The organism is Curtobacterium sp. MCSS17_006, assembly GCF_003234215.1.
In the GTDB taxonomy this organism is placed as follows: Bacteria; Actinomycetota; Actinomycetes; order Actinomycetales; family Microbacteriaceae; genus Curtobacterium; species Curtobacterium flaccumfaciens.
This window is the reverse complement of the sequence record NZ_QKSO01000019.1, coordinates 1-55862: the sequence shown is the minus strand read 5'-3', so window position 1 is coordinate 55862 and position 55862 is coordinate 1. Positions and strand designations below refer to the sequence as shown.

55 protein-coding genes (1 of these 55 running past the window's edge) are annotated in these 55862 nt (G+C 71.7%); 31 read left to right on the top strand and 24 right to left on the bottom strand.

From position 1 onward, the window contains the following. From DEJ21_RS16295 to DEJ21_RS16285, 3 genes are all read left to right on the top strand, one after another. On the top strand, positions 1-2099 hold the 3' portion of the coding sequence (locus tag DEJ21_RS16295) for a bifunctional lysylphosphatidylglycerol flippase/synthetase MprF (protein WP_111225301.1). Its footprint begins 361 nt before the window's first position; the window shows 2099 of its 2460 coding nt (coding positions 362-2460); its start codon lies beyond the left edge, outside the window; it ends in the stop codon at positions 2097-2099. Between the two features lie 38 nt (positions 2100-2137). Then, on the top strand, positions 2138-2671 hold the full coding sequence (locus DEJ21_RS16290) for a hypothetical protein (RefSeq protein ID WP_111225300.1): 534 nt from the start codon (positions 2138-2140) through the stop codon (positions 2669-2671). 67 nt (positions 2672-2738) lie between these two features. Then, positions 2739-3044: a hypothetical protein gene (locus DEJ21_RS16285; protein ID WP_146247822.1), complete on the top strand. Its 306-nt coding sequence runs from the start codon at positions 2739-2741 to the stop codon at positions 3042-3044. Positions 3045-3137: 93 nt separating this feature from the next. Here DEJ21_RS16285 and DEJ21_RS16280 read toward each other — a convergent pair whose 3' ends face one another. Genes DEJ21_RS16280 through DEJ21_RS16270 form a run of 3 tightly spaced genes read right to left on the bottom strand, consistent with a single transcriptional unit; the run spans position 3138 to position 5384 of the window. Further along, on the bottom strand, positions 3138-3536 hold the full coding sequence (locus DEJ21_RS16280; protein ID WP_146247821.1) for a hypothetical protein: 399 nt from the start codon (positions 3534-3536) through the stop codon (positions 3138-3140). 40 nt (positions 3537-3576) lie between these two features. Further along, entirely contained in the window at positions 3577-4827 is a 1251-nt protein-coding gene (locus tag DEJ21_RS16275; protein WP_111225297.1) for an MFS transporter, read from the bottom strand. Continuing rightward, the gene (locus DEJ21_RS16270; protein ID WP_111022089.1) at positions 4812-5384 is read right to left on the bottom strand and encodes a transcriptional regulator; all 573 of its coding nucleotides are present in this window, start codon (positions 5382-5384) and stop codon (positions 4812-4814) included. Before DEJ21_RS16270 ends, DEJ21_RS16275 begins: the two co-directional genes overlap by 16 nt. Before the next feature lie 172 nt (positions 5385-5556). On the opposite strand from DEJ21_RS16270, the gene DEJ21_RS16265 reads away from it, so the two are divergent. After that, entirely contained in the window at positions 5557-6651 is a 1095-nt protein-coding gene (locus tag DEJ21_RS16265) for an SGNH/GDSL hydrolase family protein (protein ID WP_181435935.1), read from the top strand. A 641-nt stretch (positions 6652-7292) separates the two neighbouring features. After that, on the top strand, positions 7293-7595 hold the full coding sequence (locus tag DEJ21_RS18395) for a hypothetical protein (RefSeq protein ID WP_146245595.1): 303 nt from the start codon (positions 7293-7295) through the stop codon (positions 7593-7595). A 63-nt stretch (positions 7596-7658) separates the two neighbouring features. On the opposite strand, the gene DEJ21_RS16255 is transcribed toward DEJ21_RS18395, so the two are convergent. Together DEJ21_RS16255 and DEJ21_RS16250 are read right to left on the bottom strand one after the other, a co-directional pair. Next, positions 7659-8639: an alpha/beta hydrolase gene (locus tag DEJ21_RS16255; protein ID WP_111225294.1), complete on the bottom strand. Its 981-nt coding sequence runs from the start codon at positions 8637-8639 to the stop codon at positions 7659-7661. Next, entirely contained in the window at positions 8632-10173 is a 1542-nt protein-coding gene (locus DEJ21_RS16250; protein WP_309146993.1) for an MFS transporter, read from the bottom strand. The genes DEJ21_RS16255 and DEJ21_RS16250 overlap by 8 nt, the downstream gene beginning before the upstream one ends. Before the next feature lie 195 nt (positions 10174-10368). Here DEJ21_RS16250 and DEJ21_RS16245 point away from each other — a divergent pair, with 195 nt between their 5' ends. From DEJ21_RS16245 to DEJ21_RS16235, 3 genes are all read left to right on the top strand, one after another. Further along, positions 10369-10731 carry a hypothetical protein gene (locus DEJ21_RS16245; RefSeq protein ID WP_111022117.1) on the top strand — a complete coding sequence of 121 codons (363 nt, stop codon included), beginning with the start codon at positions 10369-10371 and terminating at the stop codon, positions 10729-10731. 11 nt (positions 10732-10742) lie between these two features. Next, entirely contained in the window at positions 10743-11552 is an 810-nt protein-coding gene (locus tag DEJ21_RS16240) for a hypothetical protein (RefSeq protein WP_111225292.1), read from the top strand. Between the two features lie 64 nt (positions 11553-11616). Then, the gene (locus DEJ21_RS16235; protein WP_111225291.1) at positions 11617-12423 is read left to right on the top strand and encodes an isocitrate lyase/phosphoenolpyruvate mutase family protein; all 807 of its coding nucleotides are present in this window, start codon (positions 11617-11619) and stop codon (positions 12421-12423) included. A gap of 101 nt (positions 12424-12524) precedes the next feature. Here the strand turns inward: DEJ21_RS16235 and DEJ21_RS18660 are convergent, their stop codons facing one another. Continuing rightward, positions 12525-13469, bottom strand: coding sequence for a family 16 glycosylhydrolase (locus DEJ21_RS18660; RefSeq protein WP_258375115.1), 945 nt, complete (start codon positions 13467-13469; stop codon positions 12525-12527). Between the two features lie 291 nt (positions 13470-13760). Further along, on the bottom strand, positions 13761-14954 hold the full coding sequence (locus tag DEJ21_RS16225; RefSeq protein WP_111022349.1) for an alpha-hydroxy acid oxidase: 1194 nt from the start codon (positions 14952-14954) through the stop codon (positions 13761-13763). A 314-nt stretch (positions 14955-15268) separates the two neighbouring features. Between DEJ21_RS16225 and DEJ21_RS16220 the strand changes: the two genes are divergently transcribed. Next, positions 15269-16189, top strand: a complete 921-nt coding sequence (locus tag DEJ21_RS16220) for a metallophosphoesterase (RefSeq protein ID WP_111225290.1) — start codon at positions 15269-15271, stop codon at positions 16187-16189. 177 nt (positions 16190-16366) lie between these two features. After that, positions 16367-17428 (top strand): NADP-dependent oxidoreductase, encoded by a 1062-nt coding sequence (locus tag DEJ21_RS16215; protein WP_051596869.1) that lies wholly within the window; start codon positions 16367-16369, stop codon positions 17426-17428. A 61-nt stretch (positions 17429-17489) separates the two neighbouring features. On the opposite strand, the gene DEJ21_RS16210 is transcribed toward DEJ21_RS16215, so the two are convergent. Genes DEJ21_RS16210 through DEJ21_RS16200 form a run of 3 tightly spaced genes read right to left on the bottom strand, consistent with a single transcriptional unit; the run spans position 17490 to position 20417 of the window. Continuing rightward, on the bottom strand, positions 17490-18350 hold the full coding sequence (locus DEJ21_RS16210; protein WP_111225289.1) for an ABC transporter permease: 861 nt from the start codon (positions 18348-18350) through the stop codon (positions 17490-17492). After that, entirely contained in the window at positions 18337-19323 is a 987-nt protein-coding gene (locus DEJ21_RS16205) for an ABC transporter ATP-binding protein (RefSeq protein WP_111225317.1), read from the bottom strand. Before DEJ21_RS16205 ends, DEJ21_RS16210 begins: the two co-directional genes overlap by 14 nt. Positions 19324-19340: 17 nt before the next feature. Continuing rightward, a complete protein-coding gene (locus DEJ21_RS16200; RefSeq protein WP_146247819.1) occupies positions 19341-20417 on the bottom strand; it encodes an outer membrane lipoprotein carrier protein LolA in 1077 nt (358 codons plus the stop codon). A gap of 125 nt (positions 20418-20542) precedes the next feature. On the opposite strand from DEJ21_RS16200, the gene DEJ21_RS16195 reads away from it, so the two are divergent. Beyond that, entirely contained in the window at positions 20543-22024 is a 1482-nt protein-coding gene (locus tag DEJ21_RS16195) for an FGGY-family carbohydrate kinase (protein WP_111225287.1), read from the top strand. Between the two features lie 100 nt (positions 22025-22124). Here DEJ21_RS16195 and DEJ21_RS16190 read toward each other — a convergent pair whose 3' ends face one another. From DEJ21_RS16190 to DEJ21_RS16175, 4 genes are all read right to left on the bottom strand, one after another. Continuing rightward, positions 22125-22607, bottom strand: a complete 483-nt coding sequence (locus DEJ21_RS16190) for a ribose-5-phosphate isomerase (protein ID WP_111225286.1) — start codon at positions 22605-22607, stop codon at positions 22125-22127. After that, positions 22604-24343: a dihydroxyacetone kinase family protein gene (locus DEJ21_RS16185; protein WP_111225285.1), complete on the bottom strand. Its 1740-nt coding sequence runs from the start codon at positions 24341-24343 to the stop codon at positions 22604-22606. Before DEJ21_RS16185 ends, DEJ21_RS16190 begins: the two co-directional genes overlap by 4 nt. Positions 24344-24415: 72 nt before the next feature. After that, complete coding sequence (locus tag DEJ21_RS16180) at positions 24416-25729, bottom strand: MFS transporter (protein WP_220036586.1); 1314 nt, start codon at positions 25727-25729, stop codon at positions 24416-24418. Between the two features lie 27 nt (positions 25730-25756). Beyond that, positions 25757-26887, bottom strand: a complete 1131-nt coding sequence (locus tag DEJ21_RS16175; protein ID WP_111225284.1) for a zinc-binding dehydrogenase — start codon at positions 26885-26887, stop codon at positions 25757-25759. A 107-nt stretch (positions 26888-26994) separates the two neighbouring features. On the opposite strand from DEJ21_RS16175, the gene DEJ21_RS16170 reads away from it, so the two are divergent. Continuing rightward, positions 26995-27852, top strand: coding sequence for a GolD/DthD family dehydrogenase (locus DEJ21_RS16170; protein ID WP_111225283.1), 858 nt, complete (start codon positions 26995-26997; stop codon positions 27850-27852). Between the two features lie 53 nt (positions 27853-27905). After that, a complete protein-coding gene (locus DEJ21_RS16165; RefSeq protein WP_027466226.1) occupies positions 27906-28877 on the top strand; it encodes a sugar-binding transcriptional regulator in 972 nt (323 codons plus the stop codon). A gap of 215 nt (positions 28878-29092) precedes the next feature. Here the strand turns inward: DEJ21_RS16165 and DEJ21_RS16160 are convergent, their stop codons facing one another. Continuing rightward, positions 29093-29617, bottom strand: coding sequence for a DinB family protein (locus tag DEJ21_RS16160; protein WP_111225282.1), 525 nt, complete (start codon positions 29615-29617; stop codon positions 29093-29095). Positions 29618-29808: 191 nt separating this feature from the next. Between DEJ21_RS16160 and DEJ21_RS16155 the strand changes: the two genes are divergently transcribed. Next, positions 29809-31341 (top strand): MFS transporter, encoded by a 1533-nt coding sequence (locus DEJ21_RS16155; RefSeq protein WP_111225281.1) that lies wholly within the window; start codon positions 29809-29811, stop codon positions 31339-31341. Between the two features lie 189 nt (positions 31342-31530). Here DEJ21_RS16155 and DEJ21_RS16150 read toward each other — a convergent pair whose 3' ends face one another. Beyond that, positions 31531-32559: a GTP-binding protein gene (locus DEJ21_RS16150; RefSeq protein ID WP_071405048.1), complete on the bottom strand. Its 1029-nt coding sequence runs from the start codon at positions 32557-32559 to the stop codon at positions 31531-31533. Positions 32560-32604: 45 nt separating this feature from the next. Here DEJ21_RS16150 and ykgO point away from each other — a divergent pair, with 45 nt between their 5' ends. Both ykgO and DEJ21_RS16140 read left to right on the top strand, forming a co-directional pair. Further along, a complete protein-coding gene (ykgO, locus tag DEJ21_RS16145) occupies positions 32605-32727 on the top strand; it encodes a type B 50S ribosomal protein L36 (protein WP_056224971.1) in 123 nt (40 codons plus the stop codon). Positions 32728-32755: 28 nt separating this feature from the next. Next, positions 32756-33412: a histidine phosphatase family protein gene (locus DEJ21_RS16140; RefSeq protein ID WP_111225280.1), complete on the top strand. Its 657-nt coding sequence runs from the start codon at positions 32756-32758 to the stop codon at positions 33410-33412. 73 nt (positions 33413-33485) lie between these two features. Here the strand turns inward: DEJ21_RS16140 and DEJ21_RS16135 are convergent, their stop codons facing one another. Beyond that, positions 33486-35213, bottom strand: coding sequence for a glycerol-3-phosphate dehydrogenase/oxidase (locus DEJ21_RS16135; RefSeq protein WP_111225279.1), 1728 nt, complete (start codon positions 35211-35213; stop codon positions 33486-33488). 192 nt (positions 35214-35405) lie between these two features. On the opposite strand from DEJ21_RS16135, the gene DEJ21_RS16130 reads away from it, so the two are divergent. From DEJ21_RS16130 to ald, 3 genes are all read left to right on the top strand, one after another. Next, positions 35406-36368: a sugar-binding transcriptional regulator gene (locus tag DEJ21_RS16130; RefSeq protein WP_027466231.1), complete on the top strand. Its 963-nt coding sequence runs from the start codon at positions 35406-35408 to the stop codon at positions 36366-36368. Between the two features lie 48 nt (positions 36369-36416). Next, positions 36417-37376 carry an AraC family transcriptional regulator gene (locus tag DEJ21_RS16125; protein WP_111225278.1) on the top strand — a complete coding sequence of 320 codons (960 nt, stop codon included), beginning with the start codon at positions 36417-36419 and terminating at the stop codon, positions 37374-37376. 141 nt (positions 37377-37517) lie between these two features. Further along, positions 37518-38618: an alanine dehydrogenase gene (gene ald, locus DEJ21_RS16120; protein WP_071405051.1), complete on the top strand. Its 1101-nt coding sequence runs from the start codon at positions 37518-37520 to the stop codon at positions 38616-38618. A gap of 83 nt (positions 38619-38701) precedes the next feature. Here the strand turns inward: ald and DEJ21_RS16115 are convergent, their stop codons facing one another. Then, positions 38702-39511 carry a tryptophan-rich sensory protein gene (locus DEJ21_RS16115; protein WP_027466234.1) on the bottom strand — a complete coding sequence of 270 codons (810 nt, stop codon included), beginning with the start codon at positions 39509-39511 and terminating at the stop codon, positions 38702-38704. 153 nt (positions 39512-39664) lie between these two features. On the opposite strand from DEJ21_RS16115, the gene DEJ21_RS16110 reads away from it, so the two are divergent. From DEJ21_RS16110 to DEJ21_RS16080, 7 genes are all read left to right on the top strand, one after another. Beyond that, positions 39665-40648, top strand: a complete 984-nt coding sequence (locus DEJ21_RS16110) for a magnesium and cobalt transport protein CorA (RefSeq protein ID WP_111029980.1) — start codon at positions 39665-39667, stop codon at positions 40646-40648. 108 nt (positions 40649-40756) lie between these two features. Next, positions 40757-42868 carry an alpha-galactosidase gene (locus DEJ21_RS16105; RefSeq protein ID WP_111225277.1) on the top strand — a complete coding sequence of 704 codons (2112 nt, stop codon included), beginning with the start codon at positions 40757-40759 and terminating at the stop codon, positions 42866-42868. 100 nt (positions 42869-42968) lie between these two features. After that, entirely contained in the window at positions 42969-44252 is a 1284-nt protein-coding gene (locus tag DEJ21_RS16100; RefSeq protein WP_111225276.1) for a chloride channel protein, read from the top strand. 95 nt (positions 44253-44347) lie between these two features. Further along, positions 44348-44560, top strand: coding sequence for an Rv0909 family putative TA system antitoxin (locus tag DEJ21_RS16095; protein WP_111225275.1), 213 nt, complete (start codon positions 44348-44350; stop codon positions 44558-44560). 135 nt (positions 44561-44695) lie between these two features. Then, on the top strand, positions 44696-45988 hold the full coding sequence (locus tag DEJ21_RS16090) for an aminotransferase class V-fold PLP-dependent enzyme (protein ID WP_111225274.1): 1293 nt from the start codon (positions 44696-44698) through the stop codon (positions 45986-45988). Next, positions 45985-46434, top strand: a complete 450-nt coding sequence (gene sufU, locus DEJ21_RS16085; RefSeq protein WP_111225273.1) for a Fe-S cluster assembly sulfur transfer protein SufU — start codon at positions 45985-45987, stop codon at positions 46432-46434. Before DEJ21_RS16090 ends, sufU begins: the two co-directional genes overlap by 4 nt. A 27-nt stretch (positions 46435-46461) precedes the next feature. Continuing rightward, positions 46462-46938, top strand: a complete 477-nt coding sequence (locus DEJ21_RS16080) for a GNAT family N-acetyltransferase (RefSeq protein WP_111225272.1) — start codon at positions 46462-46464, stop codon at positions 46936-46938. On the opposite strand, the gene DEJ21_RS18695 is transcribed toward DEJ21_RS16080, so the two are convergent. Next, on the bottom strand, positions 46925-47977 hold the full coding sequence (locus DEJ21_RS18695) for a zinc-binding alcohol dehydrogenase family protein (protein WP_111225271.1): 1053 nt from the start codon (positions 47975-47977) through the stop codon (positions 46925-46927). The genes DEJ21_RS16080 and DEJ21_RS18695 overlap by 14 nt on opposite strands. Positions 47978-48072: 95 nt before the next feature. On the opposite strand from DEJ21_RS18695, the gene DEJ21_RS16070 reads away from it, so the two are divergent. Next, a complete protein-coding gene (locus DEJ21_RS16070; RefSeq protein WP_111093270.1) occupies positions 48073-48648 on the top strand; it encodes a TetR family transcriptional regulator in 576 nt (191 codons plus the stop codon). Here the strand turns inward: DEJ21_RS16070 and DEJ21_RS16065 are convergent. Continuing rightward, on the bottom strand, positions 48602-49057 hold the full coding sequence (locus DEJ21_RS16065) for a GNAT family N-acetyltransferase (protein WP_111225270.1): 456 nt from the start codon (positions 49055-49057) through the stop codon (positions 48602-48604). The genes DEJ21_RS16070 and DEJ21_RS16065 overlap by 47 nt on opposite strands. Positions 49058-49110: 53 nt before the next feature. Between DEJ21_RS16065 and DEJ21_RS16060 the strand changes: the two genes are divergently transcribed. Next, positions 49111-49680, top strand: coding sequence for a uridine kinase (locus DEJ21_RS16060; RefSeq protein ID WP_111225269.1), 570 nt, complete (start codon positions 49111-49113; stop codon positions 49678-49680). On the opposite strand, the gene DEJ21_RS16055 is transcribed toward DEJ21_RS16060, so the two are convergent. Beyond that, complete coding sequence (locus tag DEJ21_RS16055; RefSeq protein WP_111225268.1) at positions 49668-50120, bottom strand: MarR family winged helix-turn-helix transcriptional regulator; 453 nt, start codon at positions 50118-50120, stop codon at positions 49668-49670. The two genes, DEJ21_RS16060 and DEJ21_RS16055, sit on opposite strands and share 13 nt — an antisense overlap. 62 nt (positions 50121-50182) lie before the next feature. On the opposite strand from DEJ21_RS16055, the gene DEJ21_RS16050 reads away from it, so the two are divergent. From DEJ21_RS16050 to DEJ21_RS16040, 3 genes are all read left to right on the top strand, one after another. Next, a complete protein-coding gene (locus DEJ21_RS16050; protein ID WP_111225267.1) occupies positions 50183-50551 on the top strand; it encodes a VOC family protein in 369 nt (122 codons plus the stop codon). A 137-nt stretch (positions 50552-50688) separates the two neighbouring features. Further along, complete coding sequence (locus DEJ21_RS16045; RefSeq protein WP_220036585.1) at positions 50689-52092, top strand: LLM class flavin-dependent oxidoreductase; 1404 nt, start codon at positions 50689-50691, stop codon at positions 52090-52092. Positions 52093-52096: 4 nt separating this feature from the next. Next, positions 52097-52588 (top strand): GNAT family N-acetyltransferase, encoded by a 492-nt coding sequence (locus DEJ21_RS16040; RefSeq protein WP_111104969.1) that lies wholly within the window; start codon positions 52097-52099, stop codon positions 52586-52588. 6 nt (positions 52589-52594) lie between these two features. On the opposite strand, the gene DEJ21_RS16035 is transcribed toward DEJ21_RS16040, so the two are convergent. The 3 genes from DEJ21_RS16035 to DEJ21_RS16025 form a co-directional block, all read right to left on the bottom strand. Continuing rightward, the gene (locus DEJ21_RS16035; protein WP_084740901.1) at positions 52595-53362 is read right to left on the bottom strand and encodes an SGNH/GDSL hydrolase family protein; all 768 of its coding nucleotides are present in this window, start codon (positions 53360-53362) and stop codon (positions 52595-52597) included. A gap of 75 nt (positions 53363-53437) precedes the next feature. Continuing rightward, complete coding sequence (locus tag DEJ21_RS16030) at positions 53438-54367, bottom strand: acetamidase/formamidase family protein (protein WP_111225266.1); 930 nt, start codon at positions 54365-54367, stop codon at positions 53438-53440. Then, on the bottom strand, positions 54364-55764 hold the full coding sequence (locus tag DEJ21_RS16025; protein ID WP_111225315.1) for an APC family permease: 1401 nt from the start codon (positions 55762-55764) through the stop codon (positions 54364-54366). Before DEJ21_RS16025 ends, DEJ21_RS16030 begins: the two co-directional genes overlap by 4 nt. Positions 55765-55862 lie beyond the last annotated feature (98 nt).

Genomic DNA, 55862 nt, shown 5'->3' with positions numbered 1-55862 from the left:
GACCCTGGACGTGGATCGTCGGCACCATCGTCACCGCGAGCGCGTTCGCCGGCGCGCTGTGGCGGCGCCGGATCCGGGTCGTGTCGATCGCCGTCGTCGCGGCACTGCTGCTCTACGCCGGACACGCGTCCGACCTGCACGCGGCGCTCGCCCTGGTCGTCGGCCTGGTGCTCGGCCGCCTGCTGCGACGGTCACCGGTGCGGAGCGGCTGGACCCGGAGCTCCTCACGCGAGACCCGCGTGCTGCTGGTGGCCGCGGTCACCGTGTCGGCGGTCGGCCCCGTCCTCGCGCTCGTCACCGGTGCCCAGTTCGGGCTGCTCGCCCCGCTCGCCGTGGTGCTCGACACCGGGCCGACCGGACGGATGCCGCACTGCTCGGTGACCGGGGTGACCGCCAGCTGCGTCCGGGCGCTCGCCGAGGTGCACCCGCACGGCCTGTTCCACTCGCTGCTGGCCGTGATGCCGCTCGTGGTCCTGGCGGTCGGCGCCGTGGGTCTGCGACGTGGGAGCCGGTTCGCACTGTGGCTGGTCGCGACCGTCGACCTGGTCTCCGGCGTCGCGACCGCCGTCTCGTACGGGGTGCTGCCCGAGCGGCACCACGCCGTCGTGCAGCGCCTGGCGTCGGACCACCTCGCGGTCTCGCTCTCGATCGTCGCATCGGTCCTGGTGCCGATCGCCACCGCCGTGGTGCTCGTCCTGCGCCGGGCGGACTTCCCGGTCCGGACCGACCGGCGGCGTCTGCGGACCTTCGTCCTGACGGTCGCCGGCTCGGCCGTGGTGCTCGCGGTCGTCGTCGTCGGTGTCGCCGTGGCTTCGGGCGACAGCGTGCGCGAGCCCCTCCACCTGGCGCTCGCCGTGCTCGGCCCGATCGCGCCCGTGACGCTGCCGACACACCTGGCGCAGGCCGAGCCGGCGCTGCGGTTCGTCGTGGGCGTCTCCGGTCCGCTCCTGTGGCTCGCCGTGGCGATCGCAGCGGTCCGGCCGACCGGCGCCGGACGCTCGGACAGCGACCTCGACGGGCAGGACGCCGCCCGGGTGGCCGCTCGGGCGCTCCTGGTCGCGGGCGGTGGCGACACCTTCGGGTGGATGACCACCTGGCCCGGCAACGAGTACTGGTTCACCGAGGACGGCCGCGCCGGTGTCGCCTACCACCGCACCGGCAGCGTCGCCGTGACGACCGGCGGACCCTTCGGACACGAGGACGCGCGGCTGGCGGCACTCGAGGGCTTCGCACGGGCCGCGGACGACCACGGCTGGACGCCCGTCTTCTACGGCATCGACGCCACCCTCGGCGCTGCGCTCGCCCGGCTCGGTTGGACGACGCTCCCCGTGGCCGAGGACGCCGACCTCGACCCCCGAACCTGGACGACGACGGGCAAGCGCAAGCAGGACGTCCGCACGGCCGTCAACAAGGCCGCCCGCTCCGGCACCACCGCACTCTGGTCGGACTGGGGCTCGCTGCCCGGCTCGGTCACCCGCCAGATCGAGGCGATCTCGGAGGAGTGGGTCGCCGAGCGCGAACTCCCCGAGATGGGGTTCACCCTGGGCGGGATCGACGAGATGCGCGACCCCGCCGTCCGCACGCTCGTCGCCCTGGGCTCGGACGGCGCCGTGCTCGCCGTCACCAGCTGGCTGCCCGCCTACCGCGCCGGGCAGGTGGTCGGGTGGACGCTCGACGTGATGCGCCGCGCGCCGGACGCCGCGAACGGTGTGATGGAGTTCCTGGTCGCGAGTGCGGTCGAGCGGATGCGCACCGACGGTGCCGAGCGGCTCAGCCTGTCCGCCGCACCGCTCGCGTCGTCGGCCGAACCGCAGGGTGCAGGCCGGGGTGGCGTCGAATCGGTCCTCGACGTCGTCGGCGGTGCGCTCGAGCCCGTCTACGGGTTCCGTTCCCTGCTGCGCTTCAAGGCGAAGTTCGGGCCCGACCTGCACCCCCTGGTGATGGCGTACCCGGACCCGGTGGCGCTGCCCACGATCGGCGTCGCGATCGTCCGCACCTACCTGCCCGGGTTGTCGCTGCGCCAGGCGGTGGCGATCGTGCGGGAGCGGCGTCCGGCACACGGGGTCCGGGCCGAGCAGCCGGGGGAACGAGTGGGCTGACCCGGACGGGTCCCCAGCGCCGTCGGTACGTTCGGATCATGGGAACCGAACGGGCCGACGGACCGGCCGTGGACGAGCACGATCCGTACGAACGTCGCCCCGGTTACGTCACGAGTGCCGACGGCCGGACCGACCGGATGACCACGGACATGTTCGCGGGCGTCGTGGTCGGGTTCGTCCTGGTGCTCGTCTTCGGGTTCTTCCAGCTCGTCGAGTGGATCGCGATCGGAGCGGCCGTGGTCATCGGCGCGGCGGTGTGGTTGGTCCTGCGCAGTCGGCGACGGCGTGCAGATCGCCGCGCTGGTCGGTCGCCGGACGCCGTCCCGCGTGCTCGGGACCGGGCGATCGCCGAGGCGAACGGTGGGCGCCGGTTCTTCGTCGCCCAGAACCCGGTCGTCGTCATCGTGATGGGGGCGATGTTCATCGGTGTGGCGGTCGCCCCGCTGCTGTTCGGCGGGGTCTCCGTCGGCCGGATCGTGACCGGGGTCATCGTCGTCGCGAGCGGCGTCCTGTGCATCGTGCAGGGGATCGGCACGCTGCGGGTGCGCCGGCGGGAGCGCAGCGGCGGCTGAGCCGCGGTCGGCGGCCCGCCCGAAGTGGGCGCATCGGCGTCGCCCGAGGGCCAATAGGCTCACGACCGTGACTGCACCGCACGCTGGGCGACGCTTCGGCGCGACCCGAGGCGAATTCGCGCTCCTGATGACGGTGACCGTCGTCCTCGGACTCGTGGTCCCGGCAGGCGGGCTGCTCGCCGCCTTCGGCTCGCTGCTGACCGGTGTCCGTGACGATCGTCGACGCGTCCGTGCCCTGTTCATCGTCGGCTTGAGCATGTTGGTGCTGCAGGTCGCGTGGGTCGTCCTCAGCATCTGGGGGCCGGTGGAGGTCTGCGGCTCGACGAACGGCGGCCCCGAGACCTGCCAGACCTACTGGCCCTGGGAAGCCTGACGCGTCGTCGACGCGACACAGGGCGGACGGGAGGCGCGGTGTCAGCTGGCACCGTGCCTCCAGGCACGGCCGCTTCGTGTGGTCTTCCGGGCATCAGGGCGGGGCTTCGCGCGACCAGTAGTCCGCTCGGACCACGAGGAGCTCGCCTTGGACCTCCGACGTCAGGTTGACGACACGGGGATCCCACAGCGTCCCGGGCAGCCTCGCGAACGGTTCAGTGCCCAACGTCGTCGACAGTTCGGTCGGGCTCATCCCCGACGGCGGCTGCACGGACACGACCGACCAACATCCACCGGATGCGCACTCCTTGTCCTCGTGGACCACCCTGCTCCCGACCGGCAGGGGGATCGACGCCGTCGCCGGCACGTCGCCCTCCGTCGCGCCCATGAACAACAGTGCGGTGCGCAGGCCGATGAACAGGAGCGCCGCGGCAGCCGCGATGAGAACGGTCACGACGATCGCTCGTCGGGTGTTCGTCCGCTGCCTGGTCACGTTCGCAGCCTAGGCGGCGGCCCGGGCGGACCACCGGACGTCAAGCCGCCGACACCGTGCCCGAGCGGCGTTCCATCAGCCGCCACGATCCTCCGAGCAGCGGCGTGAGCGTCACGACCGTGTACACGACCGCGACGACGGCGAAGGTGGCCTCGACCCCCACGCCGTCGGCAGCGAGCCCGGCGAGCAGGCCGCCGACGGGGATGCCCGCCCACGCGCCGGCACCGAGCAGGCCGAACACCCGCGCGCGCATGTGCTCCGGGATCCGCTCGAGCTCGACGGCTCCGAGGATCGGGTTGATCGACCCGGCCGCGAGCCCGGACAGCGCAGCCGAGGCGAGCATCCACGGCAGGCCGAGCCCGAGCGCCGGGACCACCAGGGACGGCCCGCCGGCGAGCACGAAGCACAGGGCGAAGACCAACCGCCGTGGCACGCGGTGCGCCACGTACCCGAAGGCGACGGAGCCGAGGAACGCCGCACCCCCGAAGACGCCGGTGACGAGCCCGAGCGCCTGCGCGCCGCCGAGCTGCTGGTCGGCGTAGAGCGGCAGGAGCGTGGTCGAGCGTGCGGCGTCGAGCAGGTTCGTCACGAGCACCAGCGCGACCACGAGCCGGAACAGGGGATCGCGGACGCAGAACCGGAACCCGTCGGCGATGTCGCGCCAGTACCCCTGCGACTCCACGGGTTCGGTCGACTCGATCGGTGCCACCGCGCCGCGGACCGTGAGCGCCATGAGCAGCGCGGCTGCCCCGAAGGTGATCGCCACGCAGGCCAGGCCCGGCATCGGACCGAGGACGGCGACCAGGGTCCCGCCGAGGGGCGCACCGATCAGCACCGACAGCCGTGACGACGCCTCGAAGTGGCCGACGGCACGTTCGAGCGGCACGCCTGCCGCGGTCGCGAGCCCCGGCAGGAGCACCCGTCGGGCGGACTCACCCGGGGTGTCGAACAGCCCGCTGACGAACACGAGTGCGAGGAGCGCCCAGAACGGCAGACCGACGGTCCAGGCGAGCACCGGCATCGCGAGCAGGGTGAGCCCGCTGACGACGTCGGACGCGACACTCGAGCGGACGAACCCGACCCGCTCCACGATGGCACCGCCGAACGGGCCGCCGAGCACGATCGGCACCGTTGCCATGAACGCGGCGATGCCGACGTCGGTGGCGGAGCCGCCACGCGCGAGGACGGCGAACGGCACGGTGATGGTGGTGACGACGTTCCCGATGCGCGACACCACCTGCACCGCGAGCAGTGCGCGCAGTTGCGCGCGGGGGCTCAGGCGCGCGGCCATCGGTATGCCTGGTTCAGCACGAAGACCTGCTCGGAGCCGTCGCCGGCGTGGTGCTCGGCAGCGACACCAGCCCAGCGGTCCACGACGCCGCGGAGTTCCTCGCCCATGTCCTGGAGTTCGGCGGCCGTGAGGCGGAGCACGCGGTCCGAGCTCGAGGACGCCGACACCCACTCGCGTCCGAGCGTCGGCGCGAGGTCGACGAACGCCTCGTAGTTCGCGGCGTACACGCGGGCGACCGCGTGGTCGAGGGCGTTCGTGGCGAGCAACCGCTCCGGGTCGTCGAGCGCATCGGCGAGCTCCCACACGGAGGCGTCGTGCGCGGCTCGCCACCAGCGCTCACGGCGGTCCGTGCCCGCGTCGGGAGCGGGCTCGATGAAGCCGGCGGCGGCGAGCCGGGTGCAGTGGTAGCTGATCGTGCCCGGCGCCTCGTCGATCACCTCACCGATCGTCGCGGCGGTCTGCGGGCCGTTCGCACGCAACAGGCCGAGGATGCGCAGGCGCGTCGGGTGAGCGAGGGCGCGCATCTGGGCGGGATCGTCGATCCGTCCTTGGGTCATGGTGTGACCTTACATGCACAAGAAGTCTTGTGGAGTTCTGCCCGGGTGCTCCTCGTCGTCGTGCGACCTCGGCACCTTGTGGCCCTCTCATGGCGCGGGGCGTCGTACCGACCTACCGTCTACTTGTCAGACGATCGTCTGTCGAATAGGCCCTCTGGAAGGAACCTGCTCCATGCGTCACGCTCCTCGCCTCCGCCGGACCAACGCGCTGCTGATCACCAGTGGCGTCCTCACGGCGGCAGCGCTCGCTGTCGGGGCGGCCGGGCCCGTCTCCGCGGCCAACGCCGACGGCGCGGCGCCCACCCAGTCCGTGGCCGCCGCCAGCGGTGACAGCTACGTGGCCCTCGGGGACTCGTACACGGGCGGCTTCGGCGTCGCCCCGTACAGCTCGGGTCCGGCGGCCGGCTGCTTCCAGTCCACCACCGACTACCCGCACCAGGTCGCAGAATCCCTGGGGCTCCGACTCGACGACCGTGCCTGCGCCGGTGCCACCACCGGCAACATCTCCCGGGTCGCGCAGAAGACCGGAGCCGGAAGTGCCACCGCGCCCGTCCAGGCCGACGCGCTGTCGAAGGACACGGACGTCGTCACGGTGTCGATCGGTGGCAACGACCTGGGGTTCACCGGAGTCATCAAGAACTGCGTCGCGCTGGACAAGGCCGGCCCGGTGTTCTCGGAGATCCACGGGAAGACCTACGACCACTGCAAGGACTACTACGCACCGGTCGTGCACGGCGTCACGCGGGATCGTCTCGCATCGCGCATCCGCACCGTCGTGGCACCTCGGCTCGCGTCGACGTTCCGCGTCATCGCGCAGCGTGCTCCGCAGGCGAAGGTGTTCGTCGTCGGCTACCCGATGATCGCGCCGGGTGCGGCGCAGGCCCCGAAGGGATGTTTCTCGAGCCTCCTCGGTGACTCCGGTCTCGAGCCGCCGTTCCCGCAGAACGCGTTCCCCTTCACCGCCACCGACACCGCCTACTTCCACCGTACCCAGAACGCGCTCGACGCAGTGGTCAAGGCTGCGGCGAAGGCTCGCGGCTTCACCTACGTCTCGACGCTGCAGGGCTCTGCCACGCACACCCCCTGTGCTGCGTCGGGCTCCGCGTGGATGGCAGGACTCACCCTGACCGATCGCGGCACCGCTGCGGACAGCACCCCGCTGGCCGGGACCAAGTACTCCATCCTGTTCGGCGCACTCCACCCGAACGCTGCGGGCATCGCGTACCTGCGTGACCAGACCAAGGCCGCGATCGTCGGATCGCGCTGACGCACCAGCGCCTGCGGGTCGCGTCGTCGACGCGACCACGAGACGGACGGGAGGCCCGGTGCCAGCTGGCACCGGGCCTCCCGTCCGTCTCTCATGGACTTCCGGGCGGGGGCCGCGTTGCTGGTCGGCTTGCCACTCATCCTGCTCAGCGGCGGTTTCAGTCCTCATGAGGGCTGCGCGGATGCGGACGACGAATCGGCGTTGCTGGTTACCGCAAAATCGGTGAGGAACCGTCGTGTGGGCCGATGGTCCGGCAGTACGGTCCGGGAACAGCCTGACCCGAGGCTGCGAGAAGCCGACCCGAAGGCGACCCGATGGACAACTGCGACGAGCGACGGCCTGGCGCCCTCGCGTTCACGAAGCATCTCGGAGAGCAGTTCGGCGGTGATCTCCGGCGGACGAGAGCAGCTCCGGTCGCGCCACGAATCCACGGCGCGGTGCAGGCGACTGCCGTGCGAGCGCACACCGCCGGCGGCTCGAACGGCGGACTCCGTCAGGTCGGCGCTGAGCCAGTCCCGTTGCGGTTCGAGATGGCGAGCACGGGGCTGTCCCTCACCGGCCTGGGGGTCGCGATCGGATGCGGAGTCGCGAGGACGATCGGCCCGCAGGTCCTGCCAGTCGCGAGGATCGTGGATCCCGAGGTGCGCGACGCGGAGCTCGACGAACGCGGCGGGTTCGAGGCACAGCTCGCCGAGGTGCTCACGGAGTCCTGGCCTCTCGTCGTCGAACTCGCTGCAGAGGAGCTGGCGGCGGACACCATCCTCATGCCCGTCGTCGGTGATCGTGTCCACTACAGCCGGGGTTCCGGGCACCTCATCGGGCTGCAGGGAGTCGTCGTCGTGTCCGATGACGGACAACCCCTGCCGCGCGGGCTGCGGTCCGTGCAGCTCGACGGTGAGGCGTGGCCGATCGTCGTCGCGGTGGCGTCCCTGGACCGGATCTAGCTGATGCTATGACCCACCCGGTCCCGGCACGAGCGCCGCGATGCGCACGTGCCGGGACTGCCGTCAGACGGCCGGACTGAGGAGGCGCCCGGTGAACTCGCGCAGAGCTTGCACGGCCCGTTTCGACAGCGTCGCGTCGGGCATCATGCTGGTCGACCCGTGGAACGCTCCCGGCCACACGTGCAGTTCCGCCTGGACCCCTGCCGCCCACAGCGAGCTGGCGTAGGCGACGGTCTCGTCGCGGAACACCTCGGTGCTGCCGCAGTCGATGTACGCGGGCGGGAGCCCGGTGAGGTCGGTCGCGCGGCCGGGTGCAGCGTAGATCGACACGTCCTCGCCACCCCGCCGGTCACCGAGGTAGGCGTCCCAGCCGAACCGTGTCATCTGCCGGTCGGCGACGCCGACACCGTCGAACTGCCGAGCCGACAGTGTCGCGTCGCGGTCGTCGAGCATGGGGCTCACGAGCACCTGGCCGATGACGGAGGGCCCCTGTCGGTCGCGGGCGAGGAGGGCGGTGCCGGCGGCGAGACCGGCACCGGCGCTCTGCCCGACGAGGACGATGCGCTCCGGGTCGATGCCGAGTTCGTCGGCGTGCTCGGCTGCCCAGACGAGACCGGCGTAGCAGTCCTCGACCGGGTACGGGTCCGGGTGTTCCGGAGCCAGGCGGTAGTCCGGGCTGACCAGGACGACGTCGTGCACCAGCAGCCACTCGTCGTAGGAGTCGAGGTTGCCGAGGTGGTGGCCGAACATCATGCCGCCGCCGTGGATCGCGTAGGCCAGGGCAGCCGTGCCGGTGCGGCCGGTGCGTTGGATCACGGCGAGGTCGATCGGGTCACCGCGGTACCCCGGGATCGTGATGCTGCTCCGCTCGAGGCCGCGAGCACGCAGTCCTTCGTCGAGCTGCGCCTCCGTCATGTCCAGCTGTCGCATCTGCGGCAGCATCTGCGCCGTGAGGTGGAAACGGCCGCGCGCGTCCATGGCGGTGAGGAAGGGCACGAACTCGGGGTCGAACGGCGGGCGGGGGAGGGCGATGGAGTCAGACACGGGAGGTCTCCTCGGTGATGGTGATCGGGTCGGTGTGTGCAGGGGTGGTGTCGGCAGGGTCGGACGGGGCCTCGTCCTCTGGTTCGACGGCGGGCTGGGCTCGGAGCATGCCGACCACGACGAGCAGTGCTGCGACCGTGGCGAGGCCGAGCCCGGCGACGGTGAGGGCGTCCTGGAAGCCCTCGAGCCGGACGGCGGTCCAGGTGGTCGTGGTGATGCTCCCGGCGACGAAGGCGGCGACGATGGTCCCCGCCGCGGCCACGGCGGCACCGCCCGCGAGCTCGCTCGACGTGTCGACGAGCGCCGCCCCGACGGAGGTGCGGTCGGCGGGCAGGCCAGTGAGGACCGAGGCGCCGGCGACGACGCCGACGACCCGCATGCCGGCGGCGACGAGCACGAGCGCGACGATCACCCACGGGTACCCGTACCGGCTCAGGGCGCCGAAGACCGCGAGACCGGAGACGACCGAGACGGCGCTCGTCCAGGCGGCGGGGCCCAGGCCGACCCGCTGCACGAACGGCCCGACGAAGCGGCCGCCGAGGAGCAGCACGACCACCTGCGGCAACGTCCCGACGGCGGCCAGCGCCGGCGGCCAGCCCCAGGCGAACTGCAGCTGCAGGGTCACGAGGTACGACAGCCCGGCGACGGCCAGACCCGACACGGCCTTGAACGCGAGGCCGCTCGAGACGAGTGGTCGGGCGAGCAGGTGCAGGTCGATCAGCGGGTGCCGCGCGGTCCGCTCGCGGGCGACGAACCCCACAGCGCAGGTGACGGCGAGGGCGAGGACGGCCCACCCCCACCAGCCAGCGGCTCCGGACTCGACCAGGATTGTCGGCGCCACGAGCGCTCCGGCCGTGGTCACGGTACCGAGCAGCGCTCCGACCACGTCGACCGGATCACGATGGAGCCCTGAAGCCTCGTCGCGGGCGACACCGAGCCGGATGCCGACGAGTGCGAGGACCGCGATGGGCACGTCGGCCAGCAGCAGCACCTGCCACGGGGCGACGGCGAGCACGAACCCGCCGACGGTCGGCCCGATGGCCAGCCCGACGAGCCCGGCCGTGGAGATGACGGTGAGTGCCCGCACCCGGAGGCCTTCGTCGTCGAAGAGCCGGAACGCCAGCGCCATCGACCCGGGCGTCGTCATCGCCGCGGCGACGCCCATCGCGACGCGCACGGCGATCAGTTGCTCGGTCGACGTGACCACCGCCGTGGCGAGGCTCGCCAGGGCCAGCAGGACGAGCCCGGCGAACATGACCCGGCGGCGTCCGATGCGGTCGGCGACGGCGCCGAAGAGCAGCATCAGCCCTCCGAAGGCGACCGAGTAGGCACCCGAGACCCACTGCAGGCCCGTCGTCGACGAGCCCAGGTCGCGGCCGATCGTCGGCAGGGCGACGTTGAGCACGGAGTTGTCGAGCATCTCGAACAGGAACACCGCGGACAGCCCGGCGAGGGCGATCCAGGCGTCGCGCAGACGAGGAGAAGAACCACCGCCGGGCACGTGCCCGGTGGTGAGAGCGGGACTGGGGGACACGATGGCGCACTCCTTCGAGGGAAGAAGTGGCGACTCGTTCGATGCCGCGTGCTGGTGCGTCGCAGATCGCGGCGCCTTTTACCTCAGTGATCGAGACCATACACGGACCGCCCACTCGAGGAAAGTCCGCGGTGGACGTCCCGGTTGCTGCCGTCGCAGTTCGAGGTGGGAAGTGGCAGGACCTACCCTGGACGGATGCTCTCCCGCCGCGAAGCCGCCGTCCGGCTCGACATCCCCCTCGAGATGGCGACCCGCCACGGCATCCCGTCGCGCCTGAGCGAAGCGGAGCTCGACGCGATCGAGCAGGACCCGCCCGCCTGGCTCGTGCAGTCCCGCGCCAACCGCACCGGCACCAAGAAGGTCTGGACTCGCCTGGAGTGCGTGGTCTGCGGCTTCGACGAAGAGGCGCGCCCGAAGAAGTGGTGGCCCGAGTGGGACTACCTGATGTGCGACTACCACGCCCCGTACCAGGCGCCGGAGCCCACCGCCGGGTTGACGCGGCGCGAGGTCGAGGGCATCGGCAGCCGCTTCATCGCGCTCGTCGACGAGAAGCTCTGAGCAGCAGCACGATGCGCCTGCTGAGTGAGGCATCGCGGGGCGACTGGCTCGTCGCGCGTGCCGGAGGCTGGGCGAGTGTCGGTGGCGTCGCCGGCACCGGGTTCGAGGCGTACGCACGACTGTTGCACCCGGTCGGCGCGCATCGGGCGGACCTCGACACCACGGACGAGTGGGGCGACCACCCGGACGTCGAACACACCCGCTGGCGGTGGTCGGAGGTCGCGCGCCGCAACGACCGCGTGATGCACCCCCTGGTGCAGTGGCAACGCCTGACCGACGACGAGCAGACGACGTCGTGGGCCGACGGCTGGCGCGTGGACCAGTCGGACGACGGGTGGTTCGACCCGCAGGACCTCGCCGTCCTCACCACGCACCTACGGAGCGCGACGTCGACCCCCGGAGACCTGGTCGTCGGAGCGTGGGAGGGGACGGGCGGGCCGCCGTCCGCTGAACGCCGGCACCGGATCCGACGTGCGCGGGGCTTGATGGCCTGGCCCGCGCGGGACACCTGGCTCTTCAGCGCGACCCTGGACGAGCTCGTCGATCCGTCGTGGGCGCAGCGGGCGGTCCCGGGTTGGGAGAGCTTCGGCCTGCACGGCCAGGTGGCGCCGCACACGACGTTCATCTGGCCGGAGGACCACGCGTGGGTCGTCGCCGCCGAGGAGGACTGGGACTCGACGATCGTCGCCGGATCGCGCGCGCTCATCGACGGCGTGCTCGAAGACGGCCGGTTCGAGGCGTTCGAGGTCCGCGAGCTCGACGACCTGTCGTGGGACGGAGACCTGCTGAACCCACGCAGGTCTCCTCGCCCCGAGGGCTGAGCGGCCCCACCGCGTCGTCCGGAACCCGCCAGCTCGTCCGCGCTCGGACCGCTGGGATCGAGGGGTGAACACCACTTCGACCAGAGCCGCGACCTTCCACGGACTCCACGACCACCGATCCCGGCCACTCGTCCTCGTCAACGTCTGGGACGCCGTGAGCGCCCGACTCGTCGAGGACGCCGGCGCGACCGCGATCGCCACGACCAGTGCGGGCGTCGCCTGGTCACTCGGGCGACCGGACGGGAACACCCTGACCCGTGCGGAAGCGATGGACGCGGTCGCGCGGATCGCGGCTTCGGTGTCGGTGCCGGTCACCGTCGACATCGAGTCCGGGTACGCCGACGACGCGGACGGCGTGGCGCGCACGGTGGACGCGGTGCTCGAAGCGGGCGCCGTCGGGATCAACATCGAGGACGGCAGGTTGCATCCGGAGGCGCTCGCCGACCGGATCGGGGCGGCCCGGCGCGCGGCGGAACGAGCCGGGGTGCGCCTGTTCGTCAACGCACGGACCGACGTCCACCTCGCCGGGCTCGTCGATCCCGAACGGCTCCTGGCCGAGACGCTCGAGCGTGCTCGTCGCTACCGCGGAGCCGGCGCGGACGGCGTGTTCGTCCCCGGAGTCCGAGACGTCGAGACCATCCGTGCGCTGGTGGAGTCGATCGACGGCCCGGTGAACGTGATGGCCGGTCCGGGGTCGCCGACCGTGGCGGAACTCGCCCGGCTCGGGGTGGCCCGCATCAGTCTCGGTTCCGCCGTCGCGCAGGCCGCGTACGCCGTCGTTCGGCAGGCCACGGCCGAGCTGCGGACCACCGGCACCTATGACTCGCTGGCGGGCGGGGTGGACTACGCGGACCTGAACGCGCTCTTCTGAGCGGCGCGCGACGCCCTGAACGCGACCACACGGACGGACGGGAGGCCCGGTGCCAGCTGGCACCGGGCCTCCCGTCCGTCCGTGGTGCGGACCTGCGGACGCTACTCGGTCGTCGAGACCCAGTCGATGAGCAGGTTGCCCTGCTCGCCCCAGTTGCCGACCTGGAACATGAAGCGGTGCGGGGTCGTCGGCACGTCGTGCGTGACGGTGCCGAGGACCTTGCCGTCGACGCTGTAGGTCACGGACTCACCGGGGACCCAGTCGACCTTGTAGGTGTGCCAGTCGCGCCACGAGACGCCGGTGCCGAGCTGGACGCGCTCGGCTTCCTTGCCCGGGGTCATCGAGTGGTGGAACACCGAGGGGCTGTCCTCGAAGTTGCCCTCGGGGAAGTCGATCTCGCCGTCGGCCCACACGTTCGACGTCGGCCACAGCATGAAGGCCGCGCCGTTGCCGTCCCCGCCGGTCGCCTTCGCGCGGACCGAGAACGAACCACCGACGTGGTCCCAGGCGCCGTCGGAGGAGCCGAAGGTGCCGGCCGCTCCGGCACCGGTGCCGAGGGCGACGTCCATCACGCCGTCGTGCACCGACACGGTCTTGCTCGGCGCGTAGATGCCCGAGGTGCCGTCGGGGTAGGGCTGCCACGACTGCGGGTACAGCGACTGGACGAGGCCGGTGACGGCGTTCGTGGTGAAGTCCTCGACGAACGGGGCGTCCGGTGCGATCGCGGACAGGTCCGCGGGGGAGGCCTCCGCCTCGGGCGCGGCCTCGGGCTCGGCCTCTGCGTCGGGCGCGGGCTCGGCGACGGGGGCCGAGTCCTCGATCGGCGCGGAGTCCTGCTCGGGCTCCGTGTCCGGGGTCCACTCGTCGGTGGGGGCCGGGGCCTCCGTCTCGTCCGGGGCCGGCGTCGGGGTGGGGTTCACCGGGGCGTTGTGCCAGCGGCGCTCGCCGTCCCAGCCCCACCAGGTGCGGGCGGAGGCGGCGGTGGGGACGCCGAGGACCAGGGCGCCGGCGGTCGCGACCGCCAGGATCGCGCGGTGGCGGATCATCGGGTGCCCCCTCGGGTGACCGGGGGTGTGGGGGTGGTCCGTGGGGTCGTGCCGCGCGAGGGCGTGCACGTGCTTCGGGTCGAGATGTCGGGCTCCTCGTGGATGCTCGGGCGCAGGATGCGGGGAGGGACGGACGCACCAGCCGGCCGGATGCCGAGGGTTTCGTTGACGCGTCCACGGACATCTTGCATCATTTGTGACCCGTTCGGGGGGCGTCACGGAAATCGACCGACGAACGCCCGGTGTCCGCCGTCCGAACGTGCACGATGCAACGCGCGGCGAGCAGACCGCTCAGGCCCGGGGGATCGGCTGCAACCGCTGCAGCTGGGTCACGTGCCCCGGCTCGAGCTCGTCGAGCGAGGCCACCCCGAGCAGCCGCATGGTCCGCTCGATCTGCTCGGACAGGATCTGGATCATCCGGTCCACCCCGGCCTCGCCGCCCGCCATCAGCCCGTACAGGTAGGCGCGGCCGACCATCGTGAACGTCGCGCCGAGGGCGACCGCGGCGACGATGTCGGCGCCGGACATGATGCCCGTGTCGAGGTGCACCTCGGTGTCCTTCCCGACCTCCTTGACCACGGAGGGCAGCAGGTGGAAGGGCACCGGGGCGCGGTCGAGCTGTCGGCCGCCGTGGTTCGACAGCGTGATGCCGTCGACGCCCAGATCGGCCAGGCGCTTGGCGTCCGCCAGGGACTGCACGCCCTTCACGACGATCTTGCCCTGCCACTGGTCACGGATCCAGGCAAGGTCCTCGTAGGTGACTGTCGGGTCGAACATGTGGTCGAGCAGCTCGCCGACGGTGCCGGACCAGCGGTCGAGCGACGCGAACGCCAGCGGTTCGGTGGTCAGGAAGTCGAACCACCACCACGGCCGCGGGATCGCGTTCACCACGGTCCGGGCGCTCAGCTGCGGCGGGATCGAGAACCCGTTCCGCTTGTCCCGCAGCCGCGCACCCGCGACGGGCACGTCCACGGTCACGAGCAGGGTGTCGAAGCCGGCCTGCTGGGCGCGGGAGACCAGCGCCATCGACTTCTCGCGGTCCTTCCACATGTACAGCTGGAACCAGTTGCGCCCGTGCGGGTTGGCGTCGCGGACGTCCTCGATCGCGGTGGTGCCCATCGTGGAGAGCGAGAACGGGATACCGGCACGTCCGGCTGCCCGGGCACCGGCCCGCTCGCCCTCGGTCTGCATCATCCGCGTGAAGCCCGTCGGCGCGATGCCGAACGGGTACGACACCGGTGCCCCGAGCACCTGACGCGAGGTGTCCACCCGCGACACGTCCCGCAGGATCGCCGGGGTGAACTCGATGTCCTCGAACGCCTGCCGCGCGCGAGCCAGTGAGATCTCCGCCTCGGCCGCGCCCTCGGTGTAGTCGAACGCGGCCTTCGGGGTGCGGCGGGCGGCGATGTCCCGCAGGTCCCAGATCGTCAAGGCCTGTTCGAGGCGCTGCCGTCGACCCGGCAGCGAGGGCTTCTTGAACTGCATGAGGGGCGCGAGGTCCCGCACCGTCGGCAGCTGTCGCTTGACCCGCGTACGAGCGGCGGACGCGGAGCCGGTCGCGGGTGCGGGTGCCCCGGTCGCGGGGTCGATCCGGTGCTGGTCGTCGCTGGAGGACATGCAGACATCCTACGTCTCAGGGTCGTCGGTGCGAAAGGGTGATCGATCGGAGCAACGCCCCGCGCAGACATCCGAGCGACGCCGCGTGTGCCTGTACCAAGCGGGCGTCCTCGACGAGGCCGCCGCTGCACCTGACCGCCCCGCACCACCTGACTGACGGGGGCCGTGGCTACCGTGGACGCATGCAGCCGCCAGCAGCCGGGACCCTCCGGATCCTCCACCTCTCCGACACCCACCTGACCGGCGACGGAGCCCTGCACCAGGGCGCGGTCGACACCACGGCCGCGCTCGAACGGCTGCTCGCCCACGTCGATGCGGTGCCCGGCATCGGGCTGGTGGTGGTCTCGGGCGACGTCTCCGAGGACGGCAGCCCCGAGTCCTACGCGATCGTGCGGGACCGCGTCGGCGGCTGGGCGGAGCGGCACGGAGCGGCCCTCGTCGCGGTGCCCGGCAACCACGACCTGCGCGAGGGCTTCCGCCAGGTCCTGGCGAACGGGCACGTCCTGGGCGAGGGCGGCACGGCGCTGCTGCACACGCTGGAGTACCTGCCGCCGACGGTCCCCGTCTCCGGGCAGTCGGTCGTCGCGGGTCGACGGATCGTGACCGTCGACACGAGCGTCCCGGGTGCCGGGTACGGCGAGCTCAGCGACGCGGCGCTCGAGCACCTGCGCACGGCCCTCGCCGAAGGCGCAGACGGTGCCCCGCACGGCACCGTCGTCGTCCTGCACCACCCGCCGCTGCCCGCTCCGACCGAGCTGCACGAGGCCCTCCGCCTGCAGAACCCCGAGGCGCTCGCCGACGTCATCCGTGGTTCCGACGTGCGGGTCGTCCTCGCCGGCCACTACCACCACCACTTCGCCGGGTCGCTCGCCGGCGTCCCGGTCCTCGTCGCCCCCGGTGTCGCGAACGACACCGACGTCGTCGGCCCGTACGACGAGGAATCCGCCGTCGTCGACAGCGGCGCGCTCGTCGTCGACGTCGCCGCGGACGGCTCGGTCTGGTCGACCCCTGTCCGCGTGCCACGGGGCGACGCCGACCCGCGGGCGTTCCGCCTCGACCCCGAGACGGTCCGCGCCGTCATCGCAGCCGCCGGCAAGCACTGAGCCCGGTCCCCACGCGCGGTGGACGCGCGTGACGGCGGACTGGAGGCCCGTGGCGGCGCCGCCACGGGCCTCCAGTCCGCCGTCTGGGCACGTCCACAGCCGCGGTACCCCACGTCTTCGGGTTGCGTGCGGGAACACCGAGTAGCACGGACGCACACCTGGAGCGAAGGAGCACCCATGCGAGTCGGCAGTGCAGTGCAGTACGACCGGTACGGCGACTTCGACGTCGTCGAGCTCGTCCCCCAGCAGAAGCCCGAGGCCGGACCGGGCGAGATCGTCGTCGAGATCGTGGCCGCGGGCCTGAACCACATCGAGCGGTTCCTGCGTGAGGGGAAGCTCCGCGACCACGTCGACCTCGAGTTCCCCGCCCACCAGGGCGTCGACTTCGCCGGCATCGTGCGCGCGCGGGGCGACGGCGTGAAGGACCTCCGCATCGGCGACGAGGTGATGGGGCACGCGCCGACCGGCGGCGCCCACGCCACGTGGATCGCGGTGCCGCGCGGCGCCGTCATCAAGAAGCCGGAGCACGTCGGGTGGGAGGTCGCCGGCGGCCTGTACCTGGCGGGCTGCACCGCGGTGTCGGTCGTCCGGTCGCTCCGGCTCGGACCGCAGGACACCGTCGTGATCTCGGCCGCAGCGGGTGGTGTCGGACACATCGAGTGCCAGCTTGCGCACGACGCCGGCGCGACCGTGATCGCCCTCGGCAGTCCCCGCAACCACGACTACCTGCGGCAGATCGGCACGCTGCCCGTCGCCTACGGTGAGGGCGAGGAAGACCGCATCCGCGACATCGCCGACGGCCGGCCGATCACCGCGTTCATCGACAACCACGGCGAGAGCAACGCCGAGCTGCTGGCCGAACGCCTCGGCGTCGGCCAGGAGCGGTTCGTGTCGTCGGAGGAGCGCCGGGACATCGAGGTCCGGTTCCTCCGCGCACCCGCCGAGGACGAGGAGACGCGCGAGCTGCTCACCCTGCTGGCGAAGGCCGTGCAGGACCGCCGCGTGCAGGTCCTGATCTCGGGCTTCTACCCGTTCGAGTACATCGTCGAGGCGTACGAGGACCTGGCCGAGATGAAGTCCCGCGGCAAGGTCGTGATCGGGATGCAGACCGTGGAGACCGGGGCGCGGCTCGACTGGTACCGCTCCGAGAAGGCCCGTGACCTCCGCGACCGGTACGCCGATGCGCGGGGGACCGACACGGAGACGATGGCCGGCGGATCGGCGTCGCCCGCGAGCTGAGCGAGCGGAACGCGCTGCGCGTTGCAGGGGCCCGACACCTCCGTGCCGGGCCCCTGCCGCGTCAGCTCAGGATGTCCTTGGAAGCGAAGCGGCTGTACGCCAGCGCCCCGAACACCACGACGTACCCGAGCTGCAGCACCGCGTTCGACCCGAACGAGTCGAACGAGATCGGGTCGCGCAGCAGGTCGCCGAACCCGAGCCACTGGTGCGAGAACAGGAACGGGTGCAGCCAGTCGAGCTGGGGGAGCTGGTCGAGCACCTGCGACGTCCCGGCGAGCACGACCGTCGCGGCCATCGCCCCGACCGGCACGTTCGTCAGCGTCGAGGTGAACATGCCGATCGCCACGAGCCCGAGCATCGACATCGCGACGTACAGCGCGAGCAGCAGGGCACGGCCGGCGTACGACCAGCCGCCCACCTGGGTGCCGGAGAGCAGCGTGACGGGGCCGATCGGGAACAGCACGGCGCCGATCGCCGCGCCGACCAGCACCACCAGCAGCGTGGCGGCCAGGCAGAACGCGACGGCACCGGCGAACTTCACCAGGATGAACCGCACGCGGCCCGTCGGTGCGACGAGCAGGTAGCGGATCGTGCCGTGGCTGGCCTCGCCCGCGACGGTGTCCCCGGCGACCACGCCGACGGTCAGCGGCAGGAACAGCGGGATCGACACGGTCAGTGCGGTGAACGCGACGAACAGGCCGTTGTTGGTGATGTCGCCGAGGAACGCCGGCCCGCCGTCGTCGCCGTCGGTGGTGAGCTTCACGGCGACCGCGATCAGGATCGGCACGAGCGCGAGCGCCCCGAGCATCGCCCAGGTGCGGCGACGCCGGAAGACCAGCGCGAGTTCGGAACCGAGCAGTGCGAACGGGCGCTGCCGGCGGCGGACGGGCAGGTCGCGCACGGCCGCGTCAGGCTGCGACATCGAATCCCTCTCCGGTGAGTGCGACGAACAGGTCCTCGAGGGTGCCGCCGCCCACCGTCAGGCCGCGCACCCGGACGTCGGCGCGCACGAGCTCCGCGGTGATCGTCTCGGGCAGCAGCGCGTTCGGCAGGTCGGCCACCAGCACGTCGGCCCCGCCGTCGTGCCGCGGGGTGAGCCCGAGCCGGATGAGGACGGCACCGGCCTGTCCGACGTCGGGCGTCCGCACGGTCACGGTCCGGGCCCCGGCTGCGCGCAGCTCGTCGAGGGGCCCCTGCGCGACGATCTTGCCCGTCCGCATGACGGCCGCGTGCGTGCAGACCTGTTCGATCTCGGCCAGCAGGTGGCTCGACACGAACACCGTGGTGCCGTCGTCGGCCAGGGAGCGGATGAGGTTGCGGACCTCGCGCGTGCCCTGCGGGTCGAGACCGTTGGTCGGCTCGTCGAGCACCAGCAGGTCACGCGGGGACAGCAGGGCGTTCGCGAGACCGAGCCGCTGCTTCATGCCGAGGGAGTACGCGTGCGCCTTCTTGTCGGCCGCGTGGGTCAGCCCGACGCGGTCGAGGGCAGCGGCCACGCGGGCCTTGCGGGTGCGCGGGTCCGAGGTGGGGTCGGCGGCGTCGAAGCGCTGCAGGTTCGCCCGGCCGGACAGGTACGGGTAGAAGGCCGGCCCCTCGACGAGCGCGCCGACGCGGGGCAGGACGTCGTGCAGGGCCTTCGGCATCGGCTCACCCAGGACCTCGATCGTGCCGCCCGTCGCGCTCGACAGCCCGAGCAGCATCCGGATCGTGGTGGTCTTGCCCGAACCGTTCGGCCCGAGGAACCCGAAGACCGCGCCGCGCGGCACCGCCAGGTCGATGCCGTCGACCGCGCGCTGCTTGCGGAACACCTTCTGGAGGCCCGTGGTGCGGATCGCGAGGTCGGCCCCCGGAGCCGGGGCGGTGGCGTCCACGGCGTCGGGTGCGGTCGTGCTCACGTCGGGGTCGGCCGCGCTCACTTCGCCGCGGCGACCAGCGAGGCCACCGGCACGGCGCCCGCGAACACCCGGCCGTCGTCGGTCAGGTAGACCGACACGAGCGACGTCTGCACGGCACGGCCGCCGTCGACGGGCTTCGTCAGCTGGTCGAGCAGGCCGGAGGCCTCGCCCTCGAGCCCGGACCGGTCGACCGTGCCGGCGGGGAGCTCGGCGATGGTGCTCCAGCCCGTGCCCGTGAAGGTCGGCTCGTCACCGCTCGGGGTGCCACGGTGGTCGCCGTGCTCGCCCTTCGCGTGGGATCCGGCGTCGGACAGGTCCTTCTCGGTGACCTTGGCGTTCGACGGCGGGGTGAAGTCGAAGAGCCGGGCCGCCGGGGCGCCGTAGTCGAGGCTCGTGAACCCGACCTGCACCGCGGGGTCGTCCGCGCCGGCGGCCTGGACGCTCGCGCGGAGCGGGAGTCCGGTCTGCTGGTCGACGGCCAGCCGGACGGCTCCGACGAGGGTGTCGGACGACTTCGGCGTCAGGGTGATCTGCCAGGCGTCGTGTCCGGCGACGCTGACCTCGGTCGGCTTCGACACGGTGGTGGTCGGGGTGATCGCGTCGATGGCCTGCTTCGCGATGTCCGCCGGGGTGGTCGTGCCGTCCCGCGGGTCCTTCGCGGTGTCGCTCGGCAGCGTCACGTGCGTGGCCGTGCGCTCCTTCGAGTCCCAGGTCCAGACGTCCGAGCCATTGCGGACGACGTCCTGCTCGGCGAGCTGCTGCGTCAGCTGGACGCGCTGCTTGTCGGGGCCGTCGACGTAGACACGGGCGGTGTGCGACGCGGTGAGCAGCCCGAGCACGTCGGAGGCGTCGCCCTCGAGCGAGGAGCCGCCGGACCCGGTGGGCAGTTCGGGGAGCCCGAGTGCGCTCGTCTGCGAGAGCTTGCCCGAGTACTGGGCGTCCGACGACTTCGCGATGCTGGCGATGACGGCCGCCGCGCTGGGGTTCGTCCCCGCGATCGGGTCGTTCGCGGCGTTCGCGATCATCGGGGCGGCAACGGCGCCGGCGACGACGACCGGTGCGATGACGGCTGGCAGCCAGGCTGACTTCTTCATCGGGTTCCCCTCGTGGAGCATTGGAGTCGTCGGTACCGTACGTCCGGCCCCCGACAGGCAGCTGGGCGTCGCTCGTAGACTCGTGGCGCGACCGGCGGCGGTCGTGTGGCGGCGAAGGAGGCGGCATGCGAGCGGTGCTCGGTCTGGACATCGGGACGTCGAGCACGAAGGCGTTGCTGGCCCGGTTCGACGGCACCGTGCTCGCCGAGGTGAGCCGTCGCCACGAGGTCGACCGCCCCGAGCAGGGCCTGGTCGAGATGGACTCCGACGTCTGGTGGGAGGAGTTCACCACCCTCACCCGCTCCCTGCTCGACCGCGTGCCCGACGTCGAGGTGCAGGCGGTCGGCGTGAGTGGCATCGGACCGTGTGCGCTGCTGACCGACGTCGACGGTGCGCCGCTCGGTCCGGCGATCCTGTACGGCATCGACACCCGCACGGCGGAGTTGCTCGACGACGTCACGGCCGAGCTCGGCGGCGAGGACGCGATCCGGGCCCGCTGCGGGTCCGCCCTGAGCACCCAGGCCGCCGGCGTCAAGCTCGCCTGGCTCGCCCGGCGCGAACCCGACGTCTGGGCGCGGGCCGCCCGGTTCACGATGCCGTCGTCCCGCGTGGTCGAGCGGCTGACGGGCGAGTACGTCCTCGACCACCACTCGGCCAGTCAGACGACACCCCTCTACGACGTGCACGTGAACCGGTGGATCCCGGAGTGGTGCGACCGGCTGGCACCCGGTCTCGCCATGCCGCGCCTGCTGTGGTCGGGCGACCAGGCGGGCGTCGTGACACCCGAGGCGGCCGCGGCCACGGGCCTCCCGGCCGGCATCCCCGTGACGGCCGGGACCATCGACGCCTGGGCCGAGGGCGTGAGCGTCGGTGAGTCCGTGCCGGGCCGGATGTTCCTGCAGTACGGCACCACGATGTTCATGATCGTGCCGACGGCCGAACCCATGGCGGTGCCGGGGATGTGGACGACCGTCGGCACGCACCCGGGCCAGCCGAGCGTGTCCGGGGGGATGGCGACCTCCGGGGCGATCACGGACTGGCTGCGACGGCTGGTCGACGGCGAGTGGTCGACCATGCTCGAGGAAGCGCGGTGTTCCGGCATCGGGGCGAACGGGCTGCTGATGCTGCCGTACTTCGCGGGGGAGCGGACGCCGATCGCCGACCCCGACGCCCGCGGAGTGCTCGCGGGACTGACGGTCCGGCACACGCGCGGGGACATCTACCGGGCGACGCTCGAGGCGACGGCGTACGCGGTACGGCACCACCTCGAGGCGCTGCGCGACGCCGGGGTCGAGGTCCGCGAACTCGTCGGGGCCGGCGGCGGGCTGCTCGGACGGCTGTGGCCCACGATCGTGTCGGACGTCACCGGGCTGCGGCAGACGGTGCCGAGCGTGACGATCGGTGCGTGCTTCGGCTCGGCGTACCTGGCTGCCGAGCTGGTCGCCGGGCCGGGCGACACCGTGGACATCGGTGCGTGGAACCCGCCGGCGACGGTGATCGAACCGGACCCTGCGGCGACCGCGGCGTACGAGGCCGGCTACCGGGACTACCGCGAGCTGTACGAGGCGACGAAGGCCGTCGTGCACCGCCTGGCCGCGCGCGGCTGATCGGCGGCGCGGGATGGCTCGCAAGACACCGGTGTTCGCGTGTCGAACACCCGAACGGGCGTGTTCAGCGCGCGAACACCGGTGTCGTGCGGAACCCTGCCTACGCCTGGGCGTCGACCCCGGCCGGTGCGCTGCCGTCGTACTCGCAGATGGCGTTGACCTTCTCGGCGCTGGCACTGGAACGGTCGAACTCGTAGCCGAGCCACTCCTTCGCCAGACGGCGGGCGAGCTCGATGCCGACGACACGCTGCCCCATGCAGAGCACCTGGGCGTCGTTCGACAGGATCGACCGCTCCACGCTGTAGGAGTCGTGCGCGGTCACGGCGCGGACGCCCGGCACCTTGTTGGCGCTGATCGCCACACCGAGGCCGGTGCCGCAGATCAGGATCGCCCGGTCGGCTTCGCCGTTCGCCACCAGGCGCGCGGCGTCCACGGCGACGTGGGGGTAGGCGGTGTGGCCGTCCGCGTCGACGCCGACGTCGGTGACGTCCGACACCCGGTCGTCGGCGAGCAGGTCGGCCTTGATGATCTCCTTGTAGTCGAACCCGGCGTCGTCGGACCCGATCACGAGACGGTACGTCATGCGTGTGTTCCTTCCTTGTCAGCACGGGCGGCGAGGACCTCGCCGATCCGCGTGAGGATCATCCCCATCGAGGTGGCACCCGCGTCGGGTGTCCCCAGGCTCTTCTCGGCCAGCGGCCTGGCCCGTCCGACCTTCGGCGTGAGGTCGGCGGTGGCCTCGGCCTGCTCGACCGCGACCCGCGCCGCGGTCTCCCACGCTGCCACGAGCGGTGCGCCGGTGTCGACGGCCCGGCGCAGTTCGTCCACGAACGGCAGCAGCGCGTCGAGCAGCGTCTTGTCCCCGCGGGACGCCCCGCCCAGGTGGACGATCGAGTCGGCGAAGGCCTGCGCCGCGTCGACGACGTCGGCGGCCTGGTACGACTCGCGGTCGTCGCCGAGGGAGCGGCCGAACGCCTCGAGTGCGGCGCCCCACAGGACACCGGAGGTGCCGCCTGCGAACGCGGCCCACGCGTCACCGGCGCGTCCGAGGACGAAGGCGACCCCGGCCTCCGGGCCGAGCCCGTCGACCGCCTTGCGCGCCGCACCGATCCCCTTGACCATGCCGCGGCCGTGGTCGCCGTCCCCGGCGACCGCGTCGATGCGGCCGAGCGTCTCCTCGTGCTCGCGCAGGAGCGCGTCCATCGCCTCGACGGCGGCTCGCACGGTCTGCGCGGCCTGCCGGGAGGCATCGGTCGCCTCCGGCACGACCGTCGCCTCGTCCTCGGCGGCGTCCACCGCGTCGGCCGGCACGAGCGTCGCGACCGGCGCCGCCACCTTGCGGTACGCGGGCGTGTAGGCGTCGGCGCGCCAGAGCCGTTCGAGTTCGTCGTCGAGCCACTGCAGCGTCAGCGAGCAGCCGCCCATGTCGAGGCTCGTGACGAGTTCGCCGACCTCGGGTTCGACGACCTGGAGCCCGGCTTCCTGCAGCAGCGGCAGCACCCGGCCCCAGAGCAGGAAGAGCTCCTCGTACTTGGTGTCACCGAGCCCGTTGAGGATCGGGGCGACCCGGGAGCCGGCGGCTGCGGGGCGGTCGGTGAGCAGCCGTTCGGCGAGCAGGGACGCCAGGTCCGTCGCCCGGAGCAGCGGGACGTCCTGGATGCCCGGCTCGCCGTGGATGCCGAGCCCCAGGCCGAGGTGGCCGTCGGGGACGGTGAACAGCGGTTCGGTCGCACCGGGCATGGTGCAGCCGGAGAACGCGACGCCGATGGTGCGGGTCGCGGCGTTCGACGCCCGGCCGATCCGTTCGACCTCGTCGAGGTCGGCTCCCTCGGCAGCGGCGGCGCCCATCGCCTTGAAGACGGAGAAGTCACCGGCGATGCCGCGGCGCTTCGTCTCGTCGTCGGCACTGGCGACGTCGTCGGTGACCACGACGATGCGGGTGTCGATGCCCTCGGCACGCAGCCGCTCGGCCGCGAGCCCGAAGTTCATGGTGTCACCGGCGTAGTTGCCGAACGACAGCACGACACCGCGGCCCTGGTCGGCGGCCTTGGCGACCGAGTAGACCTGCGCGGTCGACGGCGAGGTGAAGACGTTGCCGACGACGGCGCCGGTGGCGAAGCCCGGGCCGACGACGCCGCAGAACGCGGGGTAGTGGCCGGAGCCGCCCCCGACGACGACGGCGACCTGCGGTGCGGCCCCCTCGGTGGGCAGGGTGACGACGCCGCCGTGGACGCCGCGGACCCGGTCGGCGTAGAGCGCGAGCCAGCCGCTCAGCTGGTCTTCGGCGAACTCGTCCGGGTCGTCGTGGATCGTGGTCATGGTGCGGGTCCTCCGGGGATGGTGGTGGGTGGTGCACCGGGCGACGACGGGACGGCCGTCGTCGCCCGGAACTCAGTGTCCTCGGTCGCCCTGCGGGACCTTGAGGAAGTGGATCATCACGAACGCGCAGGCGTACAGGCCGACGAACGTCCACGTGGCGGCCTGGCCGCCGCCGCCCAGGGCGAAGACCGCGGCGACGACGCCGGTGCCGAGGAACGCGGCGCCCCCGGCGGCCGTGGTGTACATCGCCATCGCGGCGCCCTTGTGCTCGGGGGCGAGCGCCGGCATGATCGCGCCCATCGGCACGAACCCGGCGAGCAGGCAGCCGAACACGCACCCGGCGACGACGGAGAGCACGTAGCCCCAGTCCGAACCGGCGGGGACGAGCTGCGGCACGTACCACCAGGCGATGAGCCCGAGGGCGGAGCCGACGATGCCGAACCACTTGACGGTGCGCTGCCAGCCGATCTTGTCGCCCACCCAGCCGAACAGGGCGTTGACCAGGATGTTCGTCGCGTACACGCAGACGGTCATGAGCAGCCAGCGGCTCTGGCCCCAGCCGCGCTCGTTCGCGATGACCGCGGGGAGCACGACGAACATGCCGAACTCCGGCGCGGTGTTGATCAGGCGGACGAGGAAGCCCATCAGGATCTTCGGTCGCGTGACCGTCAGGCGGATGCCGCTCGTCAGCACCTGCCAGGCGCTCTCGCCGGCGGGGGCGATGCGCGTGAACCCGTTCGGCAGCCGGACGCCGAACAGCATGATGAGGAACCCGATCACGACGAGACCGATCGAGGCGACCATCGCGCCGGTCTCACCGACCGTTCCGCCGCCGAACACCGGGATGGCACCGATCGCGAACAGCGAGCCGAGGGTCGGCAGGCCACCCGTGAAGGCGACGTAGAACCAGCCGACCGCGGAGCCGTTCCGTTCGACCGGGGTGGTGATGTTCACCCAGACCAGGAACGCGAAGGCGAACAGCGGGTAGCCGAACCCGCGCAACGCGTAGGTGACGGCGGCGAACGGGACACTGCCGGCGCCGAGTGCCAGCAGGAACAGGACCTCGAACACGACCCAGACGGCGAAGCCGAGGATCATCACGCGGCGCGGGCCGACCAGGTCGGACAGGGCCCCCGAAATGTAGCTGCCGATCAGTGCGGCCAGGCTGTAGAACGTGACGATCGTCGCCACGGTGGCCTCGGGGCTGCCGAGGACCGCCACCATGTGCGGCGTGATGAAGTTCGACTCGACGCCGTTCCCGGTCATGAAGACCAGGACGGCGACGAACCCGAGGGCGAGCGGACGGGGGATGCCCATCCGGTCCAGGCGGCCCTCGGTGCGAGGGGTCGTGGGCGCACCGGTGGCGCGCTGTGTCGTCGTTGACATGCTTGCTGACTCCAGGGGTGGGCGGGCTCAGGCCTGCAGGGACGGGATGATCGACACCTTGACGCTGGCACCGGCGGAGTCGCCGACCAGGTCGAGGGCCTCCTGGAACTGCTCGAGCGGGAACTGGTGCGTGCAGATCTCCGACATCGGCAGGGTCTCGGCCTCGAGCAGCTTGATCGCCGCCGGCCAGGTGTGCGGGCCGAGGTGGGCGCCGCGCACGTCGAGCTCCTTGTCGTCCGAGATGATCGACCAGTCCACGGACACGTCGTCCTTGAACACCGAGTACTCGACGAAGGTCCCGAGCTTGCGGAGCAGGTTCAGTCCCTGCGGCACCGCGGACGGGTGCCCGGTGGCCTCGATGTAGACGTCGGCGCCGTAGCCGTCGGTGAGCTCCTTGACCCGGGCGACCGCGTCCTCCTGGGCGATGTTGATCGTGAGGTCGGCGCCGACCTTGCGGGCCAGCTCGAGCTTCGCCTCGACCACGTCGAGCGCGATGATCCGCAGCGGGTTCTTCTGCCGCGCACCGGCGATGGCGGAGAGGCCGATCGGGCCAGCTCCGGCGATCACCACGGTGTCGCCGAACTTGATGTCCCCGCGCTCGACGGCGTGGAACGCGCAGGAAAGCGGCTCGGAGAACGCGGCGACCTGGCCGGGCAGCGCCTTCGACACCGGATGGGTCAGCGCCTTCGCCGGCACGAGCACGTACTCGGCCATCGCGCCGTCGTAGCCCTTGAAGCCGAACATGTCGTGCACGTTGCACATCCAGTACGCGCCCTCGAGGCAGTAGCGGCACTCCCAGCACGGCACGATCTGCTCGCAGGCGATCCGGTCACCGAGGGCGACGCCGCGCTTGGTCAGGGCGGCGTCGTCACCGGCGACGATCGTGCCGACGAACTCGTGCCCGGGGATGCGGTCCCGCTCGGCCCAGGCCGCACGGTTCTCGTCGCCCCAGAACTTCGCGGCGCCGTGGTAGCACTTCAGATCGCTCGCGCAGATGCCGACGGCGTCGGTGCGGAGCAGGAGTTCCCCGGAGCCGGGCGTCGGGACGGGACGCTCCTCGAGCCGGTAGTCACCGGGGCCATGGACGACGACGGCGCGCATCGTCGTGGGGATCGTGGTGGGGGCGGTCGTGGCCGCGTTCTCGGTCGTCGTCGACATGAGCTGTTCCTCCGTTGGGTGGCTTCGGCGATGACTGTACACCTTCCAGAACGTTTGTCCAGAACACAATTTCTGGTAGGTTCGGCACCGAACGCAAGGGAGCGAACATGACGACGGACTTCGCCGCGGCCCTCCGACCGGGCCCCGACACGATCGACCTGACCAACGACTTCAGCGGCCGCACGGCGGTGGTGACCGGCGGGGCGTCGGGCATCGGCAACGCCATCGCCCGGGCGCTGGCTGCACGGGGTGCCCGTGTCGCCGTCGTCGACGTCCGCGCCGACGGCGCCATGACGGCGGCGGCGGACCTGCCCACGTCCGCGGCGCCCGTGACGGCCGGGGCGGACGCCGCCACCGACGGGGCGGGCGCGGCCGCGGGCCTCCACGCCGGGTTCGCCTGCGACGTGACCGATGCCGACTCCGTGACCCGCACCGTGGCGGACGTCGTCCGGCACTTCGGCGGCGTCGACGTGCTGGTGAACTGCGCCGGCATCGCCGCGCTCGCCCCGGCCGAGGACCTGGCAGCCGAGACCTGGGCGGCGACCATCGACGTCAACCTGACCGGCACGTTCCGCGTGGCGCAGGCCGTCGGCCGGCACATGCTCGACGCCGGGTACGGGCGGATCGTGAACATCGCGTCGCAGGCGGCCCACGTCGGCATCGACGGGCACGCCGCCTACTGCGCGTCGAAGGCCGGCGTCATCGGCCTGACGACGGTGCTCGCGCTCGAGTGGGGCGGACGCGGCGTCACCGTGAACACCGTGTCGCCGACCGTCGTCCTCACCGACCTCGGCCGTGCTGCCTGGGCGAACGAGAACGGCATCCGGCACCAGGACGAGATCCCCACCGGCCGCTTCGCGACCCCCGACGAGATCGCCGCGGCCGTGCTGTTCCTGGCAGGGGAGTCGAGCGCCATGGTGAACGGTGCGGACCTCCGTGTGGACGGCGGGTTCACGATCCGCTGAGCCCTGCTCGGACTACGATCGCGGTGTCCGATCGAGTCGAAGGGTCCTGCTCCATGTCGTCCGAGAGCACCGCTGGCCCCGGCCCCGACGCGTCGCGGACCCGATTCCCACTGGACACCGTCTACCAGGCCGCGCGGATGTACTACCTCGAGGACGCCACCCAGGTCGAGATCGCCTCGCGCCTCGGTGTCTCACGCCCGACCGTCTCGCGGCTCGTGGCCGAGGCCCGCAAGGCCGGACTCGTCCGCATCGAGGTCGTCGACCCGTTCCAGGACGAGACCGTGGCACTCGCCGAACGGCTGCAGGTCGTGCTCGGGCTCCGCGCGGTGCACCTCGCCGCCGTCACCCACGCGGCCACGCTCGGCGCCGACCTGGCCGCGCCGCTGGCCGCCGCGGTCGAGGGCATGGGACTCGTCCCCGGTGACGCCGTCCTGATGTCGTCCGGTCGCACCGTGTACGACGTCGCACGGTCCGGCATGCCGACGATGCCCGGCGTGCAGCTCGTGCCGACCGTGGGCGGGCAGGCCGACCCGATGCCGTGGTTCCAGACGAACGAGATCACCCGGACGGCCGCGGAGCACTCCGGCGCGATCCCGGCGTTCCTGTTCGCCCAGGCGCTGCCGTCCCCGGCGATGCGGTCCACCCTCGACGAGGACCCGGCGTTCCAGCACGTCGTCGGGCTCTGGAGCCGCGCGAAGGGCGCGATCCTCGGCATCGGGGCGCCGACCCACACGCGGGACGCACTGGCCCGGGGCATCCCGGTCGAGGACGCCGCGTTCGACCGGGCGGCCGGCGACGTCTGCCTGAACTTCTACGCCGCGGACGGCTCGCCGATCGAGTTCCCCGGCAGTGACCGGATGGTGCGGACCTCGCGCGAGATCCTGTCGACCGTGCCGCACGCCGTCGGGGTCGCCGTGGGCAGCGCCAAGGTCACGAGCATCGTGGCCGCGGTGCGGGGCGGGCTCGTCAACGAGCTGGTGACCGACGCCGCGACGGCGCGCGCCGTGCTCGACGCACTCGCCTGAGCGCCCGATCCTTCCCATCACGCGTGCGATGGCGGGTGGATTCGGGCATACCTGGTCGTTTCTTCGTGGCAGGTACGCCCGGTTCCGGTAGGTACGCCCGGTTCCGCTAGGTACGCCCGAGTCCGGTCGGTACGCCCGGATCCGGGGGTGACCGCAGGCGGCCGGGAGGCGCGGGGCGGGGCCGCACCGGGCCTCCAGGCCGGCGGTCCCCACGTCTAGCGCGTGCGCCGCACGTCCCACAGGTGGTGCACCGGGTCGTGCGCGTAGTAGGTGGCGAGCGTCGCGACGGTGAAGGCGCTGCCGTCGGACCGGAGCCCGGTGCGCCCGAGCACCTCGTCGGGCACCGCCGCGAAGGCCCGGGCTGCGCGGTCCGCCGACTCCCGCAGCCCCCGGGCGACGACCGCGGGGTCCTGATCGCCGTAACGGTCCTCGACGGCGGTGGCGTCCTGGTCCCAGTTCGGGAACGTCGGGGCGTCCTCGGTGAGCATCAGCTCGAGGCGCTCCGCCATCTTCCGGTGCACGTCCCGCACGTGGGCGCCGTACTCGAGCGGTGACCAGGTGTGGTCGTCCGGGCGGTCACGGACGTCGTCGCGCGTGAGGACCTCGGGCCAGCCCGCGGTGTTGTCGTCGACGATGCCCGGCACGTCGCGGATCGTCACGGCGCTGCCGTCGTAGCCGCACTCGGGGCACGCGGTCTCGATGACCCACGTCCAGCTCTTCGTCTCGGGTTCGATCGCCATGGGCCGATGTTACGGGGTCGTTACTCAGCTTCCGGGTTCGCCGGACTGGTGCGGATCGGCGGCGACCCCCGTTCGGGTGACACGCCGTTCCCTGAGAATCACCGGCCAATGACATTTCGGTTGCTCGGTAACGTCGCTCGCTGTTCTGGGCCGGTTCCCGACGGCCCACCGATCTTCTCGAGGAGCAAGGCATGGGTTCCGACCCCAGCAGTACCAACACCCGACCACACCGACGGCTGCGCGAGAGCGACGTCACCGTGGTCGACAAGAGCATGATGCGACGAGCCGTCAGCGGCATGGTCGTCGGCAACACCATGGAGTGGTACGACGTCGGCGTGTACGGCTACCTGGCCGTCACGATGGGGAAGGTCTTCCTGCCGACGGCCGAACCCTCGGTGCAGATCCTGTTCAGCCTCGGTGTGTTCGCGGCGACGTACATCGCGCGGCCCCTGGGTGGCATCGTGTTCGGACGCCTCGGCGACAGGATCGGCCGGCAGAAGGTGCTCGCGACGACGCTGATCATGATGGCGGCGTCGACGTTCCTGATCGGGGCGCTCCCCGCGTACGCGACGATCGGCGTGTTCGGCCCGATCCTGCTCGTCGTGCTGAAGCTCGCGCAGGGCTTCTCGACCGGTGGTGAGTACGCCGGTGCGACGACCTTCGTCACCGAGTACGCCCCGGACCGCCGTCGCGGGTTCTTCGCGAGCATCCTGGACTTCGGCAGCTACCTGGGCTTCGCGCTCGGTGCAACCGTCGTGTCGGTGCTGCAGCTCACCCTGGGCGACGAGGCGATGACCGCCTACGGCTGGCGCTTCCCGTTCCTGGCGGCCGGTGTGATCGGTGTCGTGGCCATCTACTTCCGGCTGCGGATCGAGGAGTCGCCTGTGTTCCAGGCGACCCAGGCCGCGCAGGAGGCCGCGAGCGAGTCCCGTGCGTCCTTCGACGGTGAGCGTCCGGCCAACGTCGTCGCGATGGTCCGCCAGCACTGGCGCCCGATCGTCATCGCGATCATGCTCGTCGCCGCGTCGAACACCGTCGGCTACGCCCTGACCTCGTACATGCCGACGTACCTGACCGACTCGCTCGGGTACTCCGCCATCGACGGCACGCTGCTGACGATCCCCGTGCTCCTGCTGCTCGCGGTGATGCTCCCGTTGACCGGCAAGCTCTCCGACCGCCTCGGCCGCCGCGTCGTGATGTGGATCGGTGCCGCCACCACCGTCGTGCTCGTCGTGCCGGCCTTCATGCTCATCGGGCACGGGGCGCAGTGGTCGACCCTCGCCGGCCTCGGGCTGCTCGCGCTGATGACCGCGCTGTGGGTGTCGAACCAGGCTGCGTCGCTGCCGGCGCTGTTCCCGACCTCGACGCGGTACGGCGGCATGGGCTTCGCCTACAACATCGCGATCGCGGTGTTCGGTGGGACCACGCCCCTGATCGTGCAGGCGCTGCTCACCGCGACGGGTGACGAGCTCGCGCCGGCGTACTTCCTGATGGCGATGAGCGTCGTCGGAGCGATCGGTGTCTTCTGCATGAAGGAGTCCTCGCAGCGCCCGCTGCCCGGGTCGATGCCGGCCGTGGAGACCGAGGACGAGGCGAAGGAGCTCGTGCTCACGCAGGACACGAACCCGCACCTGGACCTCGGTGACCTGCCGTTCGCCGCGCAGGACGCGGCGGCTGCCGCTGCGCGTGAGGCTGCCGCGCGGGAGGCGTCGCCGGTGCGGTGACGCCCGCGGGGGATCGGTCGGCGGGGTGGGTCCGACCGATGTGGAACGACGGGGTCGTTGTCGTACGACAACGACCCCGTCGTTCGTTGCGTGCGCGGGCTGTTGCACCGTTCTGGGAGCGACGATGTCGCCGTCGTACGACATCGACAGTGTCGTTCGGCGTCCGCACCCGCCACGCCGCCCGCCCCCTCACTCGTGCCGGTGCTCCGACGCCGGGTCCACCGCGGGCCACACCGGGAACGGGTCCGGCCAGCCGCGCCACACGTCCGGCCCGGCGAGCAGCTCCGACGGCGTGAGCAGCGCCCCGTCGAGCGCCCGCTCGATCGCCCGGACGTCGAGTTGCTCGCCGACGAACCACAGCGCCTGCCCGATCGGGGCGTCGGCGTCCCACGACGGGTTCGCGGTGGGGTCGAGCGCGAGCATCGACCCGAAGCTCGACCACGAACCGACGTGGTCCGGCCGGGACGCCAGGCGGAAGAACCCCCGCGACCGCAGCACGCGGCCGTTCACCCCGGCGGACAGGTCGTCGGCGATGACGGACGACAGTCGTCCGGGGTGGAAGGGCAGCGGCTCCCGGTAGCGCATCGAGACCAGGGCGTCGCGGGCCTCGCGCCCGGTGTCCGCACCGCTCGACAGCGCCCGCATCCAGCCGGCACCGGTGGCGAGCACCCGCGCTGCTCCACCGTTCGAGGCCGGCAGGTCGGCGGCGCTCCGGATCGCGGGCAGGGCGACGATCACGGCCTGGGGTGCCATCCGGTGCAGCAGTGACACGAGTGCACGACGTCGACGCCCGGACAGCGGTTCGATGCGGTCGAGGGCGATCACCGTCGCGTACTCGACGAGTGCGGCCATCCGGTCCGCGGCCACGAAGGCGTCGTCGACGTCCGACCACAGCAGGTGCGCGACGTCGTCGGCCCGCAGCACCCCGACGACGTGCCGCAGCACCCGGTCGTCGCCGGTCTCGGACCGTGCCGCGTTGGCGAGCAGCATGCCGACGGCTCGGGCATCGGCTCCCGGGTGCAGGGTGACGACGAGCCCGTGGCCTGCGTCGGGTCCGCAGACCCGGTCGAGCTGGTCGGCCCGGTCGGCCACGGCGCGGGCGGTGGCGAAGGCACTCCCGGCGACGTGCATCCGGTGTCCGTCCGAGATCCGGGCGGCGACGCGGTCGGCGTCGACCTGGTGCAGGGCGGTGACGAGGGTGATGGCAGCAGCACGCATGTCCGCTACTGTAACTGAAAACCGTTATCAACAAGGAGGCTCGTCGTGAAGGTCCGCAACTCCCTCAAGGCCCTGAAGAAGATCCCCGGCTCGCAGGTGGTCCGACGCCGGGGTCGCGTCTACGTCATCAACAAGAAGGACCCCCGCTGGAACACCCGGCAGGGCTGACGTCAGCGGCGGTCCGTAGGGTGGCGGCATGCGACTGCTGCTCATCCGCCACGGCCAGACCCCCGCGAACGTGCACGGCATCCTCGATGCCGTGGTGCCCGGACCGGGGCTGACCGAGCTCGGGCAGCAGCAGGCCGACGCCCTGCCCGCAGCGCTCGCCGACCGGGGGATCGAGCGACTGTTCGTGTCGTCGATGGTCCGCACGCAGATCACCGCGGCGCCCCTCGCGACCTCGCTCGGCCTCGAGCCCGTGGTGCTGCCGGGCCTGCGTGAGATCGAGGCGGGCGACACCCAGGGCAAGAGCGACACGGTGTCCGTGCAGACCTACATCTCCACCGTGCACGGCTGGTCCGGCGGTGACCGGACGACCCGGATGCCCGGTGCGGAGAGCGGCGTCGAGTTCTTCGAGCGCTACGACGACGCCGTCCGGCAGATCGAGGCCGCCGGGGTCGCGGTCGCCGCCGCCGTCAGTCACGGTGCTGCGATCCGCACGTGGGCGAGCGCAGCTGCGCAGAACACCCCGGACCACTTCGGCACGAAGCGCCACCTGGAGAACACCGGCATCGTCGAGCTCGAGGGCTCGTTCGCCGACGGCTGGCGCCTGGTCGACTGGGAAGGCGAGCCGGTCGGCGGCGACCAGCTCATCGACCGCACGGCGCTCGACCCCACCGGTGAGCGTTTCTGACGCGACCAGCAGACAGACGGGAGGCGCGGTGCCAGCTGGCACCGCGCCTCCCGTCTGTGGTCGGTCGCGTCGACTACGCGAGCTGCGACGCGGACGTCAGCGGCACGATCACGCCGTGCGACTCACGCAGCACGTCGAGCGTGCGCTGGACCTCGTCCGCGCGCTCCTCGGTCGTCCAGCCGAGCGCCTCGGCGAGCACGTCGGCCAGCTCGTCGAGCAGGTCGATCGTGACCCCGCCGACGAACGCCAGGTTCGTGCGGCGCAGGACGACGTCGACCAGGTGGACGGCCTGCTCGTGGCGGGCGAAGTACGCGACCTCTGCGCGGGTGAGCGACGGGTCGGACTCGAGCGGCTCGACCGGGCCGTCGGTCAGGACGTCCACGACCTCGGCGGCACGGGTGCCGTAGCGCTCGAGCAGCCCCTCGACCAGGGACTCGTCCAGGCCGTCGCGGTGTGACTTGATCCACAGGGCGCGCTGGGCGTCCGTGGTCGGGAACTCCTTGCCACCGCCGATCGGCATGCCGGTGGTGTCGACCTTGCGGCTCATGCCGAGCTTGGTCGTCGCTTCGGTGGACAGGTGTGCAGCGAGGGCACGGAAGGTCGTCCACTTGCCACCGACGAGCGACAGCACGGTCGACTTCGGCAGCCCGGCGATCTGCGTGTCCACGATCCGGTAGTCACGGGACACGAAGCCGGGGGCGGTGTCCTCGTGGCGGGGGAGCGGACGGATGCCGGAGTAGCTGTAGACGATGTGGTCGCGGGTGACGTCGATCTGCGGGAACACGTGCTTGACGAGCCCGAAGAAGTAGTCGATCTCCTCGTCGGTCGTCGTGACCGGCTTCGAGGGGTCGGCGTCGATGTCGGTCGTGCCGATGAGCACCCGGCCCTTGAGCGGGTAGATGAGGACGATGCGGCCGTCGTCGTTCTCGAAGAACAGCTCGCGGCCCTTGGTGGCCTCGAGCAGCTCGTCGTTGTGCACGACGATGTGCGAGCCCTTCGTGCCGCCCATGAACTTCGTCTCGCCGCCGAACGCCTCGTTCGTCAGGTCGGTCCAGGGACCGGAGGCGTTGATCACGACGTCGGCCGTGAAGACGAACTCGTCGCCGGTCTCGCGGTCACGCAGCAGGACGCCGCCGTCGCGGGTGCCGGCTGCCTCGACGTAGTTGACGGCGCGTGCCTTGTCGGCTCCGGCAGCCAGGCCGTCCTTCAGGACGTCGAGGGCCAGGCGCTCGGGCTCGTGCACGCTCGCGTCGTAGTAGGTGCCCGTGTACTTCAGGTCCTTGTTGAGGGCGGGCATGTCCTCGAGCGCGGCCTTCTTGGTGCGGAAGACGTGCTTCGGGACAGAGCCACCGTCACGCGAGAAGGAGTCGTAGATCGTCATGCCGATCTTGATGAGCATCGCGCCGCGCTCCTTGGTGGAGCGCTGCTTGTGCGTCAGCATGCGCAGCGGGGCGTTCATGATGCCGGAGAACGTCGAGAAGATCGGCATGGTCGTCTGCAGCGGCTTGACGTAGTGCGGGGCGATGCGGATCAGGCCGTTGCGCTCCTGCACGCTCTCGCGCACCAGGCGGAACTCGCCGTTCTCCAGGTAGCGGATGCCGCCGTGGATCATGTGGCTCGAGGCCGCGGAGGCGCCGGAGGCGTAGTCGCCACGCTCGACCAGGGCGACGTCGACGCCCTGGAGCGCCAGGTCGCGGAACGTCGCGATGCCGTTGATGCCGCCGCCGACGACGAGGACCTGCGCGTTCGGGCGCTCGGTGAGGGCGGTCACCGTGTTCCGGGGCTGTGTCTTCTTCGACATGGTTCGTCGCTTCCTTCGTCTGTTCGTGGGGTCAGGATCGATCGTGCGCTCGTTCGACAGGGCGGGCAACTTGCGTGCACGAACGTGCAGCACACGTGTCGTCCAGGCCCGACACGGCGGTCAGGAGGCGCGGCAGGGGTTGCAGAGGCCCTGCACGTCCGTGCATGGTTGCGTTCGACAGATCGGAGCACCATGAGCGATGCGGCTCAGCCCATGCGCACGCAGCAGGCGCTGCGCGCCGCCCACCTGTACTACCTGCAGGACCTGACGATGGACGCGATCGCCGACGAACTCGGCACCTCGCGCTCGTCGGTGTCGCGGCTGCTGAAGTACGCCAGGGACACCGGGCTCGTCGACATCCAGATCCGGTCGCCCCTGGACCAGGCCGCTGCGCTGAGCCGGAGCATCCGCTCCCGCTTCGGGGTGCACGCGCACGTCGTCCCGGTGCCGGACCACACGAGCGACGTCGACCGGCTCGAGCGGGTGGCCCTGTCCGCCGCCCGGATCCTGACGCAGTACGTCGAATCGAACATGGTGATCGGGATCTCGTGGGGCTCGACCGTGAGCGCGGTCAGCCGGTACCTGGTGCCGAAGACCACCCACGGCTCGACGATCGTGCAGATCAACGGCGCCGCGAACACCCGCACCACCGGCATCGTCTACGCGTCCGAGATCCTGCGCCGGTTCGGCGAGGCCTACGGGGCGTTCGTGCAGCAGTTCCCGGTGCCGGCGTTCTTCGACGACCCCGCGACGAAGGAGGCCCTGTTCCGCGAGCGATCGATCCGCCGCGTGCTCGACCTGCACGAGCGGATGGACCTCGTCGTGTTCGGTGTCGGTGCCCCGCAGGCCCCGGTGCCCTCGCACGTGTACTCCGGCGGGTACCTCGACCCCGAAGACCGTGACGAGCTCACACAGGCGGGGGTCGTCGGGGACGTCTCGACGGTGTTCTACCGTGCCGACGGCTCGTGGAAGGACATCGGGGTGAACGCCCGCGCCGGCGCTCCTGACCTCGACACGATCAAGCGCGCGCCGCGGCGGGTCTGCGTCGTCGCCGGGCGGTCGAAGGCGGCGTCGCTGCGCGGTGCACTGGCCGCCGGGCTCATCACGGACCTGATCCTGGACGAGAGCGTGGGGCAGGCGATCCTGCAGCCCTGAGTCAGGACCTGACGCAGTTTGTCGGTGGTCCGTCGTAGGTTCTCGAGCATGGTGCTTTCTCTCGAACAGCCCGGTCAGCGGTACTTCCGGCGGATGGTCGGCAGCGACGTCGACCAGGCGCTCGCGTTCTTCACGGGCGACTACGACTTCCGTGCACCACTGGTCCGTCGCACCCACGAGAACGCCCACTGGGACTTCGCCGGCGTCGGTGACGAGCGGATGTCCCTGCGCTCGTCACGGTTCATGGTCGACCTGCGGAGCGAGAGCCAGGTCGACGACGAGTTCCTGGTCGCCTGGATGCGGAGCGGCTCGAGCCGGATCACCACGGGCGGCGAGACGTACGAGCTCGAGGCCGGGGTGCCGGTCGTGCTGCCCTTCGCCGAGCCGTACGCGCTGCACCACCACGACATCGCCCTGAACCTGGTGCAGCTGGACCGCGACTTCGTCCGTGCCGTCGCCGGTGACGACGACTTCGCCTTCGAACCGATGCGCCGCCCGACCGCCGACGGCATCGCGCTGTGGCGGTCGGTGGTGCGGAAGTACTCGGCCGTCTGGCTCGACGTCGACCGGTCGATGAGTCCGATGGTGCAGTACGACATCGCCGAGGCGTTCGCGACCGCGGCGATCCGGGCGTTCCCGCAGCGCAACAAGTGGCGGGCGACGGTGTCCGGCAGCGGCCCGGAGCACGACCGTCTGCGCCGAGCGCTCGAGTTCGTGCACGAGCACGCGCGCGAAGCGATCGGCACGCCGGACATCGCGGCGGCGGCGGGGCTCAGCCCGCGCGGGCTGCAGCAGTCGCTGCGGCGGCACCTCGACCAGACGCCGGGGGAACTCCTGCGCGGCGTACGACTCGACGGCGCCCGGACCGACCTGGTCGGCAGCGGCCTGGACGAGACGACCGTGGCCGAGATCGCGCGGACGTGGGGCTTCGGGCACCTCGGACGCTTCTCGGCGACCTACCGCAGCCGCTTCGGAGAGCTGCCGAGCGAGTCGCTGCGCGGGCACTGACCGACCGGTGCCGGGGGCCGTCGCGCCGAATTCCGTGACACGGATCGCGCTGCCGCTGTCCGGATGTTCGGCTCAGCGGTGCTGTGGGCGAATCCGGTGCTCAATGGACGGGACGAACGCACCGCCCACGAAGGAGTCAGCATGCGCATCGGCGTCCCCACCGAGATCAAGAACAACGAGTACCGCGTCGCCGCCACTCCGGCCGGCGTCGCCGAGCTCGGGTCGCACGGCCACCAGGTGCTGGTGCAGGCCGGTGCCGGGTCCGGTTCGGCCTTCACCGACGACGAGTACCGCACCGCCGGCGCCACGATCGTCGACACCGCGGCCGAGGTGTGGGAGCGCGCCGAGCTGATCCTCAAGGTGAAGGAACCGGTCGCGTCGGAGTACCCGATGATCCGGCCGGGCCAGGTGCTCTTCACGTACCTGCACCTCGCCGCAGACCGGCCGCTGACCGACGCGCTCATCGACTCGGGCGCGACGGCGATCGCCTACGAGACCGTGCAGCTGCCGGACCGCTCGCTGCCCCTGCTGTCGCCGATGTCCGAGGTCGCCGGGCGACTGTCCGCCCAGGTCGGCGCCTTCCACCTGATGCGCACGAACGGCGGGCGCGGGCTGCTGCTCGGCGGGGTCCCCGGCACGCCGAAGGGCCGCGTGGTCGTCATCGGTGGTGGCGTCGCGGGGGAGCACGCCGCGACGATGGCGCTCGGCATGGGTGCCGACGTCACCGTGTTCGACATCAGCCTGCCGCGCCTCCGGGCACTCGACGCCCGGTTCGACGGCCGCGTCACGACCCTGCGCTCGTCGGCGCACGCCATCGCCGAGGCCCTGCGCGACGCGGACCTGGTGATCGGCTCCGTGCTCATCCCCGGGGCGTCCGCGCCGAAGCTCGTCACCGACGCGATGGTCGCCGACATGCGGCCGGGCTCGGTGCTGGTCGACATCGCGATCGACCAGGGCGGCTGCTTCGAGGGCTCCCACCCGACCACCCACGACGACCCCACCTTCGCCGTGCACGACACCGTGTACTACTGCGTGGCGAACATGCCCGGTGCCGTCCCGCGCACGAGCACGATCTCGCTGACGAACGCCACGCTGCCGTACGCCGTCGCGATCGCCGACCGTGGCTGGGAAGCCGCGCTCGAGGCCGACCCCGCACTCGCCGCCGGCCTGAACGTGCACGACGGCCGGGTCACGAACGCCGCGGTCGCCGCCGCGCACGGCCTGGTCGCGTCGGCGCGCTGATTCTTCGCGCTGAGCGACACCTCACGGCCCAATCGCTGCGTGAGGTGTCGCTCAGCACGAAACGACGCGCAGGTAGCCGCGCGTCAGGCCGCCACCGGTGCCGCCGCCCGACCGGCACGGCCGCCGACCCAGCCGGCGCGGGCACGCACCACCACGGTCACGACGACCACGGCCGCCGCAGCCACCACGGCCGCGACCGCCGTCGGCACGGAGACGAGCGGCCCCTCGAACCGGGCCACGGCGACCCACGCCAGACCCCACGCGACCGAGGCCATCGGCGCCAGGCGTCCCCGGCCCCACAGGGCGATGAGGACCCCGACGAGCCCGGCCACCGCGGCGACGACCACACCCCACGGGTCCTGCCCGAGTCCGAAGCCCCGGAAGCCCGCCGCCGTCAGCACCGCAGCGGTGTTGGCGGCCGTCGCGACGCAGACCCACCCGAGGTACAGCCCGAAGGTGCCGTCGGTCAGGATCGCCTCGACGACGCCGCGGGACGGGGTCCGGCGCAGGATCGTGAACGTCCAGATCAGCACGACGAGCAAGGCGACGATGATCGGCTCGCTCGCCCACAGGAACCCGAACTGCACCGACAGGATCCACGCGGCGTTGAGCAGCAGGGAGAGCACCGCCGGCACCACCAGCCGCTCGTGCCGCTCGTCGTTCGCGGTGCGGAAGAGCTGCAGCACGGCGTAGCCGATGAGCCCGGCGTAGACGACACTCCAGATCGAGAAGGCCGGGCCGTCCGGGGCGATCGCGGTCGAGGACGCCGACAGGGCGCCACCGGCGGCGTCCTGGATGGGCGTGCCACCGGCAGCGCCCGACCCGACGTACGCGCCGATGACGGCGACGACCGCGCTCACGGCCACCGCGATGCGCTTCCAGATCCTCTTCATGACAGTCCCTTTCGTCAGCATGCTGATGACCTGCACCGTAGGCGGCCGGTGGTGGCGGTCGTGCAGCGCGCGTTCAGGCAGGACGCGGGGCGGGTGGCGGGGCTGCCACGGGCCTCCAGGCCGGAGACCGGCCACCCTGCGTACGGTGGGCGCGTGAGCGTCGAACTGAACACCGTCTACATCGACCGGATCGCCCCGATCGCGAGTCCGTCCCTCGACGACACCTTCCGGATGCTCGACGAACAGGGTGCCAGCGCGTGCATCGTCCTGCACCAGCCCGACGCCGAGGAACTCGGCGACGTCGCGGTCGCCCTCGGCCTGCACGAACTCGCCGTCGAGGACTCCGCCGAGGGGCACCAGCGACCGAAGCTCGAGCGCTACGGCTCGACGCTGTTCGTGGTCCTCAAGCCGGCGCTGTACAACGACCAGCAGGAAGAGGTGGCGTTCGGCGAGGTGCACGCCTTCGTCGGCGAGACCTTCTTCCTCGCCGTCGTGAAGGCCGACCCCCGCGGCAAGCAGACCGTTCCCAAGGCGCTGCAGCGGTTGAGCGGCAAGCCGGGGCTGGTGACCGTCGGCCCGCAGGCGCAGCTCTGGGCGCTGATGGACTCCATCGTCGACGGCTACGTGCCGGTGATCGACGGACTCGAGGAGGACATCAACCAGATCGAGGACCAGCTGTTCTCGGGCGAGGCCGGGGTGTCCCGGCGCGTGTACGAGCTGTTCGGCGAGGTCGTCGACTTCCAGCGAGCGGCGCGTCCCCTCGTCTACATGATCGAGAACCTGCACCGCGGCGCCGAGAAGTACCACCTGCCGATCGAGATGCAGCGGCGGTTCCGTGACGTCCTCGACCACGCGATCCGGGTGGTGGAACGCCTCGACACGTTCCGGCAGCTGCTGCAGAACGCCCTGACCGTCGACTCGACCCTGGCGGCGCAGAAGCAGAACGACGACACGAAGAAGATCTCCGGCTGGGCGGCGATCCTGTTCGCGCCGACGCTCATCGCCGCGATCTACGGGATGAACTTCACGCACATGCCCGAACTCGGCTGGACGTGGGGGTACCCGCTGTCGATCGTCGCGATGGTCCTGTTCGCCGCGATCCTGTACGTGGTGTTCAAGGTGAAGCGCTGGTTCTGAGCCGCGCCGCAGCCTGAGCCGCAACCGGAGCCGCGCCGCAGCAGGATTTGCAGCGGACGGCTCCGGACCGGAAAGCTCTGACGTGCAACGACGCCGACTGGAGCCCGCATGCCGCACGAACTCGTCCACCTGACCGCCGGTGGCGTCTCGCTCGTCCTGGACTGCCGCGACGACGCGCTCCCCGCCGTCGTGCACTGGGGAGCGGCACTCGGACCGCTCGACACCGACGCGCTGACGGCCCTCGCCGACGCCGACGTCACCCCGGTGTCCCCGAACGAGATGGACGACCCGGTCCGCCTGTCGGTGCTGCCCGAGCCACACCGGGGCTGGAGCGGTCGTCCGGGGCTCGCCGGGCACCGTGACGGCGCCGACTGGTCGCCGGCGTTCACGGTGACGTCGCTCGCGGTCACCGACACCGCGGTCACCGCCGATGCCGAGGACACCACCGCCGGACTCACCGTCCGGGTGACCATCGAGATGCTCGGCTCCGGGCTGGTGCGGGCCCGCGCGAGCGTGACGAACACCGCCGACGGCGTCTACACCGTCGACGACCTGACGCTCGCGATGCCGATCCCGTCCGGGGCCCGCGAGATCCTGGACTTCGCCGGCCGCTGGGGCAAGGAGCGGACCCCGCAGCGCCGCGAACTCGTCGTGGGGACCCACCAGCGCGAGGGACGGAAGGGCCGTACCGGCACCGATGCCGCGACCGTGCTGACGGTGGGGGAGCCGGGGTTCGGCTTCGCCCACGGTCAGGTCTGGGGCGTCCACACCGCCTGGAGCGGCAACCACCGGCACCACGCCGAACGGCTCGCCACGGGCCGCCAGGTCATCGGCGGCGGCGAACTCCTGCTGCCCGGCGAGGTCCGGCTCGGCACCGGCGCCACCTACGAGGGGCCGTGGGTGTACTTCGCCCACGGGGACGGCCTCGACGACCAGGCCCGACGGTTCCACCGCTGGCTCCGCAGCCGCCCGCAGCACCCGACGACCCCCCGCCCGATGACGATCAACGTGTGGGAGGCCGTGTACTTCGACCACGACCTGGCCCGTCTCGTCGACCTCGCCGAGCGTGCCGCGGCCCTCGGCGTCGAACGCTACGTGCTCGACGACGGCTGGTTCCGTGGCCGCCGCGACGACCACGCCGGCCTCGGTGACTGGTACGTCGACGAGGACGTCTGGCCGGACGGACTCGGCCCCCTGGTCGACCGCGTCCGTGCGCTCGGCATGGAGTTCGGCCTGTGGTTCGAACCCGAGATGGTGAACGAGGACAGCGACCTGGCGCGTGCCCACCCGGAGTGGATCCTGCAGGCCGACGGTCGGCTGCCCGCGCGGTCCCGCGACCAGCAGGTGCTCAACCTGGCGATCCCCGAGGCCTTCGACCACGTCCTCGAGCGGATGACCGCGATCATCGGCGAGTACGCGGTCGACGCCGTGAAGTGGGACCACAACCGCGACCTCGTCGAGGCGGGGTTCCCGGGCAGTGGCGCAGCGGTCCACGAGCAGACCCTCGCCGCGTACCGGTTGATGGCGACGCTCGGCGAGCGCTTCCCGTCGCTGGAGATCGAGTCGTGCTCGTCGGGTGGTGGCCGGGTCGACCTCGGCGTCATCGAGCACACCGCGCGGGTGTGGGTGTCGGACGACATCGACCCGCTGGAGCGCCAGCAGATGCACCGGTGGACGCAGCAGCTCCTGCCGCCGGAGTTGCTCGGCTCGCACATCGCGAGCGGCCGGAACCACACGACCGGTCGCGTCCACGACCTCGCCTTCCGTGCCGGCACGGCGTTGGTCGGCCACCTCGGCATCGAGTGGGACCTGGCCGGCGCGACCGCCGACGAGTCCGCCGCACTCACCGAGTGGATCGCGCTGTACCGCGAGCTCCGCCCGCTCCTGCACGGCGGCGACCTGGTGCGTTCTGACGAGGTCGACGCCGCACGGCTCGTGTACGGCACGGTCGCGCCGGACCGGCAGCAGGCCGTCTTCTTCCTCGCCAGCATCGGCCGCTCCGAGGTCTCCGGCACCGGTCGGGTCACCTTCCGCGACCTCGACCCCGACACCTCGTACCGCGTCGACCCGGTGGTCATCGGCGACGGCCACGACCTGGTGCGACCGGACTGGTGGTCCGGCCCGCGGGTGTTCAGCGGCCGGGTGCTCGGCACCGTCGGCCTGCAGCCACCGCTCATGCCGGCCGACTGCGTGGTGCCGTTCCGGGTGACGGCCGTCTGACGGCGGGTGGTCGGGGCTCCCGGCCTGGAGGCCCGTCCCGCGTCCGGCGGGCCCGTTGCGGTCCGTCATCGGGTGCGTCCAGCCCGTTAGGCTTCCGATCATGCCGCACTCCGGACACGCGACCCCGGTCTGGGCCCTCAAGCTCGCCGTCGTCACCGCCCTGGTGGGCGTCTCCGGCGGCATCGCCGGCATCGCGGTCTGGCTCGCGCTCCAGCTCATCCAGTTCGTCGCCTTCGGGTACGGGTTCGGCGGGCACCTCGAGGCCGCCGACGCCTCGTCGGGCCTGAACCGGTTCCTCGCGCTCACGGCGGCCGGGGTCCTGACCGGGTTCGCCTGGTGGGCACTCCGTCGGTGGGGGCGCTCGATCGTCTCGGTCACCGCGGCCGTCGACGGCAAGCGGATGCCGGCCCTGGCGACGCTCGCGAACGCCGGCATCCAGATCCTGGCCGTGGGGCTCGGCACGTCCATCGGCAAAGAGGTGGCGCCGCGCGAGGTCGGGGCCTGGCTCGCCCAGCTCGTCACCCGTCGTGCGGGACTGACCGCGCGCGAGACGAAGATCCTCGTCGCCTGCGGTGCTGCGGCCGGCCTCGCCGCCGTGTACGACGTACCCCTCGGCGGTGCGCTGTTCGCGGTCGAGGTCCTGCTCGGCGAGATCAGCTTCGCGACCGCCCTGCCCGCCTTCGCCACGAGTGCCGTCGCCGCCATCACCGCCCGGCTCGTGATCCCGGACGAGGTGCTCTACCACGTGCCCGCGATGCACCTGTCGCCGTCGCTGCTCGTCTGGGCGATCGTCGTCGGGCCCGTCCTGGGGGTCGCCGGGGTCGGGTTCGTCAAGCTGACCAACCGGCTGCAGGGCATCGCGCCGAAGGGCTGGCACCTGCTCGTCGTGCTGCCGGTGGTCTTCGCGATGGTGGGGCTCATCGCGATCCCGTTCCCGGAGATCCTCGGCAACGGGCGGGCGCTCGGCCTCGTCGCGATGAACACCACGCTCGACGACGCCTCGTTCGCCGGCCTCTCGCCGATCGTCCTGCTGCTGCTGCTCGGTGTCCTGCGGACCGTGACCACCTCGGCCACCATCGGAGCGGGTGCGGTCGGTGGCACGCTGACCCCCTCGATCGCGATCGGTTCGGCGATCGGTGGCGGGCTGGGCGGTGCGTGGCTGCTGCTGTGGCCGGCCGACGGCCCGAGCCTGGCGGCCTTCGCGTTCGTCGGTGCGGCGGCCTTCCTCGCGACCACCATGCGGGCGCCGTTCACCGCCCTCGTGCTCGTCGTCGAGTTCACCCAGCAGGGCACCGACATCCTCGTGCCGTCGTTGCTCGCGGTGTCCGGTGCCGTCGCCGTCGGGTACGTGCTCGCCCGCCGGCGCAGCGCGCAGATGGTGTGAAGACCCCGAGCGTTCCGGTACGGACGGCAGCCCCGCGGCCTACTGTCGGCGCCAGGACGGAGCGACGGGCTCCGCACCGAGACGAGGAGTACCCGATGGCGGGGTTCGACGACATCACGAAGAAGGCCCAGGAGTTCCTGAAGGACGGCAAGGTCCAGGACGCCCTGCAGAGCGAGAAGGCCGAGGGCGTCAGCGACAAGGTGCTCGGCGGCGTGGCCGACGCGGTCAAGAAGGCCACGGGCGGCAAGTGCGACGACAAGATCGACGGTGCCCGCGACGCTGCGGACAAGAAGATCGGCAACGAGTAGCGGACGACGTGCGACGGCCCAGGACCCGGCGTGGTCCTGGGCCGTCGCCGTGCCGACTGGACGTGGTCGGGAACAACGGACACCATGGACGGGTTGCTCCGGACAGCAGCACCAGGAGGACGAGACGTGACAGTCGTGGCGCCGAACCAGCCGCTCACCGAGACCGAGGTCGAGGCGATCAAGCGGGACTTCCCGATCCTCGCGCAGGACGTGAACGGGCAGCCGTTGGCGTACCTGGACTCCGGGGCGACGGCTGAGCGCCCGCGCCAGGTCCTCGACGCCGAGCGCCGGTTCCTCGAGCACGACAACGCCGCCGTCCACCGCGGCGCGCACACGCTCGCGGCGCTCAGCACCGACGCCTACGAGGACGCCCGTGCCACCGTCGCCGGCTTCATCGGTGCCGCTGCCCCGACCGAGGTCGTGTGGACCGCGAACGCCACCGACGCGCTCAACCTCGTCGCCTACGGCATGGCCAACGCCAGCCGTGGCCGCGGTGGTGCCGACGCGGAGCGCTTCCGCCTGGGCACCGGTGACGAGATCCTCGTCACCGAGGCCGAACACCACGCCAACCTCGTGCCGTGGCAGGAGCTCGCCGCACTGACCGGAGCGACCCTCCGTTGGATCCCGGTCGCCGACGACGGCACCTGGACCGCCGACGACGCCGCGGCCCTGATCACCGACCGCACGAAGGTCGTCGCGTTCTCGCACGTCTCGAACGTCACCGGGATGATCGCCCCCGTCGAGCAGGTCGTCGGCCTCGCCCACGCCCGCGGCGCCCTCGTGGTGCTCGACGCCTGCCAGTCCGCGCCGCACCGTCCCCTCGACGTGCAGCAGCTCGGGGTCGACTTCGCCGCGTTCTCCGGGCACAAGATGCTCGGCCCGAACGGCATCGGCGTGCTCTGGGGCCGTGCGGAGCTGCTCGACGCCCTGCCGCCGTTCCGCACCGGTGGCTCGATGATCACCACCGTGACGATGGAGGGCTCCGAGTTCATGCCGGCGCCCGAGCGGTTCGAGGCCGGCACGCAGCCCGTGTCCCAGGCGGTCGCCCTCGCCGAGGCCGTCCGCTACCTGCAGGGCATCGGCATGGAACGCGTCCGCGCCCACGAGGAGCACCTCGCCCGCCGGATGCTCGACGGTTTGGCAGCAGTGCCCGGCATCCGCGTGGTCGGCCCACCCGCCGGCGTCCCGCGCTCCGGCCTGGTGTCCTTCGACGTCGACGGCGTGCACGCCCACGACGTCTCGCAGTACCTCGACGCGCAGGGCATCGCCGTGCGCTCCGGCCACCACTGCGCCCAGCCCCTGCACCGCCGGCTCGGCCTCGTCGCCACGAGCCGTGCCAGCACGTACGTGTACACGACCGAGCACGACGTCGACCGGTTCCTCGCAGCCGTCGCCGAGATCCGCGCCTACTTCGGAGCGACCGCGTGAACGCCCTCGACAGCCTGTACCAGCAGGTCATCCTCGACCACGCGAAGGCGCGTCACGGCGACGGTGCGATGCCCGACGCGGATGCCTCGCACTTCGAGCGGAACCCCACGTGCGGCGACGAGATCACGGTCAGCCTGCGGCTCGAACCCGGCACCGACCGCATCGCCGGGCTCGCCTGGCAGGGTGACGGCTGCTCGATCTCGATGGCCTCGGCATCGGTCCTCACCGACATGGCCGTCGGCCGCACCGTGCCCGAGTTCCTCGCACTGACCGAGGAGTTCCGCACCATGATGCGCTCGCGCGGTGTCGGTGAGCCCGACGAGGACGTCCTCGAGGACCTCATCGCCTTCCACGGCGTCTCGAAGTTCGTCATGCGCGTCAAGTGCGGCATGCTCGCCTGGGTCGCGGCGGAAGCCGCCGCGCGCGAGGCGACCGCGGCCCGCTGAACCGGCTGCGGCCGTGCAAGGGGCGCGATGATCATCGAGACGGAGCGACCCGGCGCAGGCCGGGCCGACGCGATCGTGCGGGCCTACCTGACGGAAGTCGCGTCGCGGTGGTACGGGCGGGCGGCGACGCCGGCCGAGGTCGACCGGGCGCTCGACGAGGAGCCGTACGACGACCTGCAGGGGGACTCCGGGGTGTTCGTCGTCGCGAGTGAAGGGGAAGCCGCTGTCGCCTGCGCCGGCGTGCGCTTCGTCGGTGCCGTCGGCGAGCTGACGAAGGTGTTCACGCTGCCGGAGCACCGCGGCCGAGGCGTTGGTTCGGCGCTCCTGCGCCACGTCGAGGACGTCTGCCGGGGACGCGGGATAACGTCGCTGCGGCTGGACACCCGCGCTGAACTCGCCGAGGCCTGTGCGCTCTACGAACGGCTCGGCTTCGCCCGGGTGGCGCCGTTCAACGATGACCCGTACTCCGACCGCTGGTACGTGAAGTCGCTCAGGGGAGCGTGACGACGAGCTTCCGGGCGGAGACACCGGCGCGGAGCTCGGCGAGGGCGTCCGGGATCGCGGCGAGTCCCGATCCGACGACGGACGCGGTCGGGGTGGCACGGTACCGCCCGGTGCGGAGCGCCTCGGGCAGGAAATCGCGGTAGATCGCGGGGCCGACCTCGGACTCCGTCGGGCGGCCGCCCCAGATCGCGGTGACGTGGACCCCGTGTCGGCGCTCGAGCCGCGCCCGGATCGTCGTCACCGGTGTCGGGTACGCCGACGCGAGTCGACCGGAGCCGGTGGCGGCTCGGACGATCGGGAGCGTCCGGGTCAGCGAGCCCTGGCCGAAGGCAAGGGTGCCGGCGAGCTCCCGGTCGGCGAGTGCCTCGAGGATGCGGCGTGCGGCACCGTCGTCGCGGTAGTCGAACACGGCCTCGGCTCCGAGGTCCTGCACGAACCCGTGGTTCTTCGGCGATGCGGTGCCGATCACGGCGTACCCGGCGGCCCGGGCGAGCTGGACGGCGTTGGCGCCGACGCTCGTGGACGCACCCCACACCAGGACGACCCCGTCGCGGTCGACCGTGTCTGTCGTCGGCAGTGACAGCGCGAGCTGGTCCGGCTCGAAGAGACCTGCCGCGGCGGTCGAGACGGCGAGCGGCAGCACCGCCGCCTGCTCGGCGGGCAGGGCGTCCGGAACCGGGGTCGTCACACGGTCGAGCAGCAGGACCAGGTGCTGGAAGGCCCCCTCGGCAGCACTGTTCCGGTGCTGTTCCTGCCCCGCGGCGTGCCCGACGACCCGGTCGCCCACGCGGAAGCGCTCGACGTCCGGGCCGATCGCGACGACCGTGCCGGCGACGTCCGACCCGAGGACCGCGGGGAACCGCAGCTTCGGGAACACCAGGTGCCGGAAGAGCCCGCCGACAGCGTCGACCGGGTTGACGGCGACCGCCTCGGCGCTGACGACGAGTTCGCCGGGGCCGGGCTGGGGGACCGGTGCGGGCCCGACGGCGAACCGCCCGGTCGATGTGGTCCAGAGTGCTGCGTTGCCCGATGGCGACATGGTGTCCCGATCTCTTGCTCGAAGTGAGTCATGACACGACGTGTCATCGCCCAGTCAATCATGACACGACGTGTCATCACCACTACTGTGAACACATGCGTTGGTCTCCGGATGCCCGAGGGCGACTCGAGCGAGCGGCGTTCGAGCTCTTCGCTGAGCAGGGCTACCAGGCGACGACCGTGCCGCAGATCACCGCGCGAGCCGGCCTGACGACCCGCACCTTCTTCCGGTACTTCGCCGACAAGCGCGAGGTGATCTTCGCCGGTGACGAGATCCCCGACCTCGCCCGGGCTGCCATCCAGGGTGCACCGGCCGGGATCGACCCGCTCGACATCGTCGTGCACGGCCTCCGCACCGTCGCCGACGAGCGGTTCGAGGGGCGGCACGGCGAGGTCGGCTCGGTGCGGCGGCTGGTGCTGTCCGAGTCGTCGCTCCGGGAGCGCGACGCCCGGAAGCGCGCCGACCTGACGGACGCCGTGCGCGAGGCCTTCGTCCACCGCGGGCTCGATCCGTCCGAGGCGGCGGTGATCGCCGAGACGACCGTGATGCTGTTCCACCTGGCCCTCGAGGCCTGGCTCACCGGACCGGCCGAGCGCCGGATGGCCGACGTGGTCGACGAGCAGCTCAGCGCACTCCGTGGGGTGCTCGATCGGCGGCCCGCAGCGTCATGAACACGTCGACGCCGTCGTCGGTGTCGAGCACGAAGCCGTGTCGTTCGTAGAGTCGGCGAGCCGGGCTGCCCACCAGCACGTTGAGCCGCGTGGGACCCTCGTGGGGCTCGTCGAGGACGGCGCGCAGCACGGTCGAACCGACTCCACGCCCCTGAACGTCGGGCGCGAGGTAGAAGTGCTCGACCCAGCGGATGTCGTCCTCGACCCGCACGGTGACCGACCCGACGTCGCGGCCGTCGACCACGACGATGCGGGTCAGCTCCGGCTGGAACGCGTCGCGGAGGCGCTGTCGGACGCGCGTCTCGTCGAACACCCCGAGGCGCATCAGGTCGTCGCGCAGCACCACGGCCCGGAGCTCGACGAGCCACTCGAGGTCCTCGGTGGTGCTGTCCCGCAGTGCGACGTCCATCCGCTCAGCCTACAAACCCCGGTGCACCGTCATCGACCTCGTACGCTTGCCCGATGGACCGCGACGGCGTCATCGACCTTGTCGCGTCCCGCCGCGCCTCGGCCCGTGCACCGATCGTCGTCGGTGTCTCCGGTTACTGCGGATCCGGCAAGTCGACGCTGACGCGTACCCTCGCCGAGGGGCTCCCCGGCGCGGTCCGCATCCGCGGCGACGACTTCCTCGACCCCGTTCGGTCCCACCAGCGGTCCTCCGACTGGGACGGCGTCGATCGTCCCCGTCTGGTGTCGTCGGTGCTCGAACCGCACCGAGCCGGTCGTGCGAGCACGTTCCAGCGGTTCGGCTGGTCGGTGCGAGCCCTCGGCCCGGCCGAGCCGCTGCCGCGGACGGACGTCCTGATCGTCGACCTGATCGGACTCTTCCACCCCGATGCGCTCCCGCACCTCGACGTCAGCATCTGGTGTGACGTCGACCTCGACACGGCGGTGCGTCGGGGCACGGCTCGTGATCGCGCGCTCGGGCGCAGGCACGATGCGCTCTGGCGGGAGGTGTGGATCCCGAACGAGCGTGACTTCGAGGAACGGTACGCACCGAAGGACGCCGCGTCGGTGCGCTACGTGCCCTGACTGCGGAGTGACGTCACCATGCTCCGCAGGATCCGACGTGCCTCGGTCTGCTGGTCCGTGCTCAGATCGGCGAGCATCCGCTGCTCGACCCCGCGGATCGCCGCACTCGCCTGCGCCAGGCTCCGCCGCCCGCTGTCGGTCAGCTGCGTGGGGAGTGCCTTGCCGACCGACGGTTCGGTGGCGCGGGTGACGAAGCCGTCCCGCTCCAGGGCCTGCAGCAGCACGTTCATCGACTGCCGGGTGACGAAGGTTCCTCGTGCGAGTTCGGAGTTGGACAGGCCGGGTCGCTGTGCGAGCAGTTCGAGGCAGGAGTAGTGCGTCACCGTCATGCCGAGCGGGCGCAGCACGGCCTCCATCGACGCGCGGAGGGCACTCGCGGTCTCCTTGAGCAGGTAGCCGATCGACGTCTCGAGGCGGATGCCGGTGTCGTCTTGACGCATGTCAGTAGTCTGACATAGCTTGTCTTGTGTCAGAAGACTGACACGAACCCGAGGAGCACCACATGCCCGTCACCGGCCCCGACTTCATCTCCCTGCAGACCCGCGACCTCGATGCTTCGCAGGCGTTCTACGAGCGGTACCTCGGCCTCGTGCGCTCGCAGGCCGGTCCGCCGCACGCCGTCGTGTTCGAGACCACGCCGATCGCCTTCGCCCTGCGCGACCTGGTGCCCGGCACGGACCTCGCCGCGGTGGCGCAGCCGGGCATCGGCGCCGCGGTCTGGCTGCACGCGACGGACGTGCAGGCGATCCACGACGCGCTGGTCGCCGACGGCCACCGGATCGTCTCGGCGCCGATCGACGGGCCCTTCGGTCGGACGTTCACGTTCGCCGACCCCGACGGCTACCACGTCACGCTCCACGACCGCGCCTGAGCCCTGGAACCGGCCACGCGCCCGCCGCGGGTGACGTGACGGACGCGGGGCGGGCCTCCAGGCCGGTGCCGGAGGCGACCGTCACGCTTCGTCACGATCCGTGACGGTCGCAGGTGTCCGACGTAGCGTCTCGATCCGTGACCACCAGCAGCGAGCACCGGCAGATCCGCTTCAACGCGTTCGACATGAACTGCGTCGCGCACCAGTCCTCCGGACTGTGGCGGCACCCCCGCGACCGGTCGCGGGACTACCGCGACCTGACCTACTGGACGGACCTGGCGAAGACGCTCGAGCGCGGGGCGTTCGACGGCATCTTCATCGCCGACGTCCTGGGCACCTACGACGTGTACGGCGGCTCGAACGAGGCCGCGCTCCGCACCGGGTCGCAGGTGCCCGTGAACGACCCGATCCTGCTCGTGTCGGCGATGGCGTCGGTGACCGAGCACCTGGGCTTCGGCATCACGGCCGGCACCGCGTACGAGCACCCGTACCCGTTCGCCCGACGCATGTCGACGCTCGACCACCTGACCAAGGGCCGGGTCGGCTGGAACGTCGTCACCGGGTACCTGCCGAGTGCCGCGCGGAACATGGGCCAGACCGATCAGCTGTCGCACGACGACCGGTACGACGTGGCGGACGAGTACCTCGAGGTGCTCTACAAGCTGTGGGAGGGCTCGTGGGAGGACGACGCCGTCGTCGCCGACCGCGAAGCCGGCGTCTTCACGGACCCGGAGAAGGTGCACCCGATCGAGCACCACGGCACGCACTTCGACGTCCCCGGCATCCACCTGTCCGAACCGTCCGTGCAGCGCACGCCCGTCATCTACCAGGCGGGCGCGTCGCCGCGCGGCATCCGCTTCGCCGCGGAGAACGCGGAAGCGGTCTTCGTGGGCGCACCGACCGTCGAGCAGCTCGCGTCGACCGTCGCGAAGGTCCGGGACGCCCTGGAGGCAGCTGGTCGCGACCGGTACGCCGCCCGCGTCTACACGTTGCTCACCGTGATCACGGACGCCACCGACGAGCTGGCCCAGGCGAAGTACGAGGACTACCTGTCGTACGCGTCGGAGCTCGGTGCGCTGGTGCTCAACTCCGGCTGGATGGGCGTCGACCTGTCGCAGTGGGACCCGGACCAGCCTCTGGGTGACGTCGAGTCGAACGCGATCCAGTCGGCGGCGGCGAACATCGCGGCGGCGACGGGGGAGGACGGGTCGAAGTGGACGATCCGCGACCTGGCGCGGCAGACGGCGATCGGTGGACTCGGCCCGGTGGCGGTCGGCGGGGGAGCGACCATCGCCGACCGGCTGCAGGAGATCCAGGAGCTGACCGACGTCGACGGCTTCAACCTGGCGTACGCGGTGACCCCGGGCACGTGGGAGGACGTCATCGAGTTCGTGATCCCGGAGCTCCGTGCCCGTGGGGCTTACCCGGAGGAGTACGGGTCGGGGTCGCTCCGCCAGAAGCTGCACGGCCGCGGGGACCGGCTGCCCGACGAGCACCGTGGGGCGTCGTTCAGGATCGGGAGCCGGGCGGTCGTAGGCTGATCGGGTGATCGAGTCGTCTGTGGTCGTGCGTCCTGCGACCCCGGACGAGACCGACACCTGCATCGACCTGTGGGCCGCGGCCGTGGCCGCCCGCGACGGTGCCTCCGAGGACCCGGCGGTGCGGGAGCGCGCGCGGCAGAAGTTCGCGGCGGAGCACGTCGCCTGGCTGGTGGCTCCCGGCCCGGACGGCGCGGTCGACGGCTTCGTGCTCGTGACGGCGCCCGGTACCGGGCGGTCGACGGACCCGGCGGACGCCGCCTACCTGTCGTTGCTCGCGGTGCGCCCCGGGGTGCAGGCCCGCGGGGTCGGACGGTCGCTGCTGTCCGAGGCGGTGCACGACGCCCGGGCCGCCGGGCACCCCCGCGTGGTGCTGCACGTGCTCGGCGACAATGACCGGGCGGTGCGGCTGTACGAGGCGGGCGGCTTCGTGGCGACGGGCGACGAGTTCGCGCACGCGCTGAGCGGGGTCACCACCCGCGTGTACGTCGCGGGCTGACGCTGGCTACGCGTCCTGACCGCGCACCGGCGTCCACGTCGGGTAGGTCGCCGAGCGCCCGTCGCCGGACGACGTGCGGGTGATCCGGCGCTGGACCCACGGCAGGACGTACTCGCGGTAGTAGCGGAGTTCCTCGCCCAGACGCGTCCGGGCGGCACCGGGGTCCGCGGGCTCGACCGGCGCGGGGCCGTCCAGGACCGCGTGCAGCGCCAGGTCCGCGACACGCTGGTGCCCGGTGGCGTTCATGTGCAGCCGGTCGTCCGACCAGAACTCCGCACGACGCAGGTGCGGGTCGCGGGAGACGTCGACGAACGGCAGGCCACGGCGTCGGGCGAGGGTGCCGAGCGCCTCGGCCCAGGCGTCACCGCGGCGGTTGATCAGGGAACCGAGGGGCAGGCGGGCGCTCGGGTCGGCCGGGCTCAGGAGCGCCAGGCGCGCGCCGGTGGCCTCGACCCGGTCGGCGGCGGCCTCGACCTGCCCGATCAGCGCGTCCACCTCGAAGCGCGGGCGCAGCAGGTCGTTGCCGCCGGCGCAGAAGGTGATCAGGGTCGGCGCCGGGTCGAGCGCGAGGGCGGCCTCGAGTTGACCGTCGAGGACCCCGGCGAGCAGTCGGCCGCGCACCGCGAGGTTCGCGTACGAGACGTGGGCGTCCGAGGCTCCCGCCATCGCGCTCGCGAGTCGTCCGGTCCAGCCGGGGAACGGAGCGGGTCCGGCGTCGCCGATGCCCTCCGAGAAGCTGTCGCCGATCGCGACGTAGCGGATGGTGTCGTGCATGCGCCCATCATCGTGCACACGCCTGTGCAGGTTCCCGGCACGACCCTCGTACCGGGAACCCGCATCAGCGAACCCTCACAGCACCGCCTTCGGCACCCGGTGCAGGGTGACCGCACCGACGGCGGCGAAGGGGTGCAACGGGTCCGGGGCAGTGGAGCCGGTCGGTCCGCCGAGCTTCGAGTCACCGACCGCGCTGAGCACGGCGTAGGCGTCCTCGGCGGTCCAGCCGTGCTCGTGAACGAGGAACGCGAAGGCGTCCTCGTACCCGCGCCGGACGCTCTCCTGCACGGGGTCGCCGAGACCGACGAACAGCCAGGCGTCGGCGGTCTCGATGCGCGGCGCGCGGAGCACCGGACCGCCCTTGACCAGGTCGACGGAGACGATCGCGGTGCCCTGGGCCTCGATGGCGACGAACGACGACTCGCCCTCGGCCATGAGCGCGTGGATGTCGCCGATCGACAGCAGCGCACCGGGGACCCGGACGGGCAGTGAGACGGTCGAGCCGGGACGGGCCTCGGTGACGTCCATGTTGCCGCCCTCCGGGTAGGCCGGCATGATCGTCGAGTTCTCACCCTCGGCCGGGGCCGTGCCGATGCACCCGATCATCGGCCGGACGGGGAACCGGTGCCGGTCGGACACCTGCACCGTGCCGTCCGAGATCGGGCAGCGGCGGGCGAAGACCCGGTCGCCCATCACGTGCTGCAGGGCCCCGGAGCCGGGCAGGGACACCGACCACCCGTGCGTGGTCAGCTCGATGGCGTGGATCGTCACCACGAGGGTGTCGCCGGGTTCCGCACCCTCGACGAACACCGGGCCGGTCACCGGGTTGATGGGTGCCTGCAGCTGCGCCATGTCGTGGTGCTGGTCGAGTTCGGCGTAGACGGCGTCGGTGGTCTCGAAGCCGATGGTCTCGCCGGTGCCGGGACGGACCCGCAGCACGGGCTCCCGGTCGGGCGAGAACCCGGGGCGGCCGAGGGTGTTCGGCAGGAAGTGGTCCGGGGTCATCGTGCGTCCTCCGTCGTCGGTTCTGCTTCGGAGCCCACCTCGGTGGAGCGGCCGGTGCGTCGGTAGTACAGGAACACGGCCGCGCCGACGATCAGCCAGATGATCCCGCCGACCTTCGCCTCGACCGCGGCGTTGAGCAGGACGTACCCGATGATCAGGAACCCGACCAGCGGCACGACCAGGTGCAGCAGCCAGTTGCGCGACTTGCCCTTGACGACGTGGTGCACGAAGACGGACACGTGCAGGAGCATGAAGCCGAACAGCGCGCCGAAGTTCACGAGCGACGAGATCGTGTCGATCTGCCCGACGAAGAACAGCACCAGGATCGCGGAGAGCACCGAGACGACGATGATCGCGTTCTGCGGCACCTGGCGCCCGTTGAGCTTGTGCAGGAACGCGGGCAGCTGACGGTCGCGGCTCATCGAGAAGAGCAGGCGGCTCGTCGCGGCCTGCGCGGCCATGGCGTTCGCGATGCCGACGGCGAGCACGTTGACGGCGAAGAACGCGGTCGCCCACCCGCTCGACGAGGCCTGCTCGACGATGGTGAAGAAGGCGTTGCCGGCCTCGCTGTCCGAGAACGAGTCCCGCCCCGTGGCCAGGGCGGATGCGAGCCAGGTCTGCAGGATGAACAGGAACGCCACGATGACGAGCGCCAGGATCATCGCCGTGCCGGCTCCGCCACGACGGCCGGTGGACTCCTCGGACAGCGTCGAGATGCCGTCGAAGCCCAGGAAGCTCAGCACCGCGATCGACAGGGCCGAGGCGATGAGCGGCGCCGACACCTTGGCGGGGTCCCAGATCTGCTCGGTGCTGAAGGACGCGTCGGGGATCGTGCCGCCGGTCAGCGCGACGATCGCGATGACGACGAAGATCGCGACGAAGACGAGCTCGATGAGCAGGAAGATGCGGTTCGCGAGCTTGAGCGAGGACACCCCGGCCAGGTTGATGACCGTGTTGATCGCGACGAACACGAGCGCCCACAGCCAGCGGGGCGTGTCCGGGAAGATGCCGACCATGCTCTCCGCGGCGAACACGTAGAGCAGCGTCGGGACGAGCAGGTAGTCGAGCAGGATCGCCCAGCCGGCGAAGAACCCGGCGGTGGGGTGGATGCCGCGGCCGACGTACGAGAACACGCTGCCGGCGAGGGGGATCGACTTCGCCATCTGCGCGTAGGCCAGGGCGGTGAAGATCATCGCGACGAGGCCGACGAGGTACACCAGCGGCACCATGCCGCTGGAGGCGTTGTAGACGGGCCCGAAGATCGCCCACGGGGCGATCGGGACCATGAAGACCAGGCCGTAGATGAGCAGGTCGGTGGTGGAGACGGAGCGCTTGAGCTCCTGCTTGTAGCCGTAGGCCTCGTCGCGATGATCTTCACCGCCCTGGCCTACGCGCAGATGGCGAAGTCGATCCCCCTCGCCGGCCGCGTGTTCTCGTACGTCGGCCGCGGCATCCACCCCACCGCCGGGTTCTTCGCCGGCTGGGCGATCCTGCT

Excerpts from the sequence above, each read along its gene's own strand:
- DEJ21_RS16290 (WP_111225300.1), top strand. The coding sequence starts at position 2,138 with ATGGGAACCGAACGGGCCGACGGACCGGCCGTGGACGAGCACGATCCG.
- DEJ21_RS16275 (WP_111225297.1), bottom strand. The coding sequence starts at position 4,827 with ATGGCCGCGCGCCTGAGCCCCCGCGCGCAACTGCGCGCACTGCTCGCG.
- DEJ21_RS16270 (WP_111022089.1), bottom strand. The coding sequence starts at position 5,384 with ATGACCCAAGGACGGATCGACGATCCCGCCCAGATGCGCGCCCTCGCT.
- DEJ21_RS16265 (WP_181435935.1), top strand. The coding sequence starts at position 5,557 with ATGCGTCACGCTCCTCGCCTCCGCCGGACCAACGCGCTGCTGATCACC.
- DEJ21_RS16245 (WP_111022117.1), top strand. The coding sequence starts at position 10,369 with ATGCTCTCCCGCCGCGAAGCCGCCGTCCGGCTCGACATCCCCCTCGAG.
- DEJ21_RS16240 (WP_111225292.1), top strand. The coding sequence starts at position 10,743 with ATGCGCCTGCTGAGTGAGGCATCGCGGGGCGACTGGCTCGTCGCGCGT.
- DEJ21_RS18660 (WP_258375115.1), bottom strand. The coding sequence starts at position 13,469 with ATGATCCGCCACCGCGCGATCCTGGCGGTCGCGACCGCCGGCGCCCTG.
- DEJ21_RS16225 (WP_111022349.1), bottom strand. The coding sequence starts at position 14,954 with ATGCAGTTCAAGAAGCCCTCGCTGCCGGGTCGACGGCAGCGCCTCGAA.
- DEJ21_RS16220 (WP_111225290.1), top strand. The coding sequence starts at position 15,269 with ATGCAGCCGCCAGCAGCCGGGACCCTCCGGATCCTCCACCTCTCCGAC.
- DEJ21_RS16215 (WP_051596869.1), top strand. The coding sequence starts at position 16,367 with ATGCGAGTCGGCAGTGCAGTGCAGTACGACCGGTACGGCGACTTCGAC.
- DEJ21_RS16210 (WP_111225289.1), bottom strand. The coding sequence starts at position 18,350 with ATGTCGCAGCCTGACGCGGCCGTGCGCGACCTGCCCGTCCGCCGCCGG.
- DEJ21_RS16200 (WP_146247819.1), bottom strand. The coding sequence starts at position 20,417 with ATGAAGAAGTCAGCCTGGCTGCCAGCCGTCATCGCACCGGTCGTCGTC.
- DEJ21_RS16195 (WP_111225287.1), top strand. The coding sequence starts at position 20,543 with ATGCGAGCGGTGCTCGGTCTGGACATCGGGACGTCGAGCACGAAGGCG.
- DEJ21_RS16190 (WP_111225286.1), bottom strand. The coding sequence starts at position 22,607 with ATGACGTACCGTCTCGTGATCGGGTCCGACGACGCCGGGTTCGACTAC.
- DEJ21_RS16185 (WP_111225285.1), bottom strand. The coding sequence starts at position 24,343 with ATGACCACGATCCACGACGACCCGGACGAGTTCGCCGAAGACCAGCTG.
- DEJ21_RS16180 (WP_220036586.1), bottom strand. The coding sequence starts at position 25,729 with ATGTCAACGACGACACAGCGCGCCACCGGTGCGCCCACGACCCCTCGC.
- DEJ21_RS16175 (WP_111225284.1), bottom strand. The coding sequence starts at position 26,887 with ATGTCGACGACGACCGAGAACGCGGCCACGACCGCCCCCACCACGATC.
- DEJ21_RS16170 (WP_111225283.1), top strand. The coding sequence starts at position 26,995 with ATGACGACGGACTTCGCCGCGGCCCTCCGACCGGGCCCCGACACGATC.
- DEJ21_RS16165 (WP_027466226.1), top strand. The coding sequence starts at position 27,906 with ATGTCGTCCGAGAGCACCGCTGGCCCCGGCCCCGACGCGTCGCGGACC.
- DEJ21_RS16160 (WP_111225282.1), bottom strand. The coding sequence starts at position 29,617 with ATGGCGATCGAACCCGAGACGAAGAGCTGGACGTGGGTCATCGAGACC.
- DEJ21_RS16155 (WP_111225281.1), top strand. The coding sequence starts at position 29,809 with ATGGGTTCCGACCCCAGCAGTACCAACACCCGACCACACCGACGGCTG.
- DEJ21_RS16150 (WP_071405048.1), bottom strand. The coding sequence starts at position 32,559 with ATGCGTGCTGCTGCCATCACCCTCGTCACCGCCCTGCACCAGGTCGAC.
- DEJ21_RS16140 (WP_111225280.1), top strand. The coding sequence starts at position 32,756 with ATGCGACTGCTGCTCATCCGCCACGGCCAGACCCCCGCGAACGTGCAC.
- DEJ21_RS16135 (WP_111225279.1), bottom strand. The coding sequence starts at position 35,213 with ATGTCGAAGAAGACACAGCCCCGGAACACGGTGACCGCCCTCACCGAG.
- DEJ21_RS16130 (WP_027466231.1), top strand. The coding sequence starts at position 35,406 with ATGAGCGATGCGGCTCAGCCCATGCGCACGCAGCAGGCGCTGCGCGCC.
- DEJ21_RS16125 (WP_111225278.1), top strand. The coding sequence starts at position 36,417 with ATGGTGCTTTCTCTCGAACAGCCCGGTCAGCGGTACTTCCGGCGGATG.
- ald (WP_071405051.1), top strand. The coding sequence starts at position 37,518 with ATGCGCATCGGCGTCCCCACCGAGATCAAGAACAACGAGTACCGCGTC.
- DEJ21_RS16115 (WP_027466234.1), bottom strand. The coding sequence starts at position 39,511 with ATGAAGAGGATCTGGAAGCGCATCGCGGTGGCCGTGAGCGCGGTCGTC.
- DEJ21_RS16105 (WP_111225277.1), top strand. The coding sequence starts at position 40,757 with ATGCCGCACGAACTCGTCCACCTGACCGCCGGTGGCGTCTCGCTCGTC.
- DEJ21_RS16100 (WP_111225276.1), top strand. The coding sequence starts at position 42,969 with ATGCCGCACTCCGGACACGCGACCCCGGTCTGGGCCCTCAAGCTCGCC.
- DEJ21_RS16095 (WP_111225275.1), top strand. The coding sequence starts at position 44,348 with ATGGCGGGGTTCGACGACATCACGAAGAAGGCCCAGGAGTTCCTGAAG.
- DEJ21_RS16080 (WP_111225272.1), top strand. The coding sequence starts at position 46,462 with ATGATCATCGAGACGGAGCGACCCGGCGCAGGCCGGGCCGACGCGATC.
- DEJ21_RS18695 (WP_111225271.1), bottom strand. The coding sequence starts at position 47,977 with ATGTCGCCATCGGGCAACGCAGCACTCTGGACCACATCGACCGGGCGG.
- DEJ21_RS16070 (WP_111093270.1), top strand. The coding sequence starts at position 48,073 with ATGCGTTGGTCTCCGGATGCCCGAGGGCGACTCGAGCGAGCGGCGTTC.
- DEJ21_RS16065 (WP_111225270.1), bottom strand. The coding sequence starts at position 49,057 with ATGGACGTCGCACTGCGGGACAGCACCACCGAGGACCTCGAGTGGCTC.
- DEJ21_RS16060 (WP_111225269.1), top strand. The coding sequence starts at position 49,111 with ATGGACCGCGACGGCGTCATCGACCTTGTCGCGTCCCGCCGCGCCTCG.
- DEJ21_RS16055 (WP_111225268.1), bottom strand. The coding sequence starts at position 50,120 with ATGCGTCAAGACGACACCGGCATCCGCCTCGAGACGTCGATCGGCTAC.
- DEJ21_RS16050 (WP_111225267.1), top strand. The coding sequence starts at position 50,183 with ATGCCCGTCACCGGCCCCGACTTCATCTCCCTGCAGACCCGCGACCTC.
- DEJ21_RS16035 (WP_084740901.1), bottom strand. The coding sequence starts at position 53,362 with ATGCACGACACCATCCGCTACGTCGCGATCGGCGACAGCTTCTCGGAG.
- DEJ21_RS16030 (WP_111225266.1), bottom strand. The coding sequence starts at position 54,367 with ATGACCCCGGACCACTTCCTGCCGAACACCCTCGGCCGCCCCGGGTTC.